General features: G+C 40.7%; 36 protein-coding genes, 4 tRNA genes, 9 rRNA genes and 3 riboswitches (2 of these 52 only partly in view). Of the genes, 4 read left to right on the top strand and 45 right to left on the bottom strand.

Going from position 1 to position 57671, the window contains the following annotated elements; translation table 11 throughout:
- The 5 genes from pcrA to HWV59_RS03215 form a co-directional block, all read right to left on the bottom strand.
- Window positions 1-1080, bottom strand: the beginning of a protein-coding gene (gene pcrA, locus HWV59_RS03235; protein ID WP_175639966.1) for a DNA helicase PcrA. 1140 nt of this gene lie to the left of the window's left edge; only the first 1080 of its 2220 coding nucleotides appear in the window; its start codon is at window positions 1078-1080; its stop codon lies off the left edge, out of view.
- 97 nt (window positions 1081-1177) lie between these two features.
- Entirely contained in the window at window positions 1178-1870 is a 693-nt protein-coding gene (gene pcrB, locus HWV59_RS03230; protein ID WP_175638043.1) for a heptaprenylglyceryl phosphate synthase, read from the bottom strand.
- Between the two features lie 157 nt (window positions 1871-2027).
- On the bottom strand, window positions 2028-2345 hold the full coding sequence (locus tag HWV59_RS03225; RefSeq protein WP_102231064.1) for a YerC/YecD family TrpR-related protein: 318 nt from the start codon (window positions 2343-2345) through the stop codon (window positions 2028-2030).
- 20 nt (window positions 2346-2365) lie between these two features.
- Window positions 2366-3409 (bottom strand): DUF3048 domain-containing protein, encoded by a 1044-nt coding sequence (locus HWV59_RS03220; RefSeq protein WP_235991653.1) that lies wholly within the window; start codon window positions 3407-3409, stop codon window positions 2366-2368.
- Window positions 3410-3446: 37 nt separating this feature from the next.
- Window positions 3447-5189, bottom strand: a complete 1743-nt coding sequence (locus HWV59_RS03215) for an adenine deaminase C-terminal domain-containing protein (protein ID WP_175638042.1) — start codon at window positions 5187-5189, stop codon at window positions 3447-3449.
- A 106-nt stretch (window positions 5190-5295) separates the two neighbouring features.
- On the opposite strand from HWV59_RS03215, the gene HWV59_RS03210 reads away from it, so the two are divergent.
- Both HWV59_RS03210 and HWV59_RS27360 read left to right on the top strand, forming a co-directional pair.
- Window positions 5296-5574: a YgaP family membrane protein gene (locus HWV59_RS03210; protein WP_175638041.1), complete on the top strand. Its 279-nt coding sequence runs from the start codon at window positions 5296-5298 to the stop codon at window positions 5572-5574.
- Between the two features lie 293 nt (window positions 5575-5867).
- Window positions 5868-5969: an EYxxD motif small membrane protein gene (locus HWV59_RS27360; RefSeq protein WP_328824175.1), complete on the top strand. Its 102-nt coding sequence runs from the start codon at window positions 5868-5870 to the stop codon at window positions 5967-5969.
- Here the strand turns inward: HWV59_RS27360 and purD are convergent.
- The 20 genes from purD to HWV59_RS03110 form a co-directional block, all read right to left on the bottom strand.
- The gene (purD, locus tag HWV59_RS03205) at window positions 5950-7218 is read right to left on the bottom strand and encodes a phosphoribosylamine--glycine ligase (protein WP_102231067.1); all 1269 of its coding nucleotides are present in this window, start codon (window positions 7216-7218) and stop codon (window positions 5950-5952) included. The two genes, HWV59_RS27360 and purD, sit on opposite strands and share 20 nt — an antisense overlap.
- Window positions 7219-7451: 233 nt before the next feature.
- Window positions 7452-8990 (bottom strand): bifunctional phosphoribosylaminoimidazolecarboxamide formyltransferase/IMP cyclohydrolase, encoded by a 1539-nt coding sequence (gene purH / locus HWV59_RS03200; protein ID WP_102231068.1) that lies wholly within the window; start codon window positions 8988-8990, stop codon window positions 7452-7454.
- A gap of 19 nt (window positions 8991-9009) precedes the next feature.
- Window positions 9010-9576 (bottom strand): phosphoribosylglycinamide formyltransferase, encoded by a 567-nt coding sequence (gene purN, locus HWV59_RS03195; protein ID WP_102231069.1) that lies wholly within the window; start codon window positions 9574-9576, stop codon window positions 9010-9012.
- Complete coding sequence (gene purM, locus HWV59_RS03190) at window positions 9576-10613, bottom strand: phosphoribosylformylglycinamidine cyclo-ligase (RefSeq protein ID WP_102231070.1); 1038 nt, start codon at window positions 10611-10613, stop codon at window positions 9576-9578. Before purM ends, purN begins: the two co-directional genes overlap by 1 nt.
- A gap of 173 nt (window positions 10614-10786) precedes the next feature.
- Window positions 10787-12199 carry an amidophosphoribosyltransferase gene (gene purF, locus HWV59_RS03185; protein ID WP_102231071.1) on the bottom strand — a complete coding sequence of 471 codons (1413 nt, stop codon included), beginning with the start codon at window positions 12197-12199 and terminating at the stop codon, window positions 10787-10789.
- Entirely contained in the window at window positions 12175-14403 is a 2229-nt protein-coding gene (gene purL, locus HWV59_RS03180; RefSeq protein WP_175638040.1) for a phosphoribosylformylglycinamidine synthase subunit PurL, read from the bottom strand. The genes purF and purL overlap by 25 nt, the downstream gene beginning before the upstream one ends.
- Window positions 14387-15070, bottom strand: coding sequence for a phosphoribosylformylglycinamidine synthase subunit PurQ (gene purQ / locus HWV59_RS03175; RefSeq protein WP_175638039.1), 684 nt, complete (start codon window positions 15068-15070; stop codon window positions 14387-14389). Before purQ ends, purL begins: the two co-directional genes overlap by 17 nt.
- Complete coding sequence (purS, locus tag HWV59_RS03170; RefSeq protein ID WP_102231074.1) at window positions 15067-15321, bottom strand: phosphoribosylformylglycinamidine synthase subunit PurS; 255 nt, start codon at window positions 15319-15321, stop codon at window positions 15067-15069. Before purS ends, purQ begins: the two co-directional genes overlap by 4 nt.
- Window positions 15309-16040, bottom strand: a complete 732-nt coding sequence (purC, locus tag HWV59_RS03165; protein WP_102231075.1) for a phosphoribosylaminoimidazolesuccinocarboxamide synthase — start codon at window positions 16038-16040, stop codon at window positions 15309-15311. Before purC ends, purS begins: the two co-directional genes overlap by 13 nt.
- Window positions 16041-16152: 112 nt before the next feature.
- Window positions 16153-17454, bottom strand: coding sequence for an adenylosuccinate lyase (gene purB / locus HWV59_RS03160; RefSeq protein WP_175638038.1), 1302 nt, complete (start codon window positions 17452-17454; stop codon window positions 16153-16155).
- Window positions 17455-17470: 16 nt separating this feature from the next.
- A complete protein-coding gene (purK, locus tag HWV59_RS03155) occupies window positions 17471-18601 on the bottom strand; it encodes a 5-(carboxyamino)imidazole ribonucleotide synthase (RefSeq protein WP_102231077.1) in 1131 nt (376 codons plus the stop codon).
- Entirely contained in the window at window positions 18588-19076 is a 489-nt protein-coding gene (gene purE, locus HWV59_RS03150) for a 5-(carboxyamino)imidazole ribonucleotide mutase (RefSeq protein ID WP_102231078.1), read from the bottom strand. The genes purK and purE overlap by 14 nt, the downstream gene beginning before the upstream one ends.
- A 113-nt stretch (window positions 19077-19189) precedes the next feature.
- Window positions 19190-19291, bottom strand: a riboswitch (purine riboswitch).
- Window positions 19292-19377: 86 nt separating this feature from the next.
- On the bottom strand, window positions 19378-19578 hold the full coding sequence (locus tag HWV59_RS03145) for an NETI motif-containing protein (RefSeq protein ID WP_102231079.1): 201 nt from the start codon (window positions 19576-19578) through the stop codon (window positions 19378-19380).
- A 176-nt stretch (window positions 19579-19754) separates the two neighbouring features.
- Window positions 19755-20522, bottom strand: coding sequence for a class I SAM-dependent methyltransferase (locus HWV59_RS03140; RefSeq protein ID WP_175638037.1), 768 nt, complete (start codon window positions 20520-20522; stop codon window positions 19755-19757).
- An 876-nt stretch (window positions 20523-21398) separates the two neighbouring features.
- Window positions 21399-21514: ribosomal RNA gene (rrf, locus tag HWV59_RS03135) — 5S ribosomal RNA — on the bottom strand.
- A gap of 78 nt (window positions 21515-21592) precedes the next feature.
- A 23S ribosomal RNA gene (locus tag HWV59_RS03130) occupies window positions 21593-24521 on the bottom strand.
- Window positions 24522-24734: 213 nt separating this feature from the next.
- Window positions 24735-26285: ribosomal RNA gene (locus HWV59_RS03125) — 16S ribosomal RNA — on the bottom strand.
- Together the 16S, 23S and 5S rRNA genes form the textbook arrangement of a ribosomal RNA operon.
- A 274-nt stretch (window positions 26286-26559) precedes the next feature.
- Entirely contained in the window at window positions 26560-26976 is a 417-nt protein-coding gene (locus HWV59_RS27485; protein WP_102233235.1) for a GtrA family protein, read from the bottom strand.
- On the bottom strand, window positions 26948-27961 hold the full coding sequence (locus HWV59_RS03115) for a glycosyltransferase family 2 protein (protein ID WP_175638036.1): 1014 nt from the start codon (window positions 27959-27961) through the stop codon (window positions 26948-26950). The genes HWV59_RS27485 and HWV59_RS03115 overlap by 29 nt, the downstream gene beginning before the upstream one ends.
- Before the next feature lie 17 nt (window positions 27962-27978).
- Window positions 27979-29634, bottom strand: a complete 1656-nt coding sequence (locus tag HWV59_RS03110; protein ID WP_175639964.1) for a DUF6044 family protein — start codon at window positions 29632-29634, stop codon at window positions 27979-27981.
- 329 nt (window positions 29635-29963) lie between these two features.
- Here HWV59_RS03110 and HWV59_RS27600 point away from each other — a divergent pair, with 329 nt between their 5' ends.
- Window positions 29964-30152, top strand: a complete 189-nt coding sequence (locus tag HWV59_RS27600) for a SunI/YnzG family protein (RefSeq protein WP_102233239.1) — start codon at window positions 29964-29966, stop codon at window positions 30150-30152.
- 173 nt (window positions 30153-30325) lie between these two features.
- On the opposite strand, the gene HWV59_RS27480 is transcribed toward HWV59_RS27600, so the two are convergent.
- The 20 genes from HWV59_RS27480 to HWV59_RS03010 form a co-directional block, all read right to left on the bottom strand.
- Window positions 30326-30610, bottom strand: a complete 285-nt coding sequence (locus tag HWV59_RS27480; protein ID WP_175638035.1) for an EAL domain-containing protein — start codon at window positions 30608-30610, stop codon at window positions 30326-30328.
- Window positions 30568-32616 carry a diguanylate cyclase domain-containing protein gene (locus HWV59_RS03100; protein WP_175638034.1) on the bottom strand — a complete coding sequence of 683 codons (2049 nt, stop codon included), beginning with the start codon at window positions 32614-32616 and terminating at the stop codon, window positions 30568-30570. Before HWV59_RS03100 ends, HWV59_RS27480 begins: the two co-directional genes overlap by 43 nt.
- Window positions 32617-33610: 994 nt before the next feature.
- Window positions 33611-33726, bottom strand: a 5S ribosomal RNA gene (gene rrf / locus HWV59_RS03095).
- Between the two features lie 78 nt (window positions 33727-33804).
- A 23S ribosomal RNA gene (locus HWV59_RS03090) occupies window positions 33805-36868 on the bottom strand.
- 386 nt (window positions 36869-37254) lie between these two features.
- Window positions 37255-37330: transfer RNA gene (locus HWV59_RS03085), tRNA-Ala, on the bottom strand.
- 16 nt (window positions 37331-37346) lie between these two features.
- Window positions 37347-37423: transfer RNA gene (locus HWV59_RS03080), tRNA-Ile, on the bottom strand.
- A 209-nt stretch (window positions 37424-37632) separates the two neighbouring features.
- A 16S ribosomal RNA gene (locus HWV59_RS03075) occupies window positions 37633-39183 on the bottom strand.
- A gap of 485 nt (window positions 39184-39668) precedes the next feature.
- Window positions 39669-39809: a zf-TFIIB domain-containing protein gene (locus tag HWV59_RS03070; protein ID WP_175638033.1), complete on the bottom strand. Its 141-nt coding sequence runs from the start codon at window positions 39807-39809 to the stop codon at window positions 39669-39671.
- A 609-nt stretch (window positions 39810-40418) separates the two neighbouring features.
- Window positions 40419-40534, bottom strand: a 5S ribosomal RNA gene (gene rrf, locus HWV59_RS03065).
- A 78-nt stretch (window positions 40535-40612) separates the two neighbouring features.
- Window positions 40613-43676 (bottom strand): 23S ribosomal RNA (locus HWV59_RS03060).
- 386 nt (window positions 43677-44062) lie between these two features.
- Window positions 44063-44138, bottom strand: a tRNA-Ala gene (locus tag HWV59_RS03055).
- Window positions 44139-44154: 16 nt separating this feature from the next.
- A tRNA-Ile gene (locus tag HWV59_RS03050) sits at window positions 44155-44231 on the bottom strand.
- A gap of 209 nt (window positions 44232-44440) precedes the next feature.
- Window positions 44441-45991, bottom strand: a 16S ribosomal RNA gene (locus tag HWV59_RS03045).
- A 407-nt stretch (window positions 45992-46398) separates the two neighbouring features.
- Entirely contained in the window at window positions 46399-47721 is a 1323-nt protein-coding gene (locus HWV59_RS03040; protein ID WP_102232945.1) for an NCS2 family permease, read from the bottom strand.
- Window positions 47722-47852: 131 nt separating this feature from the next.
- A riboswitch (purine riboswitch) is annotated at window positions 47853-47954 on the bottom strand.
- Window positions 47955-48039: 85 nt separating this feature from the next.
- On the bottom strand, window positions 48040-49581 hold the full coding sequence (guaA, locus tag HWV59_RS03035; RefSeq protein ID WP_102232946.1) for a glutamine-hydrolyzing GMP synthase: 1542 nt from the start codon (window positions 49579-49581) through the stop codon (window positions 48040-48042).
- 208 nt (window positions 49582-49789) lie between these two features.
- Window positions 49790-49891: riboswitch (purine riboswitch) on the bottom strand.
- Between the two features lie 24 nt (window positions 49892-49915).
- Window positions 49916-52123, bottom strand: coding sequence for a transglutaminase TgpA family protein (locus HWV59_RS03030; RefSeq protein WP_175638032.1), 2208 nt, complete (start codon window positions 52121-52123; stop codon window positions 49916-49918).
- Window positions 52120-53328 carry a DUF58 domain-containing protein gene (locus HWV59_RS03025; protein ID WP_102232948.1) on the bottom strand — a complete coding sequence of 403 codons (1209 nt, stop codon included), beginning with the start codon at window positions 53326-53328 and terminating at the stop codon, window positions 52120-52122. The genes HWV59_RS03030 and HWV59_RS03025 overlap by 4 nt, the downstream gene beginning before the upstream one ends.
- Window positions 53325-54290, bottom strand: a complete 966-nt coding sequence (locus HWV59_RS03020) for an AAA family ATPase (RefSeq protein WP_175638031.1) — start codon at window positions 54288-54290, stop codon at window positions 53325-53327. Before HWV59_RS03020 ends, HWV59_RS03025 begins: the two co-directional genes overlap by 4 nt.
- Window positions 54291-54514: 224 nt before the next feature.
- Entirely contained in the window at window positions 54515-56275 is a 1761-nt protein-coding gene (locus tag HWV59_RS03015; RefSeq protein WP_175638030.1) for a sensor histidine kinase, read from the bottom strand.
- A 5-nt stretch (window positions 56276-56280) separates the two neighbouring features.
- Window positions 56281-56991 carry a response regulator transcription factor gene (locus tag HWV59_RS03010; RefSeq protein ID WP_175638029.1) on the bottom strand — a complete coding sequence of 237 codons (711 nt, stop codon included), beginning with the start codon at window positions 56989-56991 and terminating at the stop codon, window positions 56281-56283.
- Window positions 56992-57144: 153 nt separating this feature from the next.
- Here HWV59_RS03010 and HWV59_RS03005 point away from each other — a divergent pair, with 153 nt between their 5' ends.
- Window positions 57145-57671 carry the beginning of a DUF418 domain-containing protein gene (locus HWV59_RS03005; RefSeq protein WP_175638028.1) on the top strand. It continues 661 nt past the right edge of the window, so the window shows 527 of its 1188 coding nt (coding positions 1-527); it begins with the start codon at window positions 57145-57147; its stop codon lies beyond the right edge, outside the window.

Raw genomic sequence — 57671 nt, 5'->3', positions numbered from 1 at the left:
TGTACGATAAAGGATCGCTATATCAGATAGCTTTCGTTGCCCTGAATCTACGAGCTGCTTAATTTTCCCTGCAACAAATTGACCTTCTGATGCCTCACTGTCAGCACGATAGTACGTAATTTTCGCTCCTTGCGGATTTTCCGTCCACAACTTTTTCGGTTTTCGATTTGAATTCTTCATAATTACTTCGTTTGCGGCTTCCAAAATGAGCTTTGTAGAACGGTAGTTTTGTTCTAAAAGAATTACATTTGCTTGAGGATAATCCTTTTCAAACGATAGAATATTGGCAATGTCGGCCCCACGCCAACGGTAGATCGATTGATCTGAGTCCCCAACCACACATAAATTTTGGAATCTTGCAGCTAAAAGCTTAACAAGCATATATTGCGCTCTGTTTGTATCTTGATACTCATCAACATGAATATATTGGAACTTTCGCTGATATGCCTCCAGCACTTCTGGAACACGCTGAAATAGTTGAATCGTCGTCATAATAAGATCATCAAAATCAAGTGACTGGTTTTTCCGGAGTTTCTTTTGATAATCCTTGTAAATATCACTTACAATTTGTTCGTAATGACTGCCTGCTTGATTATCAAATTCTTCTGGTGTAATCAGTTCATTTTTGGCACTGCTAATAGATCCTAAAATGCTTCTTGGATCATACTTTTTAGGGTCAAGATTTCTCTCTTTTAAAACTGATTTTATCACGGACAATTGATCTGTCGTATCAAGAATGGAAAAGTTACGATTAATTCCCATTCTGTCACTATCTCTTCTTAAAATTCTTACACACATCGAATGGAAAGTAGAAATCCAGATCTCATCTCCGCCTGATCCTAAGATTCCTTGAATTCTCTCTCTCATTTCACGTGCCGCTTTATTTGTAAATGTAATTGCCAATATGTTCCAAGGGGCAATTTGTTTTTCTGTCATTAAATACGCAATACGATGAGTCAAAACCCTCGTTTTTCCACTACCGGCACCTGCCATAATTAATAAAGGTCCGTCAGTTGTTTTAACCGCATTTTGTTGCATATCATTCAAACCTGCTAATAACTGATTTGATAAAAATTGCAACATTCTCACCATCCTTTATACAAACATATGTTCTATTCTAACGTCATCACAATAATCCTTCAACTACAGAGTGATGGATACTAGAATATATTATTATTTAATTTTTTCTTTTCACAGCATCTACAGTTTTCAGAGCAGCAGGTAAGTTTTCATATATGACATTCCCCACGACAACCACATCTGCAAATTGAGAAAATTTTTTTGCCTGCTCAGGCGTTAAAATTCCACCGCCATAGAAAAGTTTTGTTGTATTTAACACTTTTTTCGTTTCCTCTACAACAGCAATATCCCCAAGTTTTCCACTATACTCCAAATAGAAAATTGGTAGATGATACATGTTTTCTGCTACACGGGCATATGCTTTTACATCTTCAATTGTCAGATCTGTATTTGCATCTGTTAAAGCTGCGGCTTTACATTCCGGATTAAGTATACAATAGCCCTCGACAAGAACTTCATCCCAATTCATAATTTCACCATATTCCTTAACAGCTTCTTGGTGAAGCTCCATCATCCACTTTGTTTTTTTACTATTTAAAACAGTTGGAATGAAATACAAATCAAACCCGGGAATAATTGATTCTGCTGTTGAAACTTCCAACACACATGGGATAAGATAGCGTCTAATTCTCGCCATTAAATTCAACACATTATCCTCTGTGATATTATCACTTCCGCCAACTAAAATTCCATCTGTACCAGATTCACAGATCTTCTCTAGTTGTTCATCACTTATCTCTTTATCAGGATCGAGTTTAAACACATGCTTCCACTCGGTAATATCGTACATGCTTGGATTCCTCCATTCAAAACATCCATTTCCCTATTATAACAAATTACCTTGTGGCAAAAAACTTAAAAGAGAAGGAAGATGTTTGAAGTTTTAGAAGTAAGATTTGTTTATTAATGTAAAATAAAAAACACCGCAATATGCGGTGTTTATCAATCTACTCTACTTCTTCTTCCGTTTCGTTTTTTCCATGAACACGTTCCAATGCCATTGTATAAGCATCATTTCCATAATTTAAGCAGCGCTTTACTCGCGAAATAGTCGCTGTGCTTGCACCTGTTTCTGTTTCGATTTTATGATAGGTATTCCCTTCACGCAGCATTCTTGCAACTTCAAGCCTTTGTGCTAGTGATTGAATCTCATTGACTGTGCATAAATCATCAAAAAAACGATAGCATTCCTCAAGGTCTTTTAATGACAAAATAGATTGAAAAAGCTGATCAAGCTCTTTCCCACGAAGCTTTTCTATTTGCATAAATCATTCTCCTTTTAATTTTACGATTGAATTAAAAACATATCTAAATTTGGTACAATATTAATCCATGTTTTTCCCGGAACAAACTTTACGATGTTTCCGTCTTTTATTGGTAAAATCCTACCATCTTTATTTACCCATTCTACCTCTTGCATCAAACCATTTTGAAGTAATATGGCTTTTCCTCTAGAAGTCAAATCAATGTCTCTTCTTCCATAATCATCAATTATGCTATGGTCCATTTCGAGTACAAGTATATTTGAAAGTTTAACAGGATCATTACTTTCAAGATCAACCGTTTGTTGATTGTTACTATATCGACTATAGGACTTCTCAGTTTGATTATACTCGTAAGTCGCATGCCAGGTTTGAGAGTTGTCATATTTGATAACAAACTTGTTTGCTTGTTTTCCCTCTAAGTTTTTTTCTTCTTCTTCCGTTAGAAATTCATAAGGCTCTACTTCAGAAGCTACTTCGTATTGCTTGGAAATTGCACCTTCTAAAATATTTTCTTTTGATATATAGGAGTTATGTGGTGCTTTCCGATGGTCAGCTCTCCAAAACAGTGTTCCATCATATTCCATACCATTTAAGGAATCGACTTCACCATTAGATAGCTTTTCTAAGGCATCAGGGCTATAGCCATGTGCAATATAGAGTGCATTATAACCTTTACTTAAATCAATGTAATACGGCCTGGCACTTCTTACAGGTCCTATTATATCTGGGATCTCACTTTGAAAAATAGCGAGAAATCTCGTAATATTACCTTCGGCTAAGACTTCATATACAATGTCTGCCTTTGTTAACCCTGATTGCGGTCTTGCTGCAGGGTGATTATTAATCATCACACCAACTGGACGTTGTGTTACATTTTGTTCTTCTGATTCTATTCCTGTTAATGGCGAGACAACGCTTTCTTCAACAACTTCGACTACTGGTTCATCTATTTTTTCGGATGCTCCATTATCCGGAGTACTTTGCTCTTGTGAATCATTGTTACTGCAGGCACTCATAAATACACATATGGATAAAAGTGCTACCGCAAATTTTGCATTCCTCAAGCTAACACAACCTCATCTCATTTTCCACTTTTATATTTTAACGCATTATAGATGGAAAGAGTACCGTTTTTTTCATCACATCAAATATACCTCTTGGTGTAATTCGAATATATGGTAAATGAGTAGATGATAAAAAAAGCAAAGAATGAATCGGGTCATCAAATGGATATCCCCGCTCTTTTAGCAAGATATTTAATTCCTTATGCTTTGTCATTATCTTATCAAGAACCTCATTCGAAGCCCCACCATTTAATTGTAAGGGCAGTTCAAATATGATACGGTCATTTTCTGATAATACAATCCCTCCACCAATTTCTTTCATTCGTGCAAATGCCGATAACATTTCATTTTTATTTTTTCCGATAATAATAATATCACCTGTTGTAGAATACGAACTAGCAAAACCTTGCACTTTATTTGAAAAGCCTTTTACCATAGTATTAACCCGCCACTGACCATTGCGATCAATTAATGCTAAAAAGCTTTCGTCATGATTTTCTGAAAGATTATCTGAAGAACTATCAATTGTGATTGAATACGGCTCCATTATGACAGCATTACGCATTTTCATACCCATTGGCATCGAAAACTGTAAATCGTCAATGAGAAGGTCCCATTTTATTTCCGCAGGCTCTAATCCATATTGCTCCCATTTCACACCGTCGTTATATGGTTGAACTTCCCTGTTTTTCACAAGCCATTTACCTTTTGACATAACAGATAGTGGATTTGGGTTATCAATATTCTCCAGTATATTCAATGTTGCCATACGACCTGGTGCAATAACACCAATACGGTCTTCTATCTGATAATATCGAGCAATATTAAACGAAGCCATATGATAGGCGTCTATTGCAGGAACATTACATTCTAATGCAATATTTATACATGTGTTTATCATCCCATTTTCATAAAATGTTGGTGTTGAACCATCTGTCGTAAAGTATAAATGGTCATACACTGTTAGTCCTTCATCCTGTACTTCTCTTATTAACTTTTCCAGGTCCTGGCGAATAGAGGATTGTCTCAATGCAGCAGTATACCCCATTTTTAAACGGTTAACCACATCTTTACCTGTCATTGATTCATGATCACTATCAACACCAAATAATTTCATTTTCATTAACGTATTTTCAGAAGCCCCAGGAAAATGCCCTTCTAATCGTTTTCCCTTCCTTTTTGTTTCCTGTAACCAATATAAGATCCAATCATCCCCATCAGCAAGCTTAGGCCATCCTGTTAACTCTCCACCTTGTAGAACAGCTTTATGCTCCAACCACTTTCGAACAAAATCATGAGAAAAGACCTTTTCTTCAGAGTTCACCTCTGTTTGCAAATCAAATCTGGCCCACCAGTAAAAGTGGTAAGGCAGCTTCTCCATATCCTCGATAAAAGTAAGCGCTTTCTTTTTATTGGTCTGTAAAAGCAGAAATAGGTTATCACCGACGAATGTTGTTGTACCTGTTTGTGACACATATCTCGCTAAGGATTGGGGATTATATAATTGAAATGGATGAGCATGTGGCTCAATATACCCTGGCACGACCACCTTGGAAGCGCAATCAATTATTTCCATCTGAGAAGTCTTGTCAGGTAATTTGTCCCCCACATAAACAATTCGATCTTCATAAATCCAGATATTCGCTTTCATCCATTGCCTTAAGTAAGAATTAAGATATGTTGCATTTTTAAGAACAACTGTCGGAGCTAAATCATTCGTTAAAACGTCTATTTGTTTTCGTATCTGACTATTTTTCCATTGAAATTTTTGCTCGGGCATAAAAGACCCTCCATTTTCTAGTTACTACTTAGATACTATGTTAACATATGGATTTTATTAACGCATTAAAGATTTTATTTCAATTTTATGACAATTTAGGAGGTTTATGATGGTTAGACCAAATATTGGGATTGTTAATGCGCTTATACGAATCACATGCGGCCTGTCTATTCTAGCATGGGCTACATCAAAATATTGTAAGAAGCCTTGGAGAGATTCTTATCTTATCGCGATCATTCTTGGTGCTATGAAGGTTGGAGAAGGTATCCTGCGTTTTTGTCCAATTACGTATTTGTTTGAGAATAGAAGTTCTTATTTCTTTGACGATGATGATGAAGATTTTTTTGATGAAGATGTGGAGGAAGTTACGTATAATCCTTCTTAATTAATAGAGCATTTTTCTCGTACTGCTTTGTAAAAAGTATTGTGTTGGTTGATTGGTGCTCCAGGATGCTCGCTTTCCGTGGGGTGGGCGGTGAGCTTCCTCGTCGCAAGCGCCTGTGGGATCTCACCTGTCCCACTACTCCCACAGGAGTCTCGCACCTTACGCACCAATCAACTATACTGTATTTTGTCTAACTTACTTATCAATATCAACGGATTCTTAATATGTGCCAAACTTAAAAGGGGACCGGAGTTATTAATCCAGTCCCCTTACTCAACCCGGAGGTGTTTCATATGTTTTTAGAATATTTAACAGATATGTCGTTTCTTCTTATTGCAATAATTGGCGGTATTGTTGCTTTGCTTTATGTTTATATTAAGAAACGACGTGCTTAATTGCCTTATTTCCAATGTCTGTTCTGTAGAACAATGCAGGTGCTGAAATTTTTTCAACTAGTTCATATGCTTGTTTTTGTGCATCTTTAATCGTTGAACCATAGCCTGATACAACAAGCACACGACCTCCATTATTTACAAACTGATCATCCACTTTTTTCGTTCCTGCATGGAAGATAACAGCCTCTTCATGTTTAGCAGTAAGTGGACCGATCGTTTGTCCCTTTTTGTAGTCATTTGGATAGCCTTTTGAAGCAAGAACAACGCCAAGCACTGCTTGCTCAGACCATTTTAACTCGACAGGTTCGTCATTAATGATAGACAATAACGACGCTACTAGATCAGATTCCAGTCTTGGCAGGACAACCTGTGTCTCCGGGTCACCAAAACGAGCATTAAATTCAATAACCTTTGGTCCATTTGAAGTTAGGATTAGCCCGGCATAGAGAATTCCCGTAAATGAACGTCCCTCGCTTACAAGTGCTTTTGCCGCCGGCTTTAAAATCGTTTCAACTGCAGTAGTAACAACTTCTTCGGAAATTTGCGGTACAGGAGAATAAGCACCCATTCCACCGGTGTTTGGCCCTTCATCATTATCAAAAGCGCGCTTGTGATCCTGAGCTATGACCATTGGGTACACTTGTTCACCTTTAACAAATGCCATTAATGAAAATTCTTCACCTGCTAAAAATTCCTCAATAACTACAGAACTTGATGCATCACCAAATTTCGCATTTTCCAGCATATCTGTCACACTATCTAATGCTACATCAAGAGTTTCAGCAACCGTTACACCTTTACCAGCAGCTAATCCATCGGCTTTGATAACAATTGGTGCACCCTTTTCCTGAATATATGCCTTTGCCTTTTCTACATCTGTGAACGTTTGATATTCAGCAGTTGGAATATTGTATTTGATCATAATTTCTTTAGCAAAGTTTTTGCTGCCTTCAATAAGAGCCGCTTCTTTTCTTGGGCCAAATACTTTTAAGCCTTCAGCTTCAAAATCATTTACGATACCGTTAAGTAAAGGAACTTCAGGACCAACGATTGTTAAATCAATTTCTTTCTCTTTTGCAAAAGAAACTAATGCATCATTGTCTGTTTCGCTAATGTTTACTCTTGTAGCCAGTTCATTCATTCCATCATTACCAGGTGCAACAAAAACTTCCTCTACAAGTTTACTTTGTGCTGCCTTCCATACTAATGCATGTTCACGTCCGCCTTGCCCGATAATTAGTACTTTCATCTTTACACCCCGCTCTTGTTTATAAAACATTCTAGAGCCAGACCGACTGGCTCTATGTTCATCGTTTAGGAATTTATAAAATCCTTGAACTGTGGATAAGCGCTTTGACGTCCAGCTCCAGCGCCTAGCCCCTCGAGGTCATAAGCCACAAATGAATTGAAGACAAAGAACATCTTCTATTCATTTGCGTCTTATGCTTGTCGGGGCTGATCAAGGCGCTTGCGCTTTAGTTCTTAATGTTTAAAGTGACGTACTCCAGTGAATACCATCGCAATGCCATACTCGTCAGCCATACGAATGGAATCTTCGTCCTTGATGGACCCGCCAGGCTGGATGATTGCTGTTACACCAGCTTTTGCAGCTGCCTCGACCGTATCCGGCATAGGGAAGAACGCATCTGAACCTAATGCACTTCCTTGTGCCTTAACACCCGCTTGTTCAATGGCAATTTTCGCTGCACCAACGCGGTTCATTTGACCCGCACCAACACCAACTGTCATTTCATCCTTTGCTAACACAATAGCATTTGATTTCACATGTTTAACAACTTTCCATGCAAGTTTAAGATCCTTCCACTCTTCTTCAGAAGGCTCACGCTTCGTTGGAATTGTCACTTCAACATCATCAAGTGAAAGTGTGTCTTCATCTTGTACGAGTAAACCACCGTGTACAGATTGAAGAACTTTATCCTGTTTAGATGCTGCTTTCACATCAATTGTTAACAGACGAAGGTTTTTCTTACTTGTTAACACATCCAATGCTTCTTGGCTAAATGAAGGAGCAATAATGATTTCAAGGAAGATTTCATGTAACTGCTTCGCTGTTTCAACATCAACTTCTTCATTTAATGCAACGATCCCGCCGAAAATAGAAGTTGGATCTGCTTCATAACAACGTGAAAATGCTTCGTTTACAGACGTTCCAACACCTACTCCACATGGATTCATATGCTTAACAGCAACCGCTGCCGGCTCCGTAAACTCACGAACAATTTGTAATGCCGCATCCGCATCTTTAATGTTATTAAAAGATAGCTCTTTCCCGTGAAGTTGCTTTGCATTTGCAATTGAAGCTGTTGGTACAAATGGTTTTTGATAGAATGTTGCACTTTGATGAGGGTTTTCACCATAGCGTAGAGATTGTTTTTTCTCGAACGTGTATGTGACTGTTTCCGGATCATCTTCACCAATTGTTTTTGTTAAAAATTCAGCAATTAAGGCATCATAAGCAGCTGTATGACGGAATACCTTTGCCGCTAAGCGTTGCTTTTGCTCCAATGAAACTTCACCAGAAGCTTTAAGTTCATCCAATACAGCCTGATAATCTGCTGGATCAACAACTACTGTGACATCTTCATGGTTTTTAGCAGCAGAACGAAGCATAGAAGGACCGCCAATATCAATGTTCTCAATTGCATCTTGGAATTGAACATCCGGTTTAGAAATTGTCTCTTTGAATGGATAAAGGTTTACGACAACCATATCAATTGTTTCAATATTATTTTCTTTCAACTGATTCATATGACTAGGATTGTTACGCACAGCTAGTAATCCGCCATGGATATTTGGGTGAAGAGTCTTTACACGGCCGTCCATAATTTCTGGAAAGCCTGTTACCTCTGAAATTCCAATAACGTTTAGTCCGCTTTCTTCTAATAGTGATTTTGTTCCGCCAGTTGAAATCACTTCAACACCTAGTTCAATTAATTCTTTTACAAAAGGAACAAGATTCGCTTTATCTGAAACACTAACAAGTGCACGTTTTACTGACATGATTCCTCACCTCTATGCTTTATTTTGTAATTAGTTCTTGAATGACTTTTGGGTATAAAACATGCTCAACTGCATGGATCTTTTCAGCAATTGATTGAGCAGTATCTTCCTCTGTAATATCTACTGCTTTCTGGGCAATAATTGGCCCTGTGTCCATGCCTGCATCAACATAATGAACAGTTACACCTGTTATTTTCACCCCTGCTTCATATGCTTGTCCAACGGCATCCTTACCTGGAAAAGCCGGCAACAATGATGGGTGAATATTAATGATCTTTGATTCATAAGCAGTTAGCAGTGTTTCACCAATTAATCTCATATAACCCGCAAGAATAACGAGATCAACTTGATGTTTTTGCAAGGCAGCTAAAATTTCTTGTTCAAACTGAGCTTTTGTTTTATACTCCTTTGGTTTAAAACAGAAAACCGGAATATTCGCTGCTTCAGCTCGAGCAATAACACCTGCGGTTGGCTTATCACAAACAACTAAGCGAATATCAGCCTCTAAAGTACCATTTTTCACTTCATCTATAATCGCCTGAAAATTACTGCCATTCCCTGATGCAAAAACAGCTAACTTCTTCATTAAAATGCTCCTCCATTATATGTCACTCCAGAGCCTTCAATGACGCGACCAATTACATAACCTTTTTCACCATTTGCATCTAGTTTCTCAAGAACATCTTGAAGTACATCTTCTTTCACTGCAAGAACAAAGCCAATTCCCATATTGAATACATTATACATGTCTTCACTTTCCAGCTGTCCTTTTTCCTTTAAGTAGTCAAAGATTGCAGGCTTAGGCCATGAACCAAGATCGATTTCTGCTCCTGTTCCCTCAGGTAACATTCTTGGAATATTTTCAATAAAACCGCCACCCGTAATGTGGGCCATTCCATCAACTTGATAGGTTTTGATCACGTCTAAAACAGGTTTCACATAGATTTTTGTTGGTGTAAGCAGCACTTCTCCTAACGTTTGTGTAAAAGGCTCATATACTTTATCTAGTTCAAGCTTTTGGTCCTCTAACAGAATCTTACGAACTAATGAAAAACCATTACTATGAATTCCGCTGGATGCTAGACCCACTAATACATGACCAGGCTTAATATATTCTCCCGTTACAATTTCATCTTTTTCTACAGCACCAACCGAAAAGCCGGCAACATCATATTCCTCTTCTTCGTATAAACCTGGCATTTCAGCTGTTTCTCCACCGACCAATGCACATCCTGATTGTTCACAACCGTCTGCAATTCCTTTTACAATTTGCTCAATTTTTTCCGGCTTTGCCTTTCCAAGTGCTAAATAATCTAAGAAAAATAACGGCTCTGCTCCTTGAGCTAAAATGTCATTCACACACATGGCTACAGCGTCAATTCCGATCGTATCATGCTTATCAGCCATAAAAGCAAGCTTTAACTTTGTTCCAACACCGTCTGTTCCTGAAACAAGTACAGGCTTTTTATAATTCAATTCGCTTAAATCAAACATTCCACCAAAGCCGCCAAGTCCCCCTAATACACCTGCGCGCATTGTCTTGGCAACATGCTTTTTCATTCTTGTAACAGCTTCATAACCAGCTTCAATATCTACACCGGCTTGCTTATAAATGTCAGACATGTGTGATCCTCCTAAAAAACTAATCTAGTTATCTTGTTATTTCTGCGAAAACAATCAACAAAGTGCTAAAACCTATATGGATGTTAAACACATAATTCAGTGTAAGATTTACCACTTTGTATTGTAAAGTAAGACAGGAATCGAGCCTTCGATTCCTATCACATTTTTCCTATTTAGGCTTTTTCATGTGGTAAAACGGTATCTGCATAAATTTCGGTCGGATAGCGTCCTGTGAAGCAGGCTAAACATTGTCCTCTTGTTTCACCCTCATATGGTCGACCAAGACCTTCAAGTAAGCCTTCAACACTTAAGAAAGCTAAGCTGTCCGCCCCAATAATTTGTCTAATTTCCTCCACTGAATGATTAGAAGCAATTAATTCCTCATGTGTGGAAGTATCAATTCCATAGAAGCATGGATTTGCGATTGGAGGTGAACTTATACGCACATGAACCTCTGCAGCCCCAGCTTCACGAAGCATATTCACAATACGTCTACTTGTTGTTCCACGTACGATCGAATCGTCAACCATGACAACACGTTTTCCTTCAACAACACCACGAACTGCTGAAAGCTTCATCTTTACCCCTTGCTCACGTAATGATTGAGAAGGTTGAATAAATGTTCGACCTACATATCGATTTTTAATTAATCCTAACTCATAAGGAATTCCAGTTAATTCAGCAAAACCGATCGCTGCTGAAATACTTGAGTCAGGAACACCTGTTACAACGTCAGCATCTACTTCAGATTCAACCGCCAAGCGTTTACCAAGGTTTTTACGTGCAGTATGAACGTTAATACCATCAATATTACTATCAGGACGTGAGAAATAAATATATTCCATACTGCAAATGGAACGATTAATATTCATCGAAAAGCGTTCAGAGCGAATGCCTTCATCATTGATGATTAACAACTCACCCGGTTGAACGTCTCTTTCGTACTTTGCACCGACAACATCAAAAGCACATGTTTCAGATGCAACAACGTATGCATCTCCCATAACCCCGATTGACAATGGACGTAATCCGTTTGGATCAAGTGCAACCATCATTTCATTTTCCGTCATAATTAAGAAAGCATATGCTCCCTTAAGCATCGTTAAGGCATTTTTCACAGCTTCCTTCATATCTTGATAGCCGCTTCTTCTAATCAGATGTGCTAACACCTCTGTATCAGAAGTTGTTTGAAAAATACTTCCCTGACTTTCAAGCTGATGCTTAACCTGTGTCGCATTAACAAGGTTTCCATTATGGGCAAGAGCTAAGCTGCCACTATGTGATTTAAAAAGGAGAGGCTGGACATTTTCATACCCGCCTCCACCAGCTGTTGCATAACGAACATGACCGATAGCTGCTTTTCCTGATAACTCATTTAATTTTCCGTTTGCAAATACTTCATTGATGAGCCCTAATCCCTTCATACCTGTTAGCTTCTCACCATCGCTAGTCACAATCCCGGCACCTTCTTGACCTCTATGCTGTAGACTATGCAAGCCATAATACGTAATTTGCGCTGCCTCCGGGTGTCCCCAAATTCCGAACACTCCACATTCTTCGTTTAATCCCTTGAGTTCAGCAAGCATGGGATAGCTCCTTTCCATGCATCTTTTAACTCTTCAACAGATGCATCGACAAGTGTTTCATCCTGTTCGTTTTTAATAACTAGTTTGCCTGAGTCTGTTACTTCCCCAATACAAATTGCTTCAACTAATTGTTCAAATGCTTCTTTGTTTTCTTTTTTCACTGAAAGAATAAATCTTGTTTGTGATTCACTAAACAATGCTGCAGTTGCATCACCTTGAAGAGTTACTTCCGCACCTAGTCCTTTACCGCCGAATAATGGTTCTGCTAAAGCAACCGCAACACCACCTTCAGAAACATCGTGTGCAGATGCAACAGACTTCGCACGGATTGCTGCTGAAAGCTGGCCTAGTACTTTGCTTTCTTTGTCTAAATCAAGCTCAGGTGATTGACCAAAGATTTTTCCGTGTGTAAGCTTCTGAAGCTCACTACCACCGAATTCTGCTTTCGTTTCCCCTACTAAATAGATAAGATCTCCTGCTGTTTTGAAGTCTTGAGTTGTAATATAATCTGTATCTTCAATTAACCCAACCATTCCAATGACAGGAGTCGGATAGATTGCTGTTCCGTTTGTTTCATTATATAGAGAAACATTCCCGCCGATTACCGGGGTATTTAATACTCGACAAGCTTCACTAATACCGTCTGCCGCTTTTTCGATTTGCCAGAAAATCTCAGGTTTTTCAGGGTTACCGAAGTTTAGATTATCTGTAATTGCTAATGGAGTTGCTCCTGAACATACGATGTTACGCGCAGCTTCAGCTACAGCAATTTTCCCGCCAACTTCCGGATCTAAATATAGATAACGAGAGTTACAGTCAGTTGTCATAGCTAATGCTTTTTTCGTATCACGAATACGAACAACAGCTGCGTCAGAGCCAGGTGCTACGACTGTATTTGTACGTACCATGTAATCATATTGATCATAAACCCATTCTTTTGAAGCAATTGTTGGTTGTTTTAATAGATTAAGAAGTGTTTCTTTATAGTTATCTACTTGAATTGGCGCAACATTCATTTGTTGGAATTCTTCAAAATATGCCGGTACCTTTGAAGGCTTATGATAAACTGGTGCTTCCTCTGCAAGTGCATCAACTGGAAGCTCACAAACCACTTCACCTTTATGGAAAAGACGAAGCATTTTATCGTCTGTTACTTTACCAACTGTTACTGCTTCTAAATTATATTTCTCAAATAGGTCAACAATTTCTTGCTCTCTTCCTTTTTCGATAACTAGCAGCATTCTTTCTTGTGATTCAGAAAGCATCATTTCATATGCGGACATACCTGTTTCACGTTGTGGGATTAAATCAAGGTTCATTTCCATACCTGATCCTGCTTTACTTGCCATCTCAGCAGATGAACTAGTTAATCCAGCTGCACCCATATCTTGTATACCAACCAGTGCATCATTTTTTACAACTTCAAGACAAGCTTCTAATAAAAGCTTCTCCATAAATGGATCGCCTACTTGTACAGCTGAACGGTCTGCACCAGAATCTTCGGTTAATTCTTCAGAAGAAAATGTTGCACCATGAATTCCATCACGACCAGTTTTCGCACCAACATACATTACAGTGTTGCCAACGCCTTTAGCCTGACCCTTTTTAATATCTTCATGATTGATTAAACCAACACACATTGCGTTAACAAGTGGATTTCCTTCATATGAATTATCAAATTGAATTTCTCCACCTACTGTTGGAATTCCGATACAGTTACCATATCCTGCAATACCTGCAACAACCTCTTCAAATAAGTATTTCACTCGAGGTGTTTTGAGTTCACCGAAGCGTAATGAGTTTAAGATAGCGATTGGTCTTGCACCCATTGAAAAAACGTCACGAATGATTCCACCTACACCTGTTGCTGCACCTTGATAAGGCTCAATTGCTGAAGGGTGGTTATGACTTTCAATTTTAAATACAACCGCCTGATTGTCACCTATATCAACAATTCCTGCACCTTCACCAGGACCTTGTAATACTTTTTCACCTGTTACAGGGAATTTTTTAAGGATTGGTTTAGAATTTTTATAACTGCAGTGCTCAGACCACATAACGGAAAAAATTCCAATTTCTGTGTAATTTGGGAGACGTCCAATAATTTTTTCAATCAGGGCAAACTCGTCATCACTTACACCCATTTGTCTGTAGATTTTTTCATCTTTTATCATCTGGTTAGTTGGTTCAAGCAGTAGTGACATGAGATTCCCTCCAGTTTTTTACGATCGATTGAAATAATTTTAATCCGTCTGCACTTCCTAATAACTCATCAACTGCACGCTCAGGATGTGGCATCATCCCTAATACATTTCCGCGCTCATTTGTAATTCCTGCAATATCAACTAGGCTGCCATTTGGATTCGTTTCGTACGTAAACACAATTTGATTGTTTTCTTTAAGCGCTTGTAGTGTTTGCTCATCACAATAATAGTTCCCTTCTCCATGTGCGATCGGAATTGAAATGATCTCATCCTTTGAGTAAGCTGAAGTAAAGGCTGTATCATTGTTCTCAACCTTTAAGTTCACAGGACGGCACATAAACTTTAAGTTTTCATTTCGTTTCATAGCACCTGGAAGTAATCCTACTTCTAATAAAATCTGGAATCCATTACATACTCCGAGTACGGGTTTACCCGCTTCAGCTGCCTTTACCACTTCTTTCATTACGTTTGAGAAGCGAGCAATAGCACCTGAGCGTAAATAATCTCCATATGAAAAACCGCCTGGAAGAAGAATTCCATCAAATCGGCTTAAATCTGTCTCATCATGCCATACGTATTCTACTTCTTCACCGAGCTCATCTTTAATTGCATGATACATATCAACATCACAATTAGATCCTGGGAATACAATCACAGCGAATTTCACTTTGTGACAACCTCCTGTACCTCGTAGCTAAAGTCTTCAATCACTGTATTAGCAAGTAATTTTTCACACATTTCGCGAACAGCTGTATCTAAATCACGATCTGACTTTTCAATCGTTAACTCCATATATTTTCCGATACGAACATCTTGAACTTCTTTGTAGTCCATGCTGTGTAATGCACTCTTTACCGCGCTTCCTTGTGGATCTAATACACTTTCTCTTAACGTGACATAAACTTTTACTTTGTACATGTTGATTGGCCTCCAAGTCTAGTTAAAATAACTTCATATGCATCTGTTAAACTTCCAATATTTCTGCGGAAAACATCTTTATCAAACTTCTCATTTGTGTTGATATCCCATAATCTGCATGTATCAGGTGATACTTCATCTGCAAGAATAATCTTTCCTTCCTCTGTCATACCGAACTCTAATTTGAAATCAATTAGGCGTATATCACAGGAAAGAAAATGAGCCTTAAGTACTTCATTGACCTGCTTCGCAAGAGTTTTCAATGTTTGAACCTGCTCTGGTGTTGCTACTTCTAAAAGCGCAATGTGATCTTCTGTTATGAGCGGATCCCCTAAATCATCGTCTTTATAGTAAAACTCTACCAGCGGATTCTTAATCTCTGTTCCTTCTTCAATGCCAATTCGTTTAGAAAGACTTCCTGCTACAACATTTCGTACAACGACCTCTAAAGGAATAATCGTTACTTTTTTTACAAGCTGCTCTGTTGACGACAATCTTTTCACAAAGTGATTTTCAATGTTGTTTGCTGTTAGCTTTTCAAAAATTAATGTGGAAATTTCATTGTTTAAACGACCCTTACCAGTAATCTCTTCCTTCTTCTCACCGTTAAAAGCAGTCGCGGAATCTTTATAAGAGACCCAAAGAATATTAGGTTCATTTGTTTTATAAATCTGTTTAGCTTTACCTTCATATAGTAATTCAAGCTTTTCTGTGCTCATGAAAGCCCTCCTAAAACTGAATATTGGGAACCTTTAGATTAAGTTCTGTCAGATTTTCTTACTAGCGTTTTTGTTCAAAGAGATAGCAAGGGACTTTATTAAGCCCTTGCTATTATTTTTTTAAAAGACCAAGACGTTCAAAAATTGTGTCTACACCTTTTAAGTGGTAGTTATAATCGAAGCAATCTGCAATTACTTCCTCAGATAATCTTGAAGTAATTTTTTCTTCTGCTTCTACTAATCCTCTAAAAGGTACTTGTTTTTCCCAAGCTTCCATTGCTTTTGGTTGAACAAGATCATATGCTTCTTCTCTTGTCATTCCCGTATCAATTAAAGCAAGTAAAACACGTTGAGAGTAAATAAGACCTTGTGTACGATCCATATTGCGCTTCATATTTTCCGGGAAAACAGTTAAGTTTTTCACGATGTTACCAAAACGGTTTAACATATAATTAAGAGCAATCGTAGCGTCCGGTAAGATAATACGCTCAGCTGAAGAGTGAGAAATATCTCTTTCATGCCATAACGGAACATTTTCATAAGCTGTTAACATATAACCGCGAATGACACGAGCAAGACCAGTCATGTTTTCTGAACCAATTGGATTACGTTTGTGCGGCATTGCAGAAGATCCTTTTTGACCTTTTGCAAAAGACTCTTCCACTTCACGAGTTTCACTCTTTTGTAAGCCACGAATTTCTACAGCAAACTTTTCAATTGATGTTGCTACAAGTGCGATAGATGCCATGTAATCAGCATGACGATCGCGTTGAAGAGTTTGTGTTGAAATTGGAGCTGGTTTTGTACCTAGCTTTTCACACACATATTTTTCAACAAAAGGATCGATGTTTGCATACGTTCCTACTGCACCGGAGATTTTCCCATACTCTACTCCTTCTGCAGCACGTTTGAAACGATCTAAGTTACGTTTCATTTCTTCATACCATAAACCAAGTTTTAAACCAAAGGTTGTTGGTTCAGCATGTACACCGTGAGTACGTCCCATCATAACTGTATATTTATGTTCTTGAGCTTTTTCTTTTAATATTTGGATAAAGTTCTCAATATCTTTTAATAAGATATCGTTCGCTTGTTTTAATAAGTATGATAAAGCTGTATCAACAACATCTGTTGATGTTAGCCCATAATGAACCCATTTACGCTCTTCACCAAGAGTCTCAGATACCGCTCTTGTAAAAGCTACAACATCATGACGAGTTTCTAACTCGATTTCATTTATGCGATTCACATCAAAAGATGCATTTTCACGAAGCAATGCCACATCTTCTTTTGGAATAACACCAAGCTCAGCCCATGCTTCACATGCAAGGATTTCAACTTCTAACCATGCCTTAAATTTGTTCTCTTCCGTCCAAATTGCTCCCATTTCTGGTCTTGTATAACGTTCGATCATTTCTTTTTGCCTCCGTTCAATTTTGACCCCAAATTTTATTGATCTTTTCTATATTATCCTGATTTGGTTCAATAATAAATGTTATATGTCCCATCTTACGCTTAGAAGCAGGCTCTTTTTTACCGTAAAGATGAAGTTTAGCTTGTTGCAGGAGTGAAAGATGTTCACTTACAATTGGTAAATCTTCTCCTAAAAGATTAACCATCATACCACTTTGTAGTAGCTTGGTTTGTCCTAGGGGTAGATTACATACAGAACGTATATGTTGTTCAAACTGATCTGTTTCACATAAATCAATCGTGTAATGACCTGAGTTATGTGGACGTGGTGCCAACTCATTTATATAGATTTCGTCATTGTCCGTTAAAAACATTTCAACAGCAAGTGTTCCTACAAGTTCAAAACTATTTGATAGTTTAATAGCCAGCTCTTCTGCCTTTTCGATGACACGATCCGATACTCTGGCAGGAACAATGCTTTGGTATAATATATTATCTTTATGAATATTTTCAGCTACCGGAAATGTTTTTGTTTCTCCATTAACAGATCGGGTCACAATAACTGAAATTTCTTTTTTGAATGGAACCCACTTTTCCAAAATACATGTACCGTGATTTAACAATTCTTTAGCTTTTGAGAGATCCTGTTCTTCCCGAATCACTACTTGTCCTTTGCCGTCATAACCACCCCTGCATGTTTTTAAGACACAAGGATACTGAAGCAGTTCTACAGATTGCTGTAGCTCTTCCTCCGAGTGGATAATCTGATATGGTGCTACCTGACAACCCGCATTTACGATTGCTGCTTTTTCTGTTTCACGATCTTGTGTTAGCAAAAGCAAAGAGCTTTTCTGTGGCAATGATGCATGCTCTTCTAACCAATGTAAAGCTGTATAATCAATATTCTCAAATTCATATGTTATGACATCACTAACTTTTGCTAACTCTTTAATGGCATCTAAATCATCATAGCTCGCTGTAATTTCAATATCAGCAATTTGACCACATGGACAGTCTTTTGTTGGATCTAATACAGCAATACGATAGCCCATTTGTCTAGCTGCGACTGCCATCATTCTTCCAAGCTGTCCACCGCCGATTATGCCAATTGTGCTTCCTGGTAGAATGGTTTGATTATTCAAGTTCATCACTGCTTTCCAAAACTTTTAATCTTAATTCTTCTCTTCTTGTATCTAACTTATCAGCAAGTGTTTGATCATTCGTCGAGAGAATTTCAGCAGCTAAAAGCCCTGCATTTGTTGCTCCAGCTTTACCTATCGCAACAGTTGCAACTGGAACACCTCCTGGCATTTGCACGATTGATAATAATGAATCAAGACCATTTAAAGCCTTTGACTGAACAGGAATACCTATGACAGGCAGTGTTGTTTTTGCTGCAACCATGCCTGGTAAATGGGCTGCTCCACCTGCACCTGCAATAATAACCTTCAAGCCTCTGTTTCTAGCATTCTCAGCATATTCAAACATATAATCCGGCGTACGGTGTGCAGAAACCACCTTTTTCTCATATGGAATACTAAGCTCATCTAGTATATCGCATGCAAATTTCATCGTGCCCCAATCAGAGGTACTTCCCATTATGACTCCAACAATCGGATCCATTTTTTCCCCACCTTTATCAAATCTAAAAACAAAAAAGCCCGATATTTAACTTTTCTCAACTAATAGAGAAAGTTAGATATATCGAGCTCGGATTTTTTGATTTCCGAATCGTATATACATTCACTTTCCCTCATAGTCCGATAATTTACGGTTACCGGGTAGAAACTTCTGGGCCATATTCCCAATTATATATGAGGTTCAATTTAAATTAATTATTTACATGTTTATATTAACAATGAAGCTACCCAATGTCAACGTAAAATCGAACGATTAATTTTAATACTAACTTATTGTTCGGTTTTTACAATAGTTTCCCTTCAAATGTAATCATTCTTCCACATGGGATATGTTCAACTACATTATCTCGGACCTCTTCCTTAAAAATGGGCTGCTCCGTTCTTCTAACCGGCATATATCCTTCCTTACTCATTCTGTTAAGACAATCATCAATTGTTTCATTCTCCTCAACAATAAACTTTTTCTTTTTTGGCTTTGCTGTCATTCTCATTCCTCCATGCTTACAATCCTATGTATTCTACATTCTACCACTATTTATGTAAATATATCCTTTAAATCAGAAGTGACTATTTAGGAAGTAAAAAAAGGAATGACTAAAATGATCATTCCTCAAAAAGTTTTAAATGAAGTTTAATTATGTATCATAGAAGTCACTCTTTTTCACTCATGCTTAATAGCCATTACTCTAATACGCTTGTAATCTGCCTCCCACTGCTTATCCTTATATAGAATCTGACGTAAGTTATTTTCTACATTGGTTAGCACCCTCATCTCCACATCATCGGGCAGTGAGTGAAGGAAATTCGGCATAAACATGTGTAGCCAATTTCTAAGCCCATCTTCTCCATCAAGTACTGTAGGTCGATTAAAATGCACAGCACACGTCACCTGAAAACCGACAGCCTCCATTAAAGAGGTATATTGACCAATCGTAGGAAAATACCAGGGAAGAGATTCATTTGTCACAGAATAACCTTCTTGTTGACACTGCTTTCTAAACTCATTTAAGATTAGCTCAACATTACCAGCTCCCCCAAACTCCGCAACAAAACGTCCTCCCACCTTTAAACTTTCATACATTTTTTCTAATGCTAATTTTGGTTCTTTAACCCAATGTAAGGTAGCATTTGAAAAAACAGCATCAAATTCTCCTTGGAAGTCCAACTCTAGAACATCCTTAACCTCAAAGCTCAATTCAGGATACTTTTCTTTCGCCTTCACTACCATTGTCTCTGATTGATCTACACCTAATCCATCAACACCAAAGTCGACAAGTGTATTCATTAAATCCCCTGTACCGCATCCAACATCAAGTATTCTCTCTCCAGAAGTTGGATTCAACAGCTTAACTAGATCATGACCATACTCAGAAACAAATGAATGATGCTGATCATATAAATGTGCGTCCCACTGATTTCTTCTCGTCATTTTGCACCAACCTATTTTTTATATAATATAACATCATATGTTAAAAATAGGTATTTTTATTTTAGAGGCTTGAGTTTTTACAGTAGAATACTTTTTAATATACAAAAAAAGACCAGTATTTCTACTGATCTTTTTCCTCTTCTTACTTGGCAACGTCCTACTCTCACAGGGGGAAACCCCACCTACCATCGCCGCTGAAGAACTTAACTTCCGTGTTCGGATTTCGGCTGGCGATAAGCGGCGAATCTCCGCGTCAGCTTGTTCGTCAGATCCTCATGTGCCAACTGCGCACATTAGTAGGGTGTTAAGTTAATTTATCTTCGATTATGGAGATTTATCAACGATTATTTCATTTTATCTTCGATTTTCAGCAACTTATCTTCGATTATTTTAATTTATCTACTATTCTACAAAATTCACCAAAAATCTACATACACGTAAACTCCATATCAAACAAAAAAAGACCAGTATCTCTACTGATCTTTTCCCTCTTCTTACTTGGCGACGTCCTACTCTCACAGGGGGAAACCCCCAACTACCATCGGCGCTGAGAGCTTAACTTCCGTGTTCGGATTTCGGCTTGCGATAAGCGGCGAATCTCCGCGTCAGCTTGTTCGTTCAGATCCTCATGTGCCAACTGCGCACATTCCGGTCTTCTCTCTCGGCACTTCCTTACTTGCACAGGAAGTGCTGACTTCTACGTTGCCACAGGACGTGGCGCTCTTAGTAGAAGTTCCTTAATATGCTTCTCCCAAACCTCAGGCTAGTAAGTTTACTTTGTCTCTACCTCTTTACAGACTAAACCTTCGGTTTATATTATTTTTTAAATTCATATAAAAAAAGACCAGTATCTCTACTGATCTTTTTCCTCTTCTTACTTGGCAACGTCCTACTCTCACAGGGGGAAACCCCCAACTACCATCGGCGCTGAAGAGCTTAACTTCCGTGTTCGGCATGGGAACGGGTGTGACCTCTTCGCCATCATCACCAAATAATATAAAGTTTGAAGGCATATTCCTTCAAAACTAGATAACGAATCACAATTCAATTCACTAAGCTTACGCTTTTATTAGGTTAAGTCCTCGATCGATTAGTATCAGTCAGCTCCACACGTCACCGCGCTTCCACCTCTGACCTATCAACCTGATCATCTTTCAGGGATCTTACTCACTAGTGTGATGGGAAATCTCATCTTGAGGGGGGCTTCATGCTTAGATGCTTTCAGCACTTATCCCTTCCGCACATAGCTACCCAGCTATGCCTTTGGCAAGACAACTGGTACACCAGCGGTGCGTCCATCCCGGTCCTCTCGTACTAAGGACAGCTCCTCTCAAATTTCCTACGCCCACGACGGATAGGGACCGAACTGTCTCACGACGTTCTGAACCCAGCTCGCGTACCGCTTTAATGGGCGAACAGCCCAACCCTTGGGACCGACTACAGCCCCAGGATGCGATGAGCCGACATCGAGGTGCCAAACCTCCCCGTCGATGTGGACTCTTGGGGGAGATAAGCCTGTTATCCCCGGGGTAGCTTTTATCCGTTGAGCGATGGCCCTTCCATGCGGAACCACCGGATCACTAAGCCCGACTTTCGTCCCTGCTCGACTTGTAGGTCTCGCAGTCAAGCTCCCTTGTGCCTTTACACTCTACGAATGATTTCCAACCATTCTGAGGGAACCTTTGGGCGCCTCCGTTACATTTTAGGAGGCGACCGCCCCAGTCAAACTGCCCACCTGACACTGTCTCCCAGCCCGATCAGGGCTGTGGGTTAGAATTTCAATACAGCCAGGGTAGTATCCCACCGACGCCTCCACCGAAGCTAGCGCTCCGGCTTCTCAGGCTCCTACCTATCCTGTACAAGCTGTACCAAAATTCAATATCAGGCTACAGTAAAGCTCCACGGGGTCTTTCCGTCCTGTCGCGGGTAACCTGCATCTTCACAGGTACTATAATTTCACCGAGTCTCTCGTTGAGACAGTGCCCAGATCGTTACGCCTTTCGTGCGGGTCGGAACTTACCCGACAAGGAATTTCGCTACCTTAGGACCGTTATAGTTACGGCCGCCGTTTACTGGGGCTTCGGTTCAAAGCTTCGCTTGCGCTAACCTCTCCCCTTAACCTTCCAGCACCGGGCAGGCGTCAGCCCCTATACTTCGCCTTGCGGCTTCGCAGAGACCTGTGTTTTTGCTAAACAGTCGCCTGGGCCTATTCACTGCGGCTTTTCCGGGCTATTCACCCTAAAAAGCACCCCTTCTCCCGAAGTTACGGGGTCATTTTGCCGAGTTCCTTAACGAGAGTTCTCTCGCTCACCTTAGGATTCTCTCCTCGCCTACCTGTGTCGGTTTGCGGTACGGGCACCTCTCACCTCGCTAGAGGCTTTTCTTGGCAGTGTGGAATCAGGAACTTCGGTACTATAGTTCCCTCGCCATCACAGCTCAGCTTACGTGACAACGGGATTTGCCTCGTTGTCAGCCTAACTGCTTGGACGCGCATATCCAACAGCGCGCTTACCCTATCCTTCTGCGTCCCCCCATTGCTCAAATGGTGAGGAGGTGGTACAGGAATTTCAACCTGTTGGCCATCGCCTACGCCTTTCGGCCTCGGCTTAGGTCCCGACTAACCCTGAGCGGACGAGCCTTCCTCAGGAAACCTTAGGCATTCGGTGGAGGGGATTCTCACCCCTCTTTCGCTACTCATACCGGCATTCTCACTTCTAAGCGCTCCACGAGTCCTTCCGGTCTCGCTTCACAGCCCTTAGAACGCTCTCCTACCATTGTTCGTAAGAACAATCCACAGCTTCGGTGATACGTTTAGCCCCGGTACATTTTCGGCGCAGAGTCACTCGACCAGTGAGCTATTACGCACTCTTTAAATGGTGGCTGCTTCTAAGCCAACATCCTGGTTGTCTAAGCAACTCCACATCCTTTTCCACTTAACGTATACTTTGGGACCTTAGCTGGTGGTCTGGGCTGTTTCCCTCTTGACTACGGATCTTATCACTCGCAGTCTGACTCCTGAACATAAGTCTTTGGCATTCGGAGTTTGACTGAATTCGGTAACCCGATGGGGGCCCCTAGTCCAATCAGTGCTCTACCTCCAAGACTCTCATTTCAAGGCTAGCCCTAAAGCTATTTCGGAGAGAACCAGCTATCTCCAAGTTCGATTGGAATTTCTCCGCTACCCACACCTCATCCCCGCACTTTTCAACGTGCGTGGGTTCGGGCCTCCATTCAGTGTTACCTGAACTTCACCCTGGACATGGGTAGATCACCTGGTTTCGGGTCTACGACCACGTACTCTTTCGCCCTATTCAGACTCGCTTTCGCTGCGGCTCCGTCTTATCAACTTAACCTTGCACGGGATCGTAACTCGCCGGTTCATTCTACAAAAGGCACGCCATTACCCATTAACGGGCTTTGACTACTTGTAGGCACACGGTTTCAGGATCTCTTTCACTCCCCTTCCGGGGTGCTTTTCACCTTTCCCTCACGGTACTGGTTCACTATCGGTCACTAGGGAGTATTTAGCCTTGGGAGATGGTCCTCCCTGCTTCCGACGGGGTTTCACGTGTCCCGCCGTACTCAGGATCCACTCTGGAGGGAACGAAGTTTCAACTACAGGGTTGTTACCTTCTTTGACGGGCCTTTCCAGACCTCTTCATTTACTCCGTTCCTTTGTAACTCCGTATAGAGTGTCCTACAACCCCAAGAGGCAAGCCTCTTGGTTTGGGCTAATTCCGTTTCGCTCGCCGCTACTCAGGAAATCGCGTTTGCTTTCTCTTCCTCCGGGTACTTAGATGTTTCAGTTCCCCGGGTCTGCCTTTATTACCCTATGTATTCAGGTAAAAATACTACTCCATTACGAGCAGTGGGTTCCCCCATTCGGAAATCTCCGGATCAAAGCTTACTTACAGCTCCCCGAAGCATATCGGTGTTAGTACCGTCCTTCATCGGCTCCTAGTGCCAAGGCATCCACCGTGCGCCCTTACTAACTTAACCTTCGACATCGAAGATGTCATTTACTTCATTAATAAGAGAATCACTAAACTAAGCGTTTAAACTCAGTGAATTACTTGAATTGTTATCGTTATCTAGTTTTCAAGGAACATAAAGCACAGGATATTCATATCCTATGTGTTTTATTACTTATATTGAAAGATCCAATGATCTCTCAAAACTAAACAAAATACCAAGCGTACCTCATATCCTTAGAAAGGAGGTGATCCAGCCGCACCTTCCGATACGGCTACCTTGTTACGACTTCACCCCAATCATCTGTCCCACCTTAGGCGGCTGGCTCCTTACGGTTACCCCACCGACTTCGGGTGTTACAAACTCTCGTGGTGTGACGGGCGGTGTGTACAAGGCCCGGGAACGTATTCACCGCGGCATGCTGATCCGCGATTACTAGCGATTCCGGCTTCATGCAGGCGAGTTGCAGCCTGCAATCCGAACTGAGAATGGTTTTATGGGATTGGCTTGACTTCGCAGTCTTGCAGCCCTTTGTACCATCCATTGTAGCACGTGTGTAGCCCAGGTCATAAGGGGCATGATGATTTGACGTCATCCCCACCTTCCTCCGGTTTGTCACCGGCAGTCACCTTAGAGTGCCCAACTGAATGCTGGCAACTAAGATCAAGGGTTGCGCTCGTTGCGGGACTTAACCCAACATCTCACGACACGAGCTGACGACAACCATGCACCACCTGTCACTTCGTCCCCCGAAGGGGAACCTTCTATCTCTAGAAGTAGCGAAGGATGTCAAGACCTGGTAAGGTTCTTCGCGTTGCTTCGAATTAAACCACATGCTCCACCGCTTGTGCGGGCCCCCGTCAATTCCTTTGAGTTTCAGTCTTGCGACCGTACTCCCCAGGCGGAGTGCTTAATGCGTTTGCTGCAGCACTAAAGGGCGGAAACCCTCTAACACTTAGCACTCATCGTTTACGGCGTGGACTACCAGGGTATCTAATCCTGTTCGCTCCCCACGCTTTCGCGCCTCAGCGTCAGTTACAGACCAGAGAGTCGCCTTCGCCACTGGTGTTCCTCCACATCTCTACGCATTTCACCGCTACACGTGGAATTCCACTCTCCTCTTCTGCACTCAAGTTCCCCAGTTTCCAATGACCCTCCACGGTTGAGCCGTGGGCTTTCACATCAGACTTAAGAAACCGCCTGCGCGCGCTTTACGCCCAATAATTCCGGACAACGCTTGCCACCTACGTATTACCGCGGCTGCTGGCACGTAGTTAGCCGTGGCTTTCTGGTTAGGTACCGTCAAGGTACCAGCAGTTACTCTGGTACTTGTTCTTCCCTAACAACAGAACTTTACGACCCGAAGGCCTTCATCGTTCACGCGGCGTTGCTCCGTCAGACTTTCGTCCATTGCGGAAGATTCCCTACTGCTGCCTCCCGTAGGAGTCTGGGCCGTGTCTCAGTCCCAGTGTGGCCGATCACCCTCTCAGGTCGGCTACGCATCGTCGCCTTGGTGAGCCGTTACCTCACCAACTAGCTAATGCGCCGCGGGTCCATCTGTAAGTGACAGCTAGACGCCGTCTTTCAATTTCGAACCATGCGGTTCGAAATGTTATCCGGTATTAGCTCCGGTTTCCCGGAGTTATCCCAATCTTACAGGCAGGTTACCCACGTGTTACTCACCCGTCCGCCGCTAATCTTCGGGAGCAAGCTCCCTCAGATTCGCTCGACTTGCATGTATTAGGCACGCCGCCAGCGTTCGTCCTGAGCCAGGATCAAACTCTCCAATAAAGTGTTTGATGTAGCTCATATAAATTTGTACTATTATAGTACGATTTTTGTTAATCGAAATTAACGTTGGCACGCTTGGTTTTGTTTAGTTTTCAAAGATCATTTGTAGCTTGTCCGGTATACAACTTAATTATGACCGGAATTACATCTTAACATTCATCTAAACCAATGTCAACGAAATGATGAAAGTTTTTTTGGAGTTAACTTTATCTCTCGTGACTAAGATTATATAATATCAATCAACTTAATGTTTTTCAACTGGTATTTCTTGGATCTACCTACGGAATGTTACATACCTCTGCCCCAAATAATTTATTATTGTATATAAGCATACAGAAAGTAATATTGATAACTCTTTACCGAATACATTCGTTTGAAATAACCTCTCAAATAACAGGTGATAACCAATAGGGTAAGCTATCAAATAGCTACCCAAAATAACAAAAATAAAGAGTATTATTCCTTTTTTATTTTCTACATTACTTTTAAATGTAAAGTTACGATTAAAAAAATAACTCACTGTTGCCCCAATGCTATTTCCGATAAATGTTGAAATACCATACGAAAATCGAAACAATTCTAATAGCAGAAACATGATCGAAATTCCAATAATAGTATTAAATACTCCTACAAGAATATACCTAATAAATGTATTTGATTTATTAAAGTAATTCTCTATGATCTCCACCATTAGTTTCTAAATTCCTTTCAATCAATTGTTGTGTCAAATTAAGTGTATTAATATCAATACTGTATCTTGGTCTCCTTTTAGATTCTTTATAGACCTTGCCGATATATTCCCCAATCAATCCTATTGCAATTAGCTGTAATCCTCCTATTAACCAAATAGACGTAATAAGCGATGTCCAGCCAGTTTGTGTTTCTCCTAAAAATTTTAATGTAATAAAATAAGTGCCAAATAACAGGCTAGTGATAAAAGATAGAATTCCTACTAACATAACAAATCTTATAGGAGTAATAGAAAATGACGTAATACCTTCAAATGCAAATGATAGCATTTTTTTCAATGGATATTTTGTATCGCCCGCAAACCTTTCTTTACGATCATAGTGAACAGATGTTGACGAAAAACCTATTAAAGGAACAATTCCCCTTAAAAACAAATTTACTTCCTCAAACTTTTCTAACTCTTGAATCGCCCTCTTGCTCATTAACCGAAAATCTGCATGATTATAAATAAGGTTTACCCCTAGCTTCTGCATGATTTTATAGAATCCTATTGCAGTGGCTTTCTTAAACAATTTATCAGTATCCCTTTTTTTCCTTACTCCATAGACAATATCAAATCCTTCCTTAAACTTTTTCACGAAATCCCTAATTACACACACATCATCCTGCAAATCTGCATCAATGGAAATAACGCAATCTGATGTTTTGCAAGCGGTGATTAATCCAGCCAATAGTGCATTTTGATGACCTACATTTCTCGCCAATTTTAATCCGTGTACATTTCTATTTTCCAGACTATTTTTATATACAATCGACCATGTTCTATCTTTACTTCCATCATCAACAAACAAGATTCTACTATCTTCAGATACAACGGTTTTCTCAATTAATTCATTTAATTCCTCAATTAACACCGTTATTGTCTCTGGTAACACTTCCTCCTCGTTATAGCATGGTACAACAATTGTTAAAATAGGATAACTCATGATATAACCCTCCACCTTTATAAGACTTTATATAAGTAAATTTTCCATGCAGCTGACTTTGTTTGAAAGGTCCTTTCTAATTCCAATTGATTCATATCACTGTTCTCTATAGGTACAGCTGAAAATATATAAGCTCCACCTAATTCTTTTAATGCTCCTGTGTTTAATTCAAGGTTTTTTAATGTTTTCTTTGAATTTTTTTTAAACATATAATGCTTTCCAAGCTCATCTGTGAATATATAACAACGGCCACCCCACTCATCAAAGTAAGTCCGAATGGTTTTATTTTTCTCAAGCTCCTTTTCAATAATGGGCCTAAATTTGTACTTATATGATAGAGGGTAGAAATTATTATACGTATCAAGAGTATAAAAACCGTTATATTGAGAAATTGCCGGATGTATACCAATACTTACTACCCTGTATTCTTCTTGCGGCAAGCCGATATAATGTTTAATCTCTTCAAACAGTTCTTCAGCATAAAACTCTTTTACTGAAGGTTTTTTATGATAAATAATTTCATCATTAAAACAGAAAAGTAAGATAATCTGCGCAATGATAAAGAATGTCGCATATGACCTCCAGCTTTTCCTGTAATTCCAAATAATCTTAAGTCCTAAAGCAAATCCAACATATATAACCATTGGTCTTAAAAAATGAAATCTCGCAAAATTAAATGTATCCATGACATGGAATCTTTTTGTTAATGGTAACCAGCCCTTGTAAAACCAAAATGCATACCATGCAGATAACAAGAAATTTAGAATTAAGAAATATATAAAGATCTTTTCTTCCTTCCATAATTTTTTAGAAATTATGATAGCAAAAGAAATAATAGTAACGGCTAACACAAAAATCCCATGGACTGTCATCACATGTGTGTGGCCTAGAACAAAATTTTTAAATGTTAATCGAATAACCCTCCACAAAGAAAGTCTCGCATGAAAATATTCATCCCTGCTATTTGGCTCATCATCAAATATGAAAGAGTATACTAAACGATACTCAACAATTAAATACAGTGCAGTCATGTAACAAAGAGCAAGAAGAAAATAATAATTTCGTTTTCCTCTAATAAAATCGATAACCCAAAAAACACCCATACCAAATAAAAAAAAGAAGAAGCCTAAAACTATACTTGAGTACAAAGGTAGAAGCGTTAATACAACAAATTGCTTCCACGATCTAGTTCCGTTTCTAATATGTAAAAAAGACCAAAGAGCCAGTGGCATTCCTAACGTACTAAGCATTCCAGAAGGCCAGAAAGGTGTTAATGCAAACGCTAATGCAACCCCAACAGAAATCAGATGATATTCTTTCTTTAAGAAGTGATCCTTTAGGAGTAAATACATTCCGATAAAGGCAAATACCCTGGTAATTGTTTGACTCAGTGCATATGCAATCATAGTTGGAAATACTTCATACAACCACACAATCAAACTGAATTCAGTTCCATATGCATTTCTTGGGAGTCCATTAATTACTTGGGGAACAACATCATTAGTTGAACTTAATAATTGTCCACTTTCACTTAAAACCTTATACCAAGCTAAATTTGAATCCAAATTGTCATGAACACGAATATGGGCATTCTCACCTAAAAGAAATAATGGAGATAGGTATATAAAGATAATAAATAAGGCAAATAGGATTAGAAATTTTTCTTTATTCATTCCAATATCACGCACAACATCCACACCTTTAAATAGTAACCAGATATCTAATAGTACTATTAAGATTTACAAAATCAGGATAAAAATACTAAAAAATTTTGCTGGATAAAATTCAGGATTCACAACCTGATCATTAAATCAGGAATAATTCTCTAAGGGTTTGGTAGTAGTTTAAAACTTAATATGAGGTGATTATTAGAGTAATGAAACTTTCCCTTATTTGATTACGTATTACTTTATAAATCCAATCTATGGATTGTGAATATTATGTTTGCCATAAATGTAAAATAATTGACGATAAAGTAATAATTAGATGGTAGTTTTCTAAAATTGAAATCCTAAGCTCTGATGTCCTTGAAGTAACTCTTGATGATACATACGGTGGAAAAGAAAGAAACGCGATTAGAACAGGCACACCAAACGGGGCTACTGATAGAGTAGTAATTAAGACAAAAAAGAGATCCTTTAATTTATACACAACTAATTACATTTCTATAAAAAACAAAATACTTTCTTAAATTAATCAGCCTTCAGCGTTTTTAATATAGTAATCAAAAAAAAGACCAGTATCTCTACTGGTTTTTTCTCTTCTTAAATGGGGTGTCAAACGCTACAGGGGGAACCCCTCAACTACCATGTACTGTTATTTGTTGCCGTTCCAAAATGAAGCATATCTTAAGAATTCATTATGTTATAGTTTAAAGTATCTTTCTAAAAGGATAGAGATTGGTAAGGGACGACTAAAATAATAACCTTGTAATCTGGGACTACATTCTGAAGTTATATAATTTACCTGTTCTTCCTGTTCAATCCCCTCTACAACAACATCTATATTTAAATCTAATATCACTTTAAAAATTCCGGATAACAGAATAGTATCAAAAGAATCCTTTGGTACATTTTTAATAAAGTTTCGATCAATCTTTATTACATCTATTGGTAACTCTTTAATAAATAAAAGGGAGGACGTTCCCACCCCAAAATCATCAAGGGCAATGATAATGTCCCGTTTTTTAGCTCATTCGAAAATTCTTGAAGTTCATTTAAATAAGCATCAATACCACTTTCAGTAATTTCAATTTGTAGCTTTGTAGGAGGGTAATCATATTTGATTAAGATTTCATCTAACTTATGAATAAAGCTATTATCCTTCATCTGTGTTTTTGATACATTGACTGATAGTACTATGTTTTTAAAACCTTTACAGTGTAATGAACTTATTTGCTTAATAGATTCTTCTAATACCCATTCACCAATCACTGGCATAAGTCCGTTTTCTTCTGCTATAGGAATGAAAAGCGCTGGAGAAATCATTCCCTTTGATGGATGATTCCAACGAACCAAAGATTCCACCCCAACAATACTATGGTCAACACTACAAACGATCGGTTGATAATGTATTTCTAGCTGATTCTTACTCAGAGCAAATTTTAATTCATTCTCTAATTCTAGTATATTTTTATATCCACTAACGGACGCTAAATCTTGATAAAAATATGATTGATTTTTGCCTTTTCGTTTCGCTTCATACATAGCGATATCAGCCTTCTGCAGTAATTCATTAAGGCTACTGCCATCCTGTCCATAAATGCTAACCCCTATACTTGCAGTTACAAGTGTCTTATATGTTCTTAATTGCCTTTCTTTCCCTGCCTCAGTCAGAATATCTTGGACTAACAGCTTCAAATCTTCTATCTGACTATAATTCACAACTATTACAAATTCATCTCCTCCAAATCTCGAAAATATCCCTTTTCTTTTAGAAATTAGTGGAGCGATTTTATTTGTAACACTAAGAAGTAAGAGATCCCCTATTTCATGGCCAAATGAGTCATTAACTCGCTTAAAACCATCAAGATCCAAAAACAAGACAGCTACATTCTGTTGATTTTTTTCAATTAACTTGTCAAATTCTTCATTTAAAAAATAACGATTTGGTAACTTAGTAAGAGGATCATGATAAGCTAAGCTAACGATTTCATTATGTTTTTCCTCAAGGGATTCTAACATTGAATTAATTGAATATTCTAGATCTAATAACTCATCTTTATGTCCATTACTCGTTTTAATTCTTGATCTAATCTCTTTATTATCTTGAATATGCTTTAATTGTAAGGATAAGTTTCCGATACGAGAAACAATAAAACGATTCAACAAAAACAGAATCAATAGAATTGTTGAAATACTAGTGAAAAAAATATACACTGACAATTGATTAACGCCAGACTTTTTCTGTATATAGTAATCTCTGTTACTCACATAGCTTATTTCATACACTTTATTTTCATTATAATCTTTTAAGAATAGTGATCCTTTTATTTTTTGTTCATTTAATACCTTAACTTTTGTTCTCTTCAAAAACGGATTATTAACTTTTTTCATAACAAGTTGAAGATTAAGTTTTTTTCCCATCTCCTTTATAAGCTGCTCATCTATTGTTCTCCCAACAATTAAAGTTCCAGCAGGTTTACCTTCTCCACTACTCAAGTATACTGATTCAAACGACAAAATAGTTAATCCATAATCTGTAGTTATTAAATGTGTTCTTTCATTATCCCTTGACTGAACAACTGGCAAGAACTCTGTATAAAATTCCTTTTCCAAGGTAATAAATACTTTACTTTCAAAATTATAGCCAACTTGATGTACTACCTGATTTTTATCATCTAAATAAATCATAAAATTTAGCATTGTATTTTCGAAAGTAGTTTTTTGTAGATTAACTTCCGGGAAATCTGGATATTTCCCTTTGATATACCAATATGTATCATCCCATACAGACCAGTCTAAATTTGTCCTTTTAATCATACTCATGGTGGATACCAATTGGTTATTTATCGTATCTAGCTCTCGCTGAATGTGAGTTTTATCTAATTTAATTGCATCTTCTAACAAAATTGGGCGAATCGTAGTCAATAGCAACCCTAAAAATAGCAGCATTACAAATCCAACCACTAAGAGACTTTTCGTCTTAAGCTTCATTACCTTACCCTCTTTTCGTAAAGGTATTATGCCCATCTCCCAGAAGATAGGTATTTTTACCTATTTTGATTAACTTATTTTAACATTGTTCTAACAAAATAATAATTTGTATTTTCTTCCATATGGTAAGTTCGCTGTTACCACTAACAAGTTTTAATTAACTCTCTAAACTTCAGGCTAGTAGATATATTCTGTTTCTATGTCTACCTCTTTACGAGCATACCTTCGGTTTTTTATAACTATTTAATTAAAACAAAAAAGACCAGTATCTCTACTGATCTTTTTCCTCTTCTTACTTGGCAACGTCCTACTCTCACAGGGGGAAACCCCCAACTACCATCGGCGCTGAGAGCTTAACTTCCGTGTTCGGATTTCGGCTTACGATAAGCGGCGAATCTCCGCGTCAGCTTGTTCGTTCAGATCCTCATGTGCCAACTGCGCACATTCCGGTCTTCTCTCTCGGCACTTCCTTACTTGCACAGGAAGTGCTGACTTCTACGTTGCCACAGGACGTGGCGCTCTTAGTAGAAGTTCCTTAATATGCTTCTCCCAAGCCTCAGGCTAGTAAGTTTACTTTGTCTCTACCTCTTTACAGACTAAACCTTCGGTTTATTTTACTTTTTAAATCCATACAAAAAAAGACCAGTATCTCTACTGATCTTTTTTCCTCTTCTTACTTGGCAACGTCCTACTCTCACAGGGGGAAACCCCCAACTACCATCGGCGCTGGAGCTTAACTTCCGTGTTCGGATTTCGGCTTGCGATAAGCGGCGAATCTCCGCGTCAGCTTGTTCGTTCAGATCCTCATGTGCCAACTGCGCACATTCCGGTCTTCTCTCTCGGCGCTTCCTTGATCTTCTTGCTTCTCCCAAGCCTCAGGCTAGTAAGGTTACTTTGTCTCTACCTCTTTACAGACTAAACCTTCGGTTTATTTTACTTTTTAAATCCATACAAAAAAAGACCAGTATCTCTACTGATCTTTTTTCCTCTTCTTACTTGGCGACGTCCTACTCTCACAGGGGGAAACCCCCAACTACCATCGGCGCTGAAGAGCTTAACTTCCGTGTTCGGCATGGGAACGGGTGTGACCTCTTCGCCATCATCACCAAATAATATAAAGTTTGAAGGCATATTCCTTCAAAACTAGATAACGAATCACAATTCAATTCACTAAGCTTACGCTTTTATTAGGTTAAGTCCTCGATCGATTAGTATCAGTCAGCTCCACACGTCACCGCGCTTCCACCTCTGACCTATCAACCTGATCATCTTTCAGGGATCTTACTCACTAGTGTGATGGGAAATCTCATCTTGAGGGGGGCTTCATGCTTAGATGCTTTCAGCACTTATCCCTTCCGCACATAGCTACCCAGCTATGCCTTTGGCAAGACAACTGGTACACCAGCGGTGCGTCCATCCCGGTCCTCTCGTACTAAGGACAGCTCCTCTCAAATTTCCTACGCCCACGACGGATAGGGACCGAACTGTCTCACGACGTTCTGAACCCAGCTCGCGTACCGCTTTAATGGGCGAACAGCCCAACCCTTGGGACCGACTACAGCCCCAGGATGCGATGAGCCGACATCGAGGTGCCAAACCTCCCCGTCGATGTGGACTCTTGGGGGAGATAAGCCTGTTATCCCCGGGGTAGCTTTTATCCGTTGAGCGATGGCCCTTCCATGCGGAACCACCGGATCACTAAGCCCGACTTTCGTCCCTGCTCGACTTGTAGGTCTCGCAGTCAAGCTCCCTTGTGCCTTTACACTCTACGAATGATTTCCAACCATTCTGAGGGAACCTTTGGGCGCCTCCGTTACATTTTAGGAGGCGACCGCCCCAGTCAAACTGCCCACCTGACACTGTCTCCCAGCCCGATCAGGGCTGTGGGTTAGAATTTCAATACAGCCAGGGTAGTATCCCACCGACGCCTCCACCGAAGCTAGCGCTCCGGCTTCTCAGGCTCCTACCTATCCTGTACAAGCTGTACCAAAATTCAATATCAGGCTACAGTAAAGCTCCACGGGGTCTTTCCGTCCTGTCGCGGGTAACCTGCATCTTCACAGGTACTATAATTTCACCGAGTCTCTCGTTGAGACAGTGCCCAGATCGTTACGCCTTTCGTGCGGGTCGGAACTTACCCGACAAGGAATTTCGCTACCTTAGGACCGTTATAGTTACGGCCGCCGTTTACTGGGGCTTCGGTTCAAAGCTTCGCTTGCGCTAACCTCTCCCCTTAACCTTCCAGCACCGGGCAGGCGTCAGCCCCTATACTTCGCCTTGCGGCTTCGCAGAGACCTGTGTTTTTGCTAAACAGTCGCCTGGGCCTATTCACTGCGGCTTTTCCGGGCTATTCACCCTAAAAAGCACCCCTTCTCCCGAAGTTACGGGGTCATTTTGCCGAGTTCCTTAACGAGAGTTCTCTCGCTCACCTTAGGATTCTCTCCTCGCCTACCTGTGTCGGTTTGCGGTACGGGCACCTCTCACCTCGCTAGAGGCTTTTCTTGGCAGTGTGGAATCAGGAACTTCGGTACTATAGTTCCCTCGCCATCACAGCTCAGCTTACGTGACAACGGGATTTGCCTCATTGTCAGCCTAACTGCTTGGACGCGCTAATCCAACAGCGCGCTTACCCTATCCTTCTGCGTCCCCCCATTGCTCAAATGGTGAGGAGGTGGTACAGGAATTTCAACCTGTTGGCCATCGCCTACGCCTTTCGGCCTCGGCTTAGGTCCCGACTAACCCTGAGCGGACGAGCCTTCCTCAGGAAACCTTAGGCATTCGGTGGAGGGNTTGCTCAAACGGTGAGGAGGTGGTACAGGAATTTCAACCTGTTGGCCATCGCCTACGCCTTTCGGCCTCGGCTTAGGTCCCGACTAACCCTGAGCGGACGAGCCTTCCTCAGGAAACCTTAGGCATTCGGTGGAGGGGATTCTCACCCCTCTTTCGCTACTCATACCGGCATTCTCACTTCTAAGCGCTCCACGAGTCCTTCCGGTCTCGCTTCACAGCCCTTAGAACGCTCTCCTACCATTGTTCGTAAGAACAATCCACAGCTTCGGTGATACGTTTAGCCCCGGTACATTTTCGGCGCAGAGTCACTCGACCAGTGAGCTATTACGCACTCTTTAAATGGTGGCTGCTTCTAAGCCAACATCCTGGTTGTCTAAGCAACTCCACATCCTTTTCCACTTAACGTATACTTTGGGACCTTAGCTGGTGGTCTGGGCTGTTTCCCTCTTGACTACGGATCTTATCACTCGCAGTCTGACTCCTGAACATAAGTCTTTGGCATTCGGAGTTTGACTGAATTCGGTAACCCGATGGGGGCCCCTAGTCCAATCAGTGCTCTACCTCCAAGACTCTCATTTCAAGGCTAGCCCTAAAGCTATTTCGGAGAGAACCAGCTATCTCCAAGTTCGATTGGAATTTCTCCGCTACCCACACCTCATCCCCGCACTTTTCAACGTGCGTGGGTTCGGGCCTCCATTCAGTGTTACCTGAACTTCACCCTGGACATGGGTAGATCACCTGGTTTCGGGTCTACGACCACGTACTCTTTCGCCCTATTCAGACTCGCTTTCGCTGCGGCTCCGTCTTATCAACTTAACCTTGCACGGGATCGTAACTCGCCGGTTCATTCTACAAAAGGCACGCCATTACCCATTAACGGGCTTTGACTACTTGTAGGCACACGGTTTCAGGATCTCTTTCACTCCCCTTCCGGGGTGCTTTTCACCTTTCCCTCACGGTACTGGTTCACTATCGGTCACTAGGGAGTATTTAGCCTTGGGAGATGGTCCTCCCTGCTTCCGACGGGATTTCACGTGTCCCGCCGTACTCAGGATCCACTCTGGAGGGAACGAAGTTTCAACTACAGGGTTGTTACCTTCTTTGACGGGCCTTTCCAGACCTCTTCATTTACTCCGTTCCTTTGTAACTCCGTATAGAGTGTCCTACAACCCCAAGAGGCAAGCCTCTTGGTTTGGGCTAATTCCGTTTCGCTCGCCGCTACTCAGGAAATCGCGTTTGCTTTCTCTTCCTCCGGGTACTTAGATGTTTCAGTTCCCCGGGTCTGCCTTTATTACCCTATGTATTCAGGTAAAAATACTACTCCATTACGAGCAGTGGGTTCCCCCATTCGGAAATCTCCGGATCAAAGCTTACTTACAGCTCCCCGAAGCATATCGGTGTTAGTACCGTCCTTCATCGGCTCCTAGTGCCAAGGCATCCACCGTGCGCCCTTANCTACTCCATTACGAGCAGTGGGTTCCCCCATTCGGAAATCTCCGGATCAAAGCTTACTTACAGCTCCCCGAAGCATATCGGTGTTAGTACCGTCCTTCATCGGCTCCTAGTGCCAAGGCATCCACCGTGCGCCCTTAACAACTTAACCTTCGACAAATGATAAGCTTCAGATTACTTCGTTGGCTTCATGTTCTGCGGTGCTCATGGACAAATTACGTCCATTCCGCTCCTCAACCATTTCGCCGCCTCGTACTCTTCGCTTCTCCTTTGTCTCAAGACATAAGTACTTACTTAATGTCCTGATTCAAATATTATTAAGAGAATCACTAAACTAAGCGTTTAAACTCAGTGAATTACTTGAATTGTTTTCGTTATCTAGTTTTCAAAGAACATTGGTGGAGCCTAGCGGGATCGAACCGCTGACCTCCTGCGTGCAAAGCAGGCGCTCTCCCAGCTGAGCTAAGGCCCCATATTTTTATTTGAGATGGTGGGCCTAAATGGACTCGAACCATCGACCTCACGCTTATCAGGCGTGCGCTCTAACCAGCTGAGCTATAGGCCCATCTCTATAAATTCAGAGAACAAAGTTCTCTCAAAACTAAACAAAATACCAAGCGTACCTCATATCCTTAGAAAGGAGGTGATCCAGCCGCACCTTCCGATACGGCTACCTTGTTACGACTTCACCCCAATCATCTGTCCCACCTTAGGCGGCTGGCTCCTTANTCTCTCAAAACTAAACAAAATACCAAGCGTACCTCATATCCTTAGAAAGGAGGTGATCCAGCCGCACCTTCCGATACGGCTACCTTGTTACGACTTCACCCCAATCATCTGTCCCACCTTAGGCGGCTGGCTCCTTACGGTTACCCCACCGACTTCGGGTGTTACAAACTCTCGTGGTGTGACGGGCGGTGTGTACAAGGCCCGGGAACGTATTCACCGCGGCATGCTGATCCGCGATTACTAGCGATTCCGGCTTCATGCAGGCGAGTTGCAGCCTGCAATCCGAACTGAGAATGGTTTTATGGGATTGGCTTGACTTCGCAGTCTTGCAGCCCTTTGTACCATCCATTGTAGCACGTGTGTAGCCCAGGTCATAAGGGGCATGATGATTTGACGTCATCCCCACCTTCCTCCGGTTTGTCACCGGCAGTCACCTTAGAGTGCCCAACTGAATGCTGGCAACTAAGATCAAGGGTTGCGCTCGTTGCGGGACTTAACCCAACATCTCACGACACGAGCTGACGACAACCATGCACCACCTGTCACTTCGTCCCCCGAAGGGGAACCTTCTATCTCTAGAAGTAGCGAAGGATGTCAAGACCTGGTAAGGTTCTTCGCGTTGCTTCGAATTAAACCACATGCTCCACCGCTTGTGCGGGCCCCCGTCAATTCCTTTGAGTTTCAGTCTTGCGACCGTACTCCCCAGGCGGAGTGCTTAATGCGTTTGCTGCAGCACTAAAGGGCGGAAACCCTCTAACACTTAGCACTCATCGTTTACGGCGTGGACTACCAGGGTATCTAATCCTGTTCGCTCCCCACGCTTTCGCGCCTCAGCGTCAGTTACAGACCAGAGAGTCGCCTTCGCCACTGGTGTTCCTCCACATCTCTACGCATTTCACCGCTACACGTGGAATTCCACTCTCCTCTTCTGCACTCAAGTTTCCCAGTTTCCAATGACCCTCCACGGTTGAGCCGTGGGCTTTCACATCAGACTTAAGAAACCGCCTGCGCGCGCTTTACGCCCAATAATTCCGGACAACGCTTGCCACCTACGTATTACCGCGGCTGCTGGCACGTAGTTAGCCGTGGCTTTCTGGTTAGGTACCGTCAAGGTACCAGCAGTTACTCTGGTACTTGTTCTTCCCTAACAACAGAACTTTACGACCCGAAGGCCTTCATCGTTCACGCGGCGTTGCTCCGTCAGACTTTCGTCCATTGCGGAAGATTCCCTACTGCTGCCTCCCGTAGGAGTCTGGGCCGTGTCTCAGTCCCAGTGTGGCCGATCACCCTCTCAGGTCGGCTACGCATCGTCGCCTTGGTGAGCCGTTACCTCACCAACTAGCTAATGCGCCGCGGGTCCATCTGTAAGTGACAGCTAGACGCCGTCTTTCAATTTCGAACCATGCGGTTCGAAATGTTATCCGGTATTAGCTCCGGTTTCCCGGAGTTATCCCAATCTTACAGGCAGGTTACCCACGTGTTACTCACCCGTCCGCCGCTAATCTTTGGGAGCAAGCTCCCTCAGATTCGCTCGACTTGCATGTATTAGGCACGCCGCCAGCGTTCGTCCTGAGCCAGGATCAAACTCTCCAATAAAGTGTTTGATGTAGCTCATAAAATTTTTGTACTATATAGTACGTTTTTGTTAATCGAAATTAACGTTGGCACGCTTGGTTTTGTTTAGTTTTCAAAGATCATTTACTAGTCATTGGCGACTAGGTATCTATCATACCATCAACAGGTTAGTGCTGTCAACAATAATTTAAATTTTATTATTTTAAAATATTGTTTATTCTATTACGTTTTTATGGCAGAAACTTATAATAAACGATAACTATTTATTAGTCAAGATATATTATTAATAATTTAAAGTTAATTTATGAAATAGCTATCTATTATTAGGTTAATATTTATTATTCTTACATAATTAGTAACATTCATAGCTTAACTTCAACACATTTACATATGTATGGGGTTCATTCAGATATGTTACTACTTATTATGGCTTCCATATCTTAAGAATATGGAAGCCATAATAAAATCAATCTAACTAACAATCATTTTGCCACACCAAACAAAATTTATCTTTGGATGATTCCTTTACATTTTGGGCACTCATATATGATTCCCATATCTCCGAAACTTCTTTGAAGAACTTCTTCCATTAAAATTTTACATCTCGGGCAGTTTATTAACTCTGTTTGTCCTTTTTTAGGTGACAAATTATACACCTCCCTATTTTATTTGTATTCAAATATGAGATATAGGTTCGGTAGAGTTAGTTTTATTTGAAGCCACCTTTTATCAATAAATTCCCTTGTCCTTTATTATCTATTCTTAATTAACTTTCGCTATCTTCTAGCTAGAACTTTATGCTATTAGTCTTAATTTGTTTTTAGGAAACCTTCGGTTTTTCTATGATTATTTAATTAAAACAAAAAAGACCAGTATCTCTACTGATCTTTTTCCTCTTCTTACTTGGCAACGTCCTACTCTCACAGGGGGAAACTCCCAACTACCATCGGCGCTGAGAGCTTAACTTCCGTGTTCGGATTTCGGCTGGCGATAAGCGGCGAATCTCCGCGTCAGCTTGTTCGTTCAGATCCTCATGTGCCAACTGCGCACACATTAGTAGGGTGTTAAGTTAATTTATCTTCGATTATGGAGATTTATCAACGATTATTTCATTTTATCTTCGATTTTCAGCAACTTATCTTCGATTATTTTAATTTATCTACTATTCTACAAAATTCACCAAAAATCTACATACACGTAAACTCCATATCAAACAAAAAAAGACCAGCATCTCTACTGATCTTTTCCCTCTTCTTACTTGGCAACGTCCTACTCTCACAGGGGGAAACCCCCAACTACCATCGGCGCTGAAGAGCTTAACTTCCGTGTTCGGCATGGGAACGGGTGTGACCTCTTCGCCATCATCACCAAATAATATAAAGTTTGAAGGCATGTTCCTTCAAAACTAGATAACGATTCACAATTCAATTCACTAAGCTTACGCTTTTATTAGGTTAAGTCCTCGATCGATTAGTATCAGTCAGCTCCACACGTCACCGCGCTTCCACCTCTGACCTATCAACCTGATCATCTTTCAGGGATCTTACTCACTAGTGTGATGGGAAATCTCATCTTGAGGGGGGCTTCATGCTTAGATGCTTTCAGCACTTATCCCTTCCGCACATAGCTACCCAGCTATGCCTTTGGCAAGACAACTGGTACACCAGCGGTGCGTCCATCCNTACTCACTAGTGTGATGGGAAATCTCATCTTGAGGGGGGCTTCATGCTTAGATGCTTTCAGCACTTATCCCTTCCGCACATAGCTACCCAGCTATGCCTTTGGCAAGACAACTGGTACACCAGCGGTGCGTCCATCCCGGTCCTCTCGTACTAAGGACAGCTCCTCTCAAATTTCCTACGCCCACGACGGATAGGGACCGAACTGTCTCACGACGTTCTGAACCCAGCTCGCGTACCGCTTTAATGGGCGAACAGCCCAACCCTTGGGACCGACTACAGCCCCAGGATGCGATGAGCCGACATCGAGGTGCCAAACCTCCCCGTCGATGTGGACTCTTGGGGGAGATAAGCCTGTTATCCCCGGGGTAGCTTTTATCCGTTGAGCGATGGCCCGTCGATGCGGAACCCCCGGATCACTAAGCCCGACTTTCGTCCCTGCTCGCCTTGTAGGTCTCGCAGTCAAGCTCCATTGTGCCTTTGCACTCTGCGAATGATTTCCAACCATTCTGAGGGACCCTTTGGGCGCCACCGTTACATTTTAGGAGGCGCCCGCCCCAGTCAAACTGCCCACCTGACACTGTCTCCCAGCCCGATCAGGGCTGTGGGTTAGAATTTCAATACAGCCAGGGTAGTATCCCACCGACGCCTCCACCGAAGCTAGCGCTCCGGCTTCTCAGGCTCCTACCTATCCTGTACAAGCTGTACCAAAATTCAATATCAGGCTACAGTAAAGCTCCACGGGGTCTTTCCGTCCTGTCGCGGGTAACCTGCATCTTCACAGGTACTATAATTTCACCGAGTCTCTCGTTGAGACAGTGCCCAGATCGTTACGCCTTTCGTGCGGGTCGGAACTTACCCGACAAGGAATTTCGCTACCTTAGGACCGTTATAGTTACGGCCGCCGTTTACTGGGGCTTCGGTTCAAAGCTTCGCTTGCGCTAACCTCTCCCCTTAACCTTCCAGCACCGGGCAGGCGTCAGCCCCTATACTTCGCCTTGCGGCTTCGCAGAGACCTGTGTTTTTGCTAAACAGTCGCCTGGGCCTATTCACTGCGGCTTTTCCGGGCTATTCACCCTAAAAAGCACCCCTTCTCCCGAAGTTACGGGGTCATTTTGCCGAGTTCCTTAACGAGAGTTCTCTCGCTCACCTTAGGATTCTCTCCTCGCCTACCTGTGTCGGTTTGCGGTACGGGCACCTCTCACCTCGCTAGAGGCTTTTCTTGGCAGTGTGGAATCAGGAACTTCGGTACTATAGTTCCCTCGCCATCACAGCTCAGCTTATGTGACAACGGGATTTGCCTCGTTGTCAGCCTAACTGCTTGGACGCGCTAATCCAACAGCGCGCTTACCCTATCCTTCTGCGTCCCCCCATTGCTCAAACGGTGAGGAGGTGGTACAGGAATTTCAACCTGTTGGCCATCGCCTACGCCTTTCGGCCTCGGCTTAGGTCCCGACTAACCCTGAGCGGACGAGCCTTCCTCAGGAAACCTTAGGCATTCGGTGGAGGGGATTCTCACCCCTCTTTCGCTACTCATACCGGCATTCTCACTTCTAAGCGCTCCACGAGTCCTTCCGGTCTCGCTTCACAGCCCTTAGAACGCTCTCCTACCATTGTTCGTAAGAACAATCCACAGCTTCGGTGATACGTTTAGCCCCGGTACATTTTCGGCGCAGAGTCACTCGACCAGTGAGCTATTACGCACTCTTTAAATGGTGGCTGCTTCTAAGCCAACATCCTGGTTGTCTAAGCAACTCCACATCCTTTTCCACTTAACGTATACTTTGGGACCTTAGCTGGTGGTCTGGGCTGTTTCCCTCTTGACTACGGATCTTATCACTCGCAGTCTGACTCCTGAACATAAGTCTTTGGCATTCGGAGTTTGACTGAATTCGGTAACCCGATGGGGGCCCCTAGTCCAATCAGTGCTCTACCTCCAAGACTCTCATTTCAAGGCTAGCCCTAAAGCTATTTCGGAGAGAACCAGCTATCTCCAAGTTCGATTGGAATTTCTCCGCTACCCACACCTCATCCCCGCACTTTTCAACGTGCGTGGGTTCGGGCCTCCATTCAGTGTTACCTGAACTTCACCCTGGACATGGGTAGATCACCTGGTTTCGGGTCTACGACCACGTACTCTTTCGCCCTATTCAGACTCGCTTTCGCTGCGGCTCCGTCTTATCAACTTAACCTTGCACGGGATCGTAACTCGCCGGTTCATTCTACAAAAGGCACGCCATTACCCATTAACGGGCTTTGACTACTTGTAGGCACACGGTTTCAGGATCTCTTTCACTCCCCTTCCGGGGTGCTTTTCACCTTTCCCTCACGGTACTGGTTCACTATCGGTCACTAGGGAGTATTTAGCCTTGGGAGATGGTCCTCCCTGCTTCCGACGGGATTTCACGTGTCCCGCCGTACTCAGGATCCACTCTGGAGGGAACGAAGTTTCAACTACAGGGTTGTTACCTTCTTTGACGGGCCTTTCCAGACCTCTTCATTTACTCCGTTCCTTTGTAACTCCGTATAGAGTGTCCTACAACCCCAAGAGGCAAGCCTCTTGGTTTGGGCTAATTCCGTTTCGCTCGCCGCTACTCAGGAAATCGCGTTTGCTTTCTCTTCCTCCGGGTACTTAGATGTTTCAGTTCCCCGGGTCTGCCTTTATTACCCTATGTATTCAGGTAAAAATACTACTCCATTACGAGCAGTGGGTTCCCCCATTCGGAAATCTCCGGATCAAAGCTTACTTACAGCTCCCCGAAGCATATCGGTGTTAGTACCGTCCTTCATCGGCTCCTAGTGCCAAGGCATCCACCGTGCGCCCTTANCTACTCCATTACGAGCAGTGGGTTCCCCCATTCGGAAATCTCCGGATCAAAGCTTACTTACAGCTCCCCGAAGCATATCGGTGTTAGTACCGTCCTTCATCGGCTCCTAGTGCCAAGGCATCCACCGTGCGCCCTTAACAACTTAACCTTCGACAAATGATAAGCTTCAGATTACTTCGTTGGCTTCATGTTCTGCGGTGCTCATGGACAAATTACGTCCATTCCGCTCCTCAACCATTTCGCCGCCTCGTACTCTTCGCTTCTCCTTTGTCTCAAGACATAAGTACTTACTTAATGTCCTGATTCAAATATTATTAAGAGAATCACTAAACTAAGCGTTTAAACTCAGTGAATTACTTGAATTGTTTTCGTTATCTAGTTTTCAAAGAACATTGGTGGAGCCTAGCGGGATCGAACCGCTGACCTCCTGCGTGCAAAGCAGGCGCTCTCCCAGCTGAGCTAAGGCCCCATATTTTTATTTGAGATGGTGGGCCTAAATGGACTCGAACCATCGACCTCACGCTTATCAGGCGTGCGCTCTAACCAGCTGAGCTATAGGCCCATCTCTATAAATTCAGAGAACAAAGTTCTCTCAAAACTAAACAAAATACCAAGCGTACCTCATATCCTTAGAAAGGAGGTGATCCAGCCGCACCTTCCGATACGGCTACCTTGTTACGACTTCACCCCAATCATCTGTCCCACCTTAGGCGGCTGGCTCCTTANTCTCTCAAAACTAAACAAAATACCAAGCGTACCTCATATCCTTAGAAAGGAGGTGATCCAGCCGCACCTTCCGATACGGCTACCTTGTTACGACTTCACCCCAATCATCTGTCCCACCTTAGGCGGCTGGCTCCTTACGGTTACCCCACCGACTTCGGGTGTTACAAACTCTCGTGGTGTGACGGGCGGTGTGTACAAGGCCCGGGAACGTATTCACCGCGGCATGCTGATCCGCGATTACTAGCGATTCCGGCTTCATGCAGGCGAGTTGCAGCCTGCAATCCGAACTGAGAATGGTTTTATGGGATTGGCTTGACTTCGCAGTCTTGCAGCCCTTTGTACCATCCATTGTAGCACGTGTGTAGCCCAGGTCATAAGGGGCATGATGATTTGACGTCATCCCCACCTTCCTCCGGTTTGTCACCGGCAGTCACCTTAGAGTGCCCAACTGAATGCTGGCAACTAAGATCAAGGGTTGCGCTCGTTGCGGGACTTAACCCAACATCTCACGACACGAGCTGACGACAACCATGCACCACCTGTCACTTCGTCCCCCGAAGGGGAACCTTCTATCTCTAGAAGTAGCGAAGGATGTCAAGACCTGGTAAGGTTCTTCGCGTTGCTTCGAATTAAACCACATGCTCCACCGCTTGTGCGGGCCCCCGTCAATTCCTTTGAGTTTCAGTCTTGCGACCGTACTCCCCAGGCGGAGTGCTTAATGCGTTTGCTGCAGCACTAAAGGGCGGAAACCCTCTAACACTTAGCACTCATCGTTTACGGCGTGGACTACCAGGGTATCTAATCCTGTTCGCTCCCCACGCTTTCGCGCCTCAGCGTCAGTTACAGACCAGAGAGTCGCCTTCGCCACTGGTGTTCCTCCACATCTCTACGCATTTCACCGCTACACGTGGAATTCCACTCTCCTCTTCTGCACTCAAGTTCCCCAGTTTCCAATGACCCTCCACGGTTGAGCCGTGGGCTTTCACATCAGACTTAAGAAACCGCCTGCGCGCGCTTTACGCCCAATAATTCCGGACAACGCTTGCCACCTACGTATTACCGCGGCTGCTGGCACGTAGTTAGCCGTGGCTTTCTGGTTAGGTACCGTCAAGGTACCAGCAGTTACTCTGGTACTTGTTCTTCCCTAACAACAGAACTTTACGACCCGAAGGCCTTCATCGTTCACGCGGCGTTGCTCCGTCAGACTTTCGTCCATTGCGGAAGATTCCCTACTGCTGCCTCCCGTAGGAGTCTGGGCCGTGTCTCAGTCCCAGTGTGGCCGATCACCCTCTCAGGTCGGCTACGCATCGTCGCCTTGGTGAGCCGTTACCTCACCAACTAGCTAATGCGCCGCGGGTCCATCTGTAAGTGACAGCTAGACGCCGTCTTTCAATTTCGAACCATGCGGTTCGAAATGTTATCCGGTATTAGCTCCGGTTTCCCGGAGTTATCCCAATCTTACAGGCAGGTTACCCACGTGTTACTCACCCGTCCGCCGCTAATCGTTGGGAGCAAGCTCCCTCAGATTCGCTCGACTTGCATGTATTAGGCACGCCGCCAGCGTTCGTCCTGAGCCAGGATCAAACTCTCCAATAAAGTGTTTGATGTAGCTCATAAAAGTTTGTACTATATAGTACGTTTTTGTTAATCGAAATTAACGTTGGCACGCTTGGTTTTGTTTAGTTTTCAAAGATCATTTATGTCGTTCTCTCAGAAGCGACTTTACTAATATAACATGAGGCTAATATATAAGTCAACATGTTTTTTCATCAGCCAAAAAAAACTGAATGCTTTTCTGATGACCTCCACTACTATATCAGCTACTTAACATATAGTCAACAATAAATTTCAAATAAAGAATACTCACCAAATGGCAAAGCGAGACGCATAGTTATACTTAACACTCAAGATTAGTCACTACATCGAATAATCTTTCTCGCTACTAATTTATACTTCCAAAACAAAAAAAAAAGAGAGAGCATACGCTCCCTCAAAAATTGTTTTTAAGCTAGGAAAATAAAATATAGTATAAAGATAACAAATAAACCGTACATAACAGGATGGATATCCTTTGCTTTACCCTTCATGATCATTGTAATTGGATAGAAGATAAATCCAACTGCAATTCCTGTAGCAATACTGTATGATAACGGCATTGTAATAATCGTTAAAAATGCAGGGACAGCAATTTCAAATTGTTTCCAATCAATATTCCCTAGTGACGCTACCATTAATGCTCCAACAATAATTAATGCCGGAGCAGTTACAGCAGATGTAATAACTCCTAGTAATGGAGAGAAAAACAGTGCTAATAAGAATAAAACAGCTGTTACAACAGATGCAAAACCTGATCGTGCTCCTGCAGCAACCCCTGCAGAAGATTCAACATATGATGTAGTAGTAGAAGTACCTAAAATAGAACCTACAACTGTAGCAGCAGAATCAGCAAACAATGCTTTCCCTGCTCGCGGCAGTTTATTATCCTTCATTAGTCCCGCTTGGTTCGCGACCCCAACCAATGTTCCAGCTGTATCGAAGAAGTCTACAAATAGAAAAGTTAAGATGACAACAAGCATTTGCACTGTGAAAATTTGATCTAAATTCATAAATGCCTGTCCAAAAGTTGGAGCTAAACTTGGTATCGCACCAACCACCTTGTCTGGTACAGCAATTTGGCTTGTTAACATCCCTACTATAGCCGTAATTAGCATACCATAGAAGATTCCACCTTTTACTCCTCGTACCATTAAAATAACTGTTACAAAAATACCGAAGATTGCAAGTAATGTTTGAGGATTTGTAAAATCTCCCAAGCTAACTAAAGTTGCATCATTGTTAACAATAATCCCTGAATTCTGAAATCCAACAAAAGTTATAAACAAACCGATCCCCGCACTTACCGCAAACTTTAATTCTGCAGGAATTGAGTTAATAATTTTTTCACGTAACCCTGATAATGTAAGAAGGATAAAGATTAACCCTGACACTAAAACTCCTGATAGCGCTGTTTGCCAAGGTACACCCATTGTCAATACAACTGTAAAAGAGAAAAATGCATTCAGCCCCATACCCGGTGCTAAAGCGATCGGATACTTTGCAATAAGACCCATTAATAATGATCCCACCGCAGCTGCAATTGCAGTAGCTGTAAAGATAGCACCTGTATCCATTCTCATGTCAGCAGGTAAATCCGGAATAGATGTCATTGCCAATGTGTTTGGGTTAACAAATAAAATATAAGCCATAGATAAGAACGTTGTTAAACCACCAATGAATTCACGTCGATAATTTGTACCTAATTCATCAAACTGAAAAAACTTTTTCATAAATAGGTATTCCTCCTCAGTATTAGTTCAATGCATATACGACTATTTTCCCCATTAAAATCCAAATAAAAAAGCGCCCAACTTTTACGTGAGCGCTTGACTATAAAAATATTAACGGCAGGTATAATCGTACCATGCTATTAATACCTCGTAGTCAAGCCATTTACGGTAGCTTGGTAGAAACTTTCGAGCCATATCCTCGACATTATACGACGTATTCCGACTTATTTAATTCTACTATCATTTTATCAGCACACCCCATTTACGTCAACAAAAAAAACGAACATTATTTTAAATAATGTTCGTTTTGTTCGTATTTTACTCCCACTCAATTGTTGCAGGTGGCTTACTGGTAATATCGTACACAACGCGGTTAATATGTTTAACCTCATTTACAATTCTTGTTGAAATAACTTCTAGCACTTCCCAAGGAATTCTCGCCCAATCAGATGTCATCCCATCAATTGATGTTACAGCTCTAATCCCAATTGTGTAATCATATGTTCTCGCATCGCCCATTACACCAACACTTCGAATGTCAGGTAAAACCGTAAAGTATTGCCAAATATCACGATCAAGTCCGGCTTTTTTGATTTCTTCGCGTAAGATATAGTCTGATTCACGAACAATCTCAAGCTTTTCATCCGTGATTTCTCCAAGAACACGAATACCTAATCCAGGACCCGGGAACGGCTGTCTCCAAACAATCTCATCAGGAATACCAAGTTCAGTTCCGAGAGCACGAACTTCATCTTTAAATAAAGTATTTAACGGCTCAATTAATTGGAATTCCATATCTTCCGGAAGACCGCCTACATTATGATGTGATTTAATTGTTTGAGCTGTCGCTGTACCACTTTCAATAATATCTGTATAAAGTGTGCCTTGAGCTAAGAATTCAATACCTTCCAATTTAGCTGACTCGTCATCAAATACATAGATAAACTCGTTACCAATGATTTTACGTTTTTGCTCAGGATCTGAAACACCTTTTAACTTATCTAAGAAACGATCCTTCGCATCTACTTTAATGACATTCATGTTAAAGCCTTCACTAAAAGTCTTCATGACACTCTCTGCTTCATTTTTACGTAATAAACCATGATCAACAAAGATACATGTTAATTGATCACCAATTGCCTTATGAATTAGAACCGCTACAACGGATGAATCAACTCCACCACTTAATGCACATAGAACTTTCTTATTTCCAACTTTTTGCTTTAGCTTGTCCGTTTCCATTTCAATGAAGTTTTCCATTGACCAGTTACCTGCACTGCCGCAAATATTGAAAACAAAGTTCTTTAGAAGTTCATTTCCAAATTCTGAATGACGAACCTCCGGATGGAATTGAACACCATAAAATTTACGATCTTCATTACTCATTGCTGCGAATGGACATGAAGTGCTTGTAGCATCTACATTAAAACCTTCCGGAATTTCTTGTACTAAATCACCATGACTCATCCAAACAACTTGCTGCTGGGGTAGTTCTGCAAAAAGAGCTGGTTTTCCGTGCACATCAATTGTTGCTTTCCCGTATTCACGGTGATCAGCAGGAACAACCTTACCACCTAGTTTGTGTGTCATTAGCTGCATTCCATAACAAATACCAAGAACAGGTATACCTAAATCAAAAATTGCCTCATCACAATCAAAGGCTTTTTCTCCATACACACTGTTAGGTCCACCAGACAGAATGATTCCCTTTGGATTCATTTGTTTGATTTCGTCTGCTGTAAGAGTGTGTGGATGTAACTCACTGTATACGCCAAATTCACGGATACGTCTTGTAATTAATTGATTGTACTGACTTCCGAAGTCTAAAACTACTACCATTTCATGAATGTTTGCCACCATCGTCACCTCATCGTATATTTCATGCATTTATTAGTATGCTAAAAAGACCATAGTATCCATACAAAAGGATCATAACCCAGGAAATACCACCTATCATTACGTCTAAATAGCAAAAAAACTAGAATCCACCTTCATCATGGACAAGGCATCCATGAATATTACACCATAAAGATGTAATAATTGAAGAAGGCAGAATTCTAGTTACATTACGAACTTATTCTGCCTTCATAGTCGGGAAATTTAAGGTTACCCGGTAGAGACTCTCGATCCATATTATCGAGGATATATGAAGGTCTATTAATTTTTTAATTCTATCAATCTACTATACGATTGGTCAAGATGATGTCCTTTTAATTAAATTTTCCCACAATTCAACCGACTTACGCCATTCATCTTTTGCATTATCCTGTCTGTACAATGCTTTTTCATAGTTTTTTGTTAATGCTGTCATATGAACCATTTGAAAATATTCATCAATGTAACGGGCATACTCTCTTAGAGTTTGACCTTCTTTTCGTTTAATTCCACGTCTTTCATACTGTTTTAGCAGGGATTCATACGCTTGGAAAAACACATCTTCATCTGATCTATTCTTGTATTTCATGATAATAAATCTTGGCAACCACTTCATTCTGGTTTTGTATACAATAAAAATCAAAAGGGTGAGCGCAATTAATATTATATACAAACCGATACTACCTAAACGAAAATCACCTATATTCAAATTAGAATGATTCGTAGAGGATGTAGTTTCTTCAACTTTCTCTTCCTCCGGTTTTTCCGGAGTTTGTTCAGGCTCTTCTTCAACAGCTTCCTCCGGTTCTTCTGTCTCTTCAGTTTCTGCTACATCTCTATAGTCGTTTGTTAAGGTGTAAGGATTAACAAAACCCTTTGTTGGTTCAAATGGTACCCAACCAACACCATCAAAGTATATTTCCACCCAAGAATGAGCGTTATTATTTGTGACCACATATTCTCTTTTATTGTTTTCGGCCGTGCTTTCAAGTTCACCTTCTGTATACCCTTTAACCCACCTCGCAGGAATATCAAGAGATCTTAATAACACAATCATCGATGTAGAGAAATTATCACAATAGCCCTTAAATGTCTCGAATAGAAATTGATCTACATAATCTTGATCAGCATTAGGGATCGGTATGTCTTCTTTATCATAGGTATATTCTGCACTACCTAAGTAATTTTCAATCGCCTTCGCTTTATCATATTGATTATCCGCTGACTTTGTAATTGATACTGCCAGTTCTCGAACACGCTCTGGTAATGATTCTGGTAGTTGTGTATACCTTTCTATAAAACCTTCTGGTACATCTTCATGAATTTGCTCTTTCTTCATCTCATTCAGTGGATATAATGGGAGCTCATACGTCACCACATATGATAGAAAATCCTCCCTGGATCCTTCATCTTCCTGAAATGGAGAAATCATTTCCGAGTTCCGATTAAGATATAACGGTAACTCCGCTTCTGTTTGAAAAGAGGTTAAGCCCAAAGGATAAATCACATGCAGATAACGATAATCTTGATTAATCGTAACACTGGATTCAAGACTTCTTGTTTCTACTCTTTCATCAAACCAACTGAGCTCACCTTGAATAGAACTTATTTCTTCCTTTACTGCTTCGGGATCAGAGGCTTCCCACCCCTTCCCTGTGTATACATCCTTTGTTTCCACCCTCCAGTAATGCCTTTCTGTTGATGTATGTCTAAACACCTCAGTGTCGTCACTAACAAACGATCCTCCTAATGATTCATCATTAGGACTATATCCAATCCTTTTTGTATCTCCTCCCCCTTCACCTTCTTGACCAACAGCAGTTATATAAGGTACAGGATCAGGCCATTGTGGAGATGCTTTAGGCGCTAATATAGCGAGAATCATTGAAAAAACAATAAAGGCTAGTAGAGGCATAATCCATCGTAAGGAAGCAATTCGTTTCATTTTTAGATTCTCAAGCTTTTTTAATCGATCAAAATAGAGCAAGCCCAGCATAAAAAATCCAATCAACACGACTCTTACGATCGCATAGGTAGCATCATAAGGTGTGAATGTATCCAATACTGTAATATAAACGAGAGTCAACACAAAGAAAAACAGAATTCTTTTCTGATATAAAATCCAGTAATGAATTAAATATACCAGGAGCCAGAGTAAGATAAAGAATAGTATTGTCCGGAAATTAGGGGTCATTCCCATCCAATTGGCACTTGGAATAAGTGAGAGATTAAAACCAATATCCCTCATTAAGTCACTTATCCATAAAAAACTGAAAAATACCCCTTCAAAATACAATCCATGCAGTATAAATAAAATGATGAATAATTTCACAGGAAATGTAATATACCACTTCACATGAAAAAACGTCATTAGAAAACTAACGCCAATAAAAAATACAAAAATAAATGTATTTGCTGTATCTGTGAATTCACCAAGAGGCCTAAGCCACTCCCATAACAAAATGAACGCAAACACATAATATAATAAAGCTACTGATTTCCCCTCAAAACTATTAGATGGATTCATGAGTTTCTCACCTCTTTATAGTTTTGACTTTTAACAACATGAAGTTGGATCTTTCGTTTAGCTAACCTTTCAACTAACACGTTTTCCTCTTTATTAAGATCTTCGTTTTTACCTTTCACAAGGTATAGAATAAACAGCCGTTGCTGTCCTGACAAAAACTCCAATTTCCTGGTCAAATCGAGGGTAAGATTCGATGTAACAACAATGCTCGCAGCTAGCTTAAGCTCTGTATTTAATCTGTTTTCCTCTATAATCGAAGCAAATGAAGCCTGACTATCACAATCAACCTTTGCTAAATGATAGAACATACTCCTTCTATGCTGTTCATCTAATTGCATTGGAAATACTTGAGATTGTTGTCCAACCGAAACAAACCCTACTCTCGCTCCGCTTTTTAAAATAGCTTGGATCAATGAAGCAACATAAGAAACAGCCGTTTCAAACAAAGGTGATGGTGTACGATCTAAGAAAATAACCACATCATGACTTTGCATTTGTTCGAACTCTTTTGTCATGATAGAATCCCTTCTAGCCGTTGCCTTCCAATCAATCCACGCGAACTTATCACCAGGCTGATATTCCCTTACCCCTACTGCCATCGTTGAATCCTGCCAATATTTTGTTAAGGTCGAGGCAGCCCCTTGTTCATACTGCTTTTGGTTTGAGCGATAGACAAGATCAACTGTTGACGGATACACTAAAAAGTAATTTTCCACCTCTACTGAAACTTCTTTTTCAATCAAGCCAAAAAGATCTCCTGTCCTTAGTCGAACCGATCTAAAATAGTGCTCACCACGAGGCATTTCTAAGAGTGCATAACTAAACGAGACCTTTTTTTTAAACCAAGGGAAAAATAGTTTTTTAGGCTCTTCCAGTCGTTTCACACCCAGTAGCTTATCAGATAATTCATCTTCAACAAGTAGGTAAAATAGAGGAAATGGAAATGATCTCTTAACTGTAATTGTACCGATCAATCGTTGTCCGACTGAAAATTGATCCTGATTAATTCTTCTCGTAACATTGAAAGAACGTATAGGATAAATCATTAATAAAAAGGAGTAGATAGCAAAGGGAAGAAAGCTGTAAAATAAGAACCAGCTTACAAATCCACCTTGAAACATTGCATAACTAAAAGCAGCCAAAGTAAAAAATAATAGGGAAACAACCTTCCAGCCAACCTTTATATTCTTCAGGAACTTATTCATTTACCACTCAAAGCCCTTTGTACTGGGACAGGTGTTTTCTTAATAATTTCCTGTACAATATCATCAGCTGTTTTCCCCTCAAACCTTGCTTCCGATCTCAAAATAATCCGATGAGCTAATGTAAAAGCTGCTAAATATTGAATATCATCAGGAATGACATAATCTCTCCCCATAATAAATGCATACGCTTGGGCAGCCTTCATTAACGCAATAGATGCGCGGGGGCTGGCACCTAGATACACAGATGGATGCAACCTTGATTTTGATGTTAAATCAATAATATAGTGTTTAATCGTCTCATCAACATAGACAAATTGCATTTCATTTTGCAGTTCCACTAGCTCTTCTTTTGTAATCACACTGTCAATTTTATGAATAGGTCGTTCTCTTTCAGCTAATGTTAATACCTCTAATTCTTCAGCCTTCGTTGGGTACCCCATTCTGAGCTTAAATAGAAAACGGTCTAACTGAGCCTCCGGCAAAGGATATGTTCCTTCATAATCAACCGGATTTTGCGTCGCCATAACAAAGAACGGCTTAGTAAGCACTCTGGTCACACCATCAACTGTAATACTACCTTCTTCCATTCCTTCTAGAAGTGCTGATTGAGTCTTCGGAGAAGTCCGGTTAATTTCATCTGCTAATATAATATTTCCAAAAATAGGACCTTCCCGAAACTCAAACTTTAATTCCTTTGGATTATATATCGACACCCCAGTTACATCTGAAGGGAGTAAATCAGGTGTAAATTGGATTCTTTTAAATTCAGCACCTACTGATTTAGCAAGTGTACGAACCATCATCGTCTTCCCGACACCCGGAACATCTTCTAATAAAACATGTCCATTCGCTAGAATCGCCACAAGACTCAGAATGCTAACATCCCTTTTTCCAACCATAACATTTTCTATATTTTTAATAACTCGACCGAGTTTTGGATGCATTTCTTCAATTTGAGACATAATTTTCCTCCTACGGTGAAATTCTATCTATTTTCTATTATAGTATTCTTTGGAAACCTATTGAAATCCTTTTTCAATGACAATACTCTCAAAATTTAACATTAAATTAATAAAGAAAATTCGCAGACTCCCGAGCATGCAGAGTGAAGACAATTGCGTAGTCGTACTTATAAAAAAAGCGTCCCTATTGAATGATCAATAAAGACACTAATAGTATAGATATCTTATTCCAGTTCGATTGAAACAGGAAATGTTAACGTAATAACCGTCCCCTTTCCAACCTGTGAGTTCACATGAATATTACCGTTATGTAGTTTGACAATTTCCTTCGCAATCCCCATTCCAAGCCCCGCTCCATCTACTTTTTCTTCTGTATTTGTTCCTCGATAATAACGGTCAAATAATTTCTCTTTCATCTCCTCTTCCATACCAACCCCATCATCTTTAATTTTTATCTCTATTACATTCGGACTCGATCCTCTAGTAATGATAATCGTAATAATTGTATTTGTTGGATTATGCTTTATTGCGTTCATAATTAGGTTATCAAAGATGCGTTCAAACCATTTTCTTGAGATATTTAATTGTATATTTTCTATTTCTTCAACCAGCGCAAGGTTTACTGCCATCAAAGTACGATCTTCCCTGTACTTTGTAACAACATTTCGAAGAAATATGTTTATATTAACTTTTTCCTTCGATACTTCTAAAGCTTTATTTTTCAATTGAAAAGCAAGTGAGAAATCTTCAACAAGCTCGAGCATATATTCTCCTTTTTCACGAATGACCTTACCCATATCTTTAATTTCAGCCTTTGACCATTCATATTTATCACTTTCCAATAAATGACCATACCCTTGTACTGATGATAAAGGCGTTCGTAAGTCGTGTGAGATCCCGGTCATCCACTCTTCCCTCGTTTGATCAAGACGTATCCTTTCTTTCTCTGCTAAGCTTAGCCTTTCCGCCATACTATAAAATGCCTGAAAAACCTCTTGATACAAGCGATACCGTGTCTTAACCTTTCCATTTTTACGAAAGATTCTTTTTCTTTCTCTTTCAGTTAGAACTTCCTGATATTGCCCCTGTTCCATTCTCCCTAACCAGCTAGTAAAGATCATAATTGGTCGCCCGTAGCGAATACCATGCCAAACGGCAATACTAAGTGTGATGACTAAAACAATAATTGCCACCACTAAAAATGCAATTAATAGATTGCGTATGAATGAAGGATTGGAATATTCATTTGATAAATGGTTTTCAGAATGCAATACCCATGTAAGGTTTGACTTTTCGTCAGATAAAACAGACACCTTCGTATGATACATCCCGGGATCTATTCCTCTTGTTAAAATTTCAAGAGGTTTATACTTTTGAATATCAAGCTTTTTACCAAAATTTTGAAGAATGTGACCATCTGTATCAACAATATGTAATGTTTCATTTGCATTTAAAAGTTCGCTGTTAACCTTTTCTTTATGACGGCTATCAATTTTGCCATTTTGGCCGTAATTGTTCATAAGACCCAACAGATGTTTATACGATAAGTCTTTGTATCCTAAAAGATAATAATAAGGTTCCGAATAGGAAATCGTATCAATTTCAGTATAAACATGATAATCTCTAAAGCGGTTTTCTTCATCAATTTTTAATAACTCATTAAACGTATATGATTCAGGAATAGTTACAGGAGTATTACTTGAGGCAATCTCATTGCCTTCTTCATTGATAATTTGAAACCACATGTTTTTCTTTTTCAATTCCTCTTCCCAGTTTTTACTGATCTTTGCCTCTCCATCTACAATATTAATTTCTGTTACCAGCGAACTTAGTGCCCCCGCAGGAAAACTACGTTTCATATCTTCATTTGTAATAAACCAAAATAATAAGATGACAAGTCCAACAACAATAATGCTTAACAGCAAGGCAATGGTCATATACTGGATAAAGAAATGAAATGTTAATCTCCTCTTTACAACTCTCACATTTCTCACTCCTTGACGAGCTTATATCCTAACCTTCTTACTGTTTTTAAATATTTTGGATTACCAGGATCAACTTCAATTTTTTCCCTCAATTTATGTATGTGGACGGTTACGGTATTATCATCTACGTATCGTTCAAATCCCCAAACTGTTTCTAATAGTTTTTGTTTAGAAATGACAATATTAGGATTTTGACAAAAATAGATTAATAGATGAAATACCTGGGCTGGGCATTGCACCACTTTTCCATCAACAATTAATTCCCCTGCATCAACATCAACACTAAACTCTTTAAAATCGTACCGATTCGTATTTTTCTGTACAGCTTTTTTCAATCGGACAGGCAGTTCCCTCCTCCTAAGAGTAGCTTTAATCCGAGCTGCAATTTCAAGCGGATTGAATGGTTTGGTTACATAATCATCTCCACCTATCGCAAAACCAGTCAGAACATCTAAATCAGATACTTTAGCTGTTAAAAATAAAATATATGCATCAGATACTTCTCTGATTTTTGGACACAATTCAAAGCCTGTTAAATCCGGCAGCATTACATCGAGCACAATAAAATCTATAGGATTATTTTGAATAATCTTTAACGCATCATGCGCTGTGTGGGCGGTATAAATATTCGAAAAACCTTCTTTTTCCAATACCATTTCAACCATTTTCACGATCGATGTTTCATCATCTACTAACAAAATATTTGCTTCTTGCAACGAACCTCACCTCAGGAACGATCGTAACATACAAACATTACCAATACATTAATTTTACTTTTTAAAAATTAAGTAACTGTTAATCTACTCTTTCCGTTGAATTAAGGCTCTTTGAATATCCTAAAGATACAAAACACCAAAAGGAGATTACATATGGAGACTACATCTAACAGAATTACCATGATTGATGCAATGCGAGGAGTTAGTTTATTTGGAATATTACTCGCGAATATACTCATTTTCCAATATGGGATATGGGGAAAAGATGAGATCAATTTATACTCTTTATCACCAGCTAATCATGCAGCCTATCATGTAATAAAGATCGCCATCGAAGGGAGCTTTATGCCAATCTTCACCTTTTTATTCGGATATTCAATGGTTAAAATGAAGGAGAAATTAGAAAACAATAACCTTAAATATAAGCGCTATTTCGTTAGGAGATTTCTAACACTTTTACTACTAGGTCTATTACATGGTACTTATTTATGGGAGGGAGATATTTTAACATTTTACGGAATGATGGGTTTCTTTTTGTTACTTTTCTTAAGCCGAAAAAGTAACACCATCCTTATCTGGGCAGTCATTTTACTATGTTTAACTTCCTTATTAGGTTATGGAGGATATGAAGAAACGAGGAATGAACAAGAGCTAATGAAGACGTATGTACAAGATACAAT

The organism is Metabacillus schmidteae (assembly GCF_903166545.1).
GTDB lineage: Bacteria > Bacillota > Bacilli > Bacillales > Bacillaceae > Metabacillus > Metabacillus schmidteae.
This window is presented reverse-complemented; position numbering and strand designations above follow the sequence as displayed.

Bases quoted from the DNA above. Each gene is read 5' to 3' on its own strand.
- HWV59_RS03115 (WP_175638036.1), bottom strand. From the start codon at position 27,961: ATGAGTTATCCTATTTTAACAATTGTTGTACCATGCTATAACGAGGAG.
- HWV59_RS03145 (WP_102231079.1), bottom strand. From the start codon at position 19,578: ATGACAGCAAAGCCAAAAAAGAAAAAGTTTATTGTTGAGGAGAATGAA.
- purC (WP_102231075.1), bottom strand. From the start codon at position 16,040: ATGAGCACAGAAAAGCTTGAATTACTATATGAAGGTAAAGCTAAACAG.
- HWV59_RS27485 (WP_102233235.1), bottom strand. From the start codon at position 26,976: ATGGTGGAGATCATAGAGAATTACTTTAATAAATCAAATACATTTATT.
- HWV59_RS03225 (WP_102231064.1), bottom strand. From the start codon at position 2,345: ATGCAAATAGAAAAGCTTCGTGGGAAAGAGCTTGATCAGCTTTTTCAA.
- purM (WP_102231070.1), bottom strand. From the start codon at position 10,613: ATGTCTGACATTTATAAGCAAGCCGGTGTAGATATTGAAGCTGGTTAT.
- purN (WP_102231069.1), bottom strand. From the start codon at position 9,576: ATGAAGAAGTTAGCTGTTTTTGCATCAGGGAATGGCAGTAATTTTCAG.
- pcrB (WP_175638043.1), bottom strand. From the start codon at position 1,870: ATGTACGATATTACCGAGTGGAAGCATGTGTTTAAACTCGATCCTGAT.
- HWV59_RS03025 (WP_102232948.1), bottom strand. From the start codon at position 53,328: ATGAATAAGTTCCTGAAGAATATAAAGGTTGGCTGGAAGGTTGTTTCC.
- purL (WP_175638040.1), bottom strand. From the start codon at position 14,403: ATGTCACTACTGCTTGAACCAACTAACCAGATGATAAAAGATGAAAAA.
- purB (WP_175638038.1), bottom strand. From the start codon at position 17,454: ATGATCGAACGTTATACAAGACCAGAAATGGGAGCAATTTGGACGGAA.
- HWV59_RS03210 (WP_175638041.1), top strand. From the start codon at position 5,296: ATGATGGTTAGACCAAATATTGGGATTGTTAATGCGCTTATACGAATC.
- purE (WP_102231078.1), bottom strand. From the start codon at position 19,076: ATGGATCCGATTGTTGGAGTCATAATGGGAAGTACCTCTGATTGGGGC.
- HWV59_RS03140 (WP_175638037.1), bottom strand. From the start codon at position 20,522: ATGACGAGAAGAAATCAGTGGGACGCACATTTATATGATCAGCATCAT.
- HWV59_RS03030 (WP_175638032.1), bottom strand. From the start codon at position 52,123: ATGAATCCATCTAATAGTTTTGAGGGGAAATCAGTAGCTTTATTATAT.
- HWV59_RS27360 (WP_328824175.1), top strand. From the start codon at position 5,868: ATGTTTTTAGAATATTTAACAGATATGTCGTTTCTTCTTATTGCAATA.
- purH (WP_102231068.1), bottom strand. From the start codon at position 8,990: ATGTCAGTAAAACGTGCACTTGTTAGTGTTTCAGATAAAGCGAATCTT.
- purK (WP_102231077.1), bottom strand. From the start codon at position 18,601: ATGAACTTGAATAATCAAACCATTCTACCAGGAAGCACAATTGGCATA.
- purS (WP_102231074.1), bottom strand. From the start codon at position 15,321: ATGTACAAAGTAAAAGTTTATGTCACGTTAAGAGAAAGTGTATTAGAT.
- HWV59_RS03110 (WP_175639964.1), bottom strand. From the start codon at position 29,634: ATGAATAAAGAAAAATTTCTAATCCTATTTGCCTTATTTATTATCTTT.
- HWV59_RS03020 (WP_175638031.1), bottom strand. From the start codon at position 54,290: ATGTCTCAAATTGAAGAAATGCATCCAAAACTCGGTCGAGTTATTAAA.
- HWV59_RS03215 (WP_175638042.1), bottom strand. From the start codon at position 5,189: ATGCCCGAGCAAAAATTTCAATGGAAAAATAGTCAGATACGAAAACAA.
- purD (WP_102231067.1), bottom strand. From the start codon at position 7,218: ATGAAAGTACTAATTATCGGGCAAGGCGGACGTGAACATGCATTAGTA.
- purF (WP_102231071.1), bottom strand. From the start codon at position 12,199: ATGCTTGCTGAACTCAAGGGATTAAACGAAGAATGTGGAGTGTTCGGA.
- HWV59_RS03040 (WP_102232945.1), bottom strand. From the start codon at position 47,721: ATGAAAAAGTTTTTTCAGTTTGATGAATTAGGTACAAATTATCGACGT.
- guaA (WP_102232946.1), bottom strand. From the start codon at position 49,581: ATGGTGGCAAACATTCATGAAATGGTAGTAGTTTTAGACTTCGGAAGT.
- HWV59_RS03100 (WP_175638034.1), bottom strand. From the start codon at position 32,616: ATGAAGCTTAAGACGAAAAGTCTCTTAGTGGTTGGATTTGTAATGCTG.